Origin of the sequence: Tahibacter amnicola, from assembly GCF_025398735.1 — a bacterium.
Taxonomy (GTDB): domain Bacteria; phylum Pseudomonadota; class Gammaproteobacteria; order Xanthomonadales; family Rhodanobacteraceae; genus Tahibacter; species Tahibacter amnicola.
On record NZ_CP104694.1, the window covers coordinates 3740072 to 3797742 of the forward strand.

Consider the following 57671-nt stretch of genomic DNA (forward strand, 5'->3'; position numbering starts at 1 on the left):
TCGACGTTGTTCCAGCAGCGCGTAGTCCACGGCTTCCACCAGCCGATCGTAGCGGAAGCCGCGATAGCAGTAGCGACCATCCTTGAGCTCGATGCCGAGCGCAGCCATGTGCCGTTTGTCGGTCTCCGATTCCACGCCCGGGTCGCGACAAGGGCGATAGGGGCCTCGCGGATCTGGCTGCTGCGGCCGAGATCGCATGAGGCGTGCGTATGCGAGGGCGTCGTGCAGACAGTCATAGTGGTAACCGTTGTATTCGTAGCTACAGCCATCGTAGTGGACGTTGTACTCGCGCATCTCGCGCTGGCGGTCCATTCTGTCGCTTTCAGCATGCTGCCCGGGTCGCGGTGTGCTCATGATGCTCTCCTGTCGGCGATGACGCGGTGCGCTCGCCATGTCCGAGCTTACGGCTGTTCCCGGAGCGCCGTCTGTACGCTAGACCACCCGATCTCTCCGGTCCCTGGCGGGTACGTGATCCCATGTGGAGGGACGGCCGACATTTGCTCCAAAACGCTCACTTAGCGCATAAGTGGTTGAACTGGAAGGCTGGATCACCTACCAGCCTTCCAGTCAACTCATGCCGCTTGTTCGGTCCGCCCCGGTCGGGGGCTATGCCTAAGAGTGCTCGACAAGAGGATCTGCGAAGCCTTTTCCAGCGGTTCGACTGAGCGATTCACATCGACGTCATGAACGCCGAACCGGTTGATGTGACCAGTACGGTATGGTCCGAGAGCTGCAACCATCTCTGGCGTTATTTCCCAGCCTTCATCTCGCAACTCGACCAGGACGCGCTGCATTTCCTGCACGTTGTGGTACATCAGCATGTTGGCGACGATATGGTTGTAGCGGATCAGCTTTTGCTGCTCATGACGGATCGATTCATCAATCAGACCTTCGTTGGCGAAGAACGCCCACTTGATGAACTGATTGAATGCCTCGCTCTTGTTCGTTGCAGCGCTGATCGTCTTACGCAGTTGTGGATCTTCGATGTACTCGAGCAAGAAGATCGTCCGATACACCGCCCCTACTTCGTGCATAGCGTCATGTACCTTGTTCCGTCGGCTCTTGTTGTTGAACCGCCGCAATATCGTGGATGGGCTGATCCTTCCCAACTTGATTGATACTGCAAAACGGAGAATGTCTCGGTAATGCCTTTCGATCAAGGACCAATTGATCGCTCGAAGGAACAGCGGCTCGATGTGCTTGTAGCGCTTTCCTGACGACGGCTTGTAGAGGTTAAGTTCCTTGAATCGCCGGATCCGTGGCATAAGCTTTGCGCCCAAAAACGGTGCCAGCCCGAAAGCGACATAGTTCTGCGCGTGCGTATCTCCGTGCAGCTGGTTCGGCTGGATATCGGAACTGTTGCCCATGAGGCAGTCCAGGATGTAGTGCCCCTCGTAGGAGCCGCACGTGATGAAGCGTGAGTACAGCGCAATATAGGTGTCCGATACGATGTAATAGCCGATGCCACCGTATCCGCCGTAGCGAATGTGGTACTCGGACATCAGGTTGTTTTCGTGCATCGTCCACTTCTTACCGTCGGCGGACGCTGACACGCCGGGGCCCCAATAGCTCGGCAATTCGAGTTTGTTGTAGGCGTTGATGACATCCGTGATCACGCGCTGCAGTGTTTCCTCGTTCACGTATTTGAGATTTAGCCAGGCAGCTTGCTTACGTGACATCCCTTTGACGCATCGAGCGAGATCCGTGGGCCCAAGATTGCAGCCATAGCAAAAGAGCGTAAGGACCACGCGACGCAGCAAGTCATCGATTCGCCCCTCCGTCCCCACCAACCGCTTGAAGTGCCGTTCAATGCCGAGCCACTTGCTCACCTCGATGAGCACATCTACGATGGTCGTTGGGATCATGCGCTCGGTCACCTCACGATCGAGATCACGGATGGCATCAACCAAGGGAAGTCGCTTGAGGCGGCTCAGCACAACCACGCCGTCGACAATCTTCGCGTCTGTCTTGTCGGGGAAAGTGGCATCGACACGATCGCTGACGGCTGTCAGCTCGGCTTTTAGGCGCTTCACGAACTCGGCCGCCGTATCCGGCATATTGGACACTTCAGAGTACTCTGGCAGTTCCGCCTCCAACGTGGCGTCATCAACGACTTGCTCTCGGAAGTCGTCGAACAGCTCGCCTCCGGGAATGAACAAGTCGCCCGTCGAAATCTCATCCTTCAACTGCGTGAGAACCGCTAGTTCAAAGTATTTTCGGTGCACCAAGATGCCGCCCGGCGTGGTGGCGTCCTTGACGAGCACGTGCTTTCGCCAGTTGGTTTTCATCCATTCAAGATCGGCAGGCAACTGGAGACCCAGTGCGTCGGGCGTCAGGAGCGCACCTTTCGAGCTCCGACAGATCGCGAGGGCATCGATCATGCGTTCCATGACCTTGTCATCGCTTGAACTCTTCAGGCCCATGATGTTCAGGCAGTTCAGCAGTATTGGTCGCACGGCCCCGTACGGGCGAAGCAGAAACGGAATGTAATTCTTACCCGCGTACGCCAGGTGCTCTGTGCACTGGGCAATCAGCTCCTCGGGTTCGGCTACGAGACAATTGGCAATAGCATCAATTCGGTTGTTGGTAGAACCCTCAAGGTTGAATGCTTCAAGCACGTCCTTGAGCTGGCCAATGAGGCGCTCGGCACGTTCGGTGTGCTCCAGCTGGTGCATGGTCAACTGGGTGGTCGCATTGTTCTCGAGATTTCGGATCATCTTGCCGAAGATCTCTCCGGCGTCGTCCAGTGTCCGGGCAAACTGAGAGCGGACATAGATTGCCGCGAAGGTGTAGCGCTTGGAGGGCTTTTGCTTTCGGAGTTCGCTGGCATCCAGACTGCCGGCAACATCGCGAAAATAGCGGTGTTTAGGAATAGGCAGGGTCAGACGAGGCATCTTCGACGCCAGGTCGCGCATCCGTACTACGTGCTGCAGATACTGGCGAACTTCCTTGTTGGTGGGTTTCCGCGATTCCCGCTTGAGCGAATTCCAGCCCGTGGTGCTATGAGGTCCGGCTTCCAGCAGTTTGTCGATGATCTTGCGAATCTCCGGTGTCAATAGTCCATCGACGGTTGCGTAATAGCGCTCGTGAACCGCTTCGCGAGCGGTTGCAGCGATACGATCTAGCGCTTCAAAGGACGGCAAGTCGTAACTGTGATGGACCAGTTCTTCCAGGAGAACATCGATGATCTCGGGCAGGCGGCTTTTGATTTCGGCGGTCTTTTCGGCGAGCGTGCCCAGCCAGACCGCCGTCGCGTTGTCGTAGGGTTTGGCCCCGCGATACTCTCGGATCCGCGACAAGTGCCGTCGGCTATTGGCGGAACGGTCATAGTCATCAAGCGCGGCAAGGGTTGGGACGCGATCGACCTTCACGGACTGCGCGATCTTCTGAAGGATCACATTGGGAACAGTGGACAGCGTGACGAACCGACCCAGGCGCTGATGTAACTTCAGGTGGAACAGCGCCGCCAGACGCGCATCCGCTGTATGGGCCAGGCTACGGACGTAGGACCATTCATCGGCGGAGGCGAAAAAGCTTTTTCGAATTTCGGCTTCAGAGGGTTGAGCATTTAAACGCGGATATGAAGTCTCTTCGAGCTTGGTCATCGCGTCCCTATTGGTTGAATAGCGCTATTCCCAGTGACGTTTTCCGTCGCGTTCGTTGATAACGGCTTCCAAGTAACATTCGTTGTTGTCCGCAATGCGGTACATGTCGTCCAACAACGTCGCCATGACGTCATCCAGATCGCTGTCGTCGGCGACTTGAATCCGAAAGCGCAGCCCATCGGCGTCTTCGCGGTGCCCGCGGTGCCGAGCCATACACACTTCTTCAATAAGGCGACGCGCTTTGGCGCGTCGGCGCGCGCTCTCGGTATAGGAGGTCAGCGCGAAACGCACGTCAAACTGTGCGACCGGTTGCGCTGGCGTTGCCGACCGTGGTGGGGCGAGCTCTGGCACCGCTTGCGGAAGCCGCCCCACTCCGAGTTCGATTGCTGCCTTCGCGAAACGCACGTCGGCATCGACATAGCGCATTGCCGTGTCGACCTTGCGCCACCCGACGTACTGCATGAGGCTTTTGATGTCCCAGCCGTTCGCATTGGCCCAACTGGCAAAGCCGCGCCGCAAGGAATGCCCGCTGTAAGTGTTTGCCTGGGTAACGCCAGCGCGCGTTAGTGCGCGCCGAAGCACAGGAATGACGCTATCGATGTTCAACGGCGCAGAACCTAGGGTTCCCCACCTATCGATTTTTGGGAACAATGGCCCTTGAGGCAGATCCATGAGCGCAAGCCACGTCTCCGTCGCTGACACCGGACACCATCGTGAAAGCGCGGGTATTCTCGCGGTAGTGCCCGCATTGCTGCGGTCCGTCTTGCTGCGCGGCAGATAGACACTGAGTCCTTCTCCAGACTGTAGGGTGAGGTGCTCGATTCGTAGCCTTGTCAGTTCGTCGCCGCGAAATCCCTTCCAGAACCCCAGCAAGATGAGCGCACGATCGCGACGGCAGCGACGCAGGGTCGCCACGTCCTGGCGTTGTTCGGCCAATGCGGCGGCGGTATCCAGCCAGTCAGCAACCGCACCCAGTTCGCTCAGTTGCAGAGGCGCCGCTTGCTTCTCCGCGACCGGATGCAAGGCCTGAATACCACGTAGGGTCTGGCGTACCAGCGCCGATCGTGTGGGGTCGAGGTATCCGTGTTCAGCGTGCCACCGCGCCAAGGCGGCCAATCGTTGCCGGAGCGTATTGACCGACAGATCCTCTGCGTACGCAGCGAGGTACCGTGCAATACCGTCAGCGTGGGTCGGTAAGTGACCGCCCCAGTCTTCCTCGAAATGGCGTACAGCTGACGCATAGCTTTGCCGCGTATTCTCGCGGGTAGCGGCGTCAAGATATTTCTGCACGTCAGCCATATACGGAAGTTCCTACCAATAGGCGCACCATCTACGGCCCGCCGCGGTGCGACAGTGCATCGTGAAGGCGCGGGATCTAGCGTTCGAGCACTTCGTCCAGGCGATCAAGGCACGCGTTGAAAAACTCTTCCATCGATTGATCCGGTACATCGGGGAGATCGATGCTCCATCGCCGCATCGCCGCGGTCACGGCCACCGCGGCTAAGCCGTAAAAATAGTCTCGATTGGCCTGAGCCGCAAAGTGGAACCGGCTGAGTACATGGGACAGGCGCACATCGACGTCACCGTGGCGAGTGCTGCGCATCGCCGAAGGATGCTTGAGACTCAAGAGATGGGCCAGGAATGGCATCACCAATGCCCATCCTTTCAGTACGCGCTCGTCCTCGGTCGCATGCTGTGGGACCAATGCGTGAAAGGCGAAGTCGTCGGCTTCCTGTTCCAGCTGCTGCTGCACTGCCGGATCGTTGGTTGGATTTGAGTGCCCCATGGCCAGATGGGCAAATTCATGCCACATCAGGGAAGCCATGGCGTCAGATGCGATCCCATTGGTCAGCAACGCATGCCGATTTTCCAGATCGACAGCACTTTCCGCAGCAGGCGTAACCAGCCATTCAGGCCAAACGGAGAACCTGATCCGGAGCGAGCACGCCCACTGAATCGCAAGTTCCGCATGGTGGAAAAGCGGGTTCGTGAGGTCGATGTCGCCGGTGAAGTTGCCATCGACCTTTGCTTGATGAACCCCCACTTCGTACAGCACCGTCAGCCCGTAGGTCGCCGCCCAGAGCATGGCGAAGTGGGTTTCTTGGACCCTCATGATGCGGGTGTTCACATTTATCGACGGGTATGTCACACGGTTTCCGTCAGTGACATAGTCCACCTCCGGCCGAAAGAGCTGGCGTTCGATCGCGTGCTGCAACAGCCGTTGGGCTCCTGGATTCGCATTCACGAATGCGTGAAGGACGTTGTTCTCAAGCAACCGCACCGGCAGGTAGGTGGGATCGATCAAGGCAAAGGGCTCCCGTCAAATCGAAGCTCCAGGCGAGGCGTCAACCGCGTGTGAATGGATACCGCGATGGCAGCCACTAAGTATCGCCGCCAACCTCGGTCATGACGAATAGGTGGTCGCCGTCGCGCTTGCCGTGGTCTAGATAGCTGAATAGCCCTCATTGTCCGGTGCTGCGCGAAACGCAGGCCTAGGCCGGGCGAGTCAAACAAGGGCAGACTATGTCCGCCGATGACTACGGTTGCCAATGGGCGCTGCACCACCGCGCCGACCCCAAGGTTGTGAAAAGACACAGGGGTTGAAACTTCGTCTCCCGTGACGCAGTCTTAGGGGATCCATGAACCGAATCCTGTTGCGCTTGCTGCTGGTCATATCCCTCGTCATGAACGGGGTGATGGCGCCGTGGGCAATGGCAGGGGGACCGCGTAGCAGCCACCACCATGCCGAGATGGTCGCACAGGTCTCGGCCGACGACGGATCAGATTGTCATCACGGCGCCGGGCATGACAATGCCGCCCCGCAGTTGGACCATACCGGGCACGGTAATGGAAAGGCGTCGACGGACCGTTCGTGTTGCGACGGTTCAACGTGCACTTGCGGCTGCCTTTTTTCGCCGCTGTTGGCCCGGTTCGCGATGGAATTGCCGTTCATCGCATGGGCTTGCGAACCGACGGCTGAGCCTTCGACGCATGCGCTCGTGAGCCGTGCCTTTCCGCCGTTTCGCCCACCATCCGTTTGATCTCCTCCTAGCGCTACGTCCAACGTAGCCATCCGCGCGTCGACGCCCACCGCGTCGACGGTTTGTCGTTTGCGAGGAGTCTTTCATGTTCTTTTCCCGTCCCGCCACGATGGCGGCGGCGTTGGTGCTGGCCGGCTGTGCCAGCTTGCCGCGGGAGCGTGGCTATGCCGAAACCAGCGCGCTGGTCGCTCAGCGTATCGGCGTCGCGCCCGACAGCGCATCCTGGGCGACGCCTGATCAGCCAGAAATACCCACCGAACCCTTGAGTGCGGAACGCGCAATCGCGTTGGCCTACGTCTACAACCCGCGGGTACGCGAGACCTATGCCCGATTAGGACTGGGCCGGGCGGAGCTGGAGGATGCGCGGCGGATTGCCAATCCCACTTTTGAGTTCGCCCGGCAGCGCGCCGGAGATGGCGAGCATCCGAAGATCACACGCAGCCTGTCCATCGGGTTCACCGATCTTCTACTGCTACCTGCGCGCAAGCGCTTTGCGCAGACTGAACTGGTACGCCTGCAAGATGAGGTTGCCGCCGAATTGTTGGCTCTGTCGGTCGAGGTGGAGTCGGCCTGGTACAGCGCGGTCAGCGCACGCCAAGTGGCGGACATGCGCGAAATGGTGGCCACCGCCGCAGAGTCGTCCGCCGAACTGGCTCAGCGGTTTTTCGATGCGGGCAATATCAATCGCCTGCAGCTTGAACTGGAACGCGCCGCTGCGGTGCAAGCACGCATTGCGGCCACCCGTGCCATTGCCGAGTCCCTGAAAACGCGCAGTGAACTGGCAGCGTTGGTGGGATTGGCGGCCGAGGCAAGCTGGACGCTCGATCGCCAACTGCCGGCGCCACCAGCAACGGTCGTGGCCGCGGCCGACCTGACACCGCGTGCGCTCGAACAACGTCTAGATCTTCGCGCCGCGCAACACGCTGTCGCGCAACGCGAGGATGTGTTGGGCGTAGCGCGGCGTTGGCGCTGGTTGGGCACGGTGGAGGTCGGCTACGAACAGGAGCGTCAAGGCCACGAGGGTGTGTCACAGGGGCCTACGCTGTCACTTGCACTGCCGATCTTCAATCAGGGTCAGGGGGCGACGGCGAAAGCCCGCGCGGAATTGATCCAGGCTCGCGCCGAACTCGACGCAATGTTGTTACGGGTGCAGAACGAGGCTTTGCTCGGTGTGCAGAAACTCAACGTCGCGCGCGAAGTGGCAGAGCAGTACCGCACCGCGTTAGTTCCTTCACGCGAAGCGATCGTTGCGCGCACGCAGGAGCACGTGAACTTCATGCTGGTCGGCGTTTTTGAACTACTGCTGGCCAAGCGCGAGGAATACGACGCCTATCAGGAGTATTTGGAGGCCGTGCGCGACTACTGGGTCGCGCGCGCAGAGCTGCGCGGAATCGTCGGCGGTGCCTTACCCGAGGACGGTATGGACCTCACACCGACGATCGGAGTGGAGGCGATCGCGCCGCAGGCATCAGCACCTGCCATGGACCATTCCGGCCATGGCGACACAATCGACCCGCAGGCGGGACATGGCACATCAGCTGAAGATCCTCACGCCGGGCACGCGCCGAAGGCGCCCCAACAATCCCCTGCAAAGGCGGCCACAAAAGACACCCAGGGCGAGCACTCGCACCTCGAGCACGGAGATGAACGATGAAAATGACTCGCCGCCACTGGGTACAGCTGATGGGCGCCGGCGCGATCGCCCCGCTGGGCGTTGGTGCTGCGCGTGCACTTGCGCAGGATCATTCGAAACACGCGATGCCGGCCGAGCCGCCGGCGCGGCCCTCAAAAGAGGGGCACGACGGTCGCTACACGCCGGTGCGAACGCTGAATGGCTGGACGTTGCCGTATCGAATGGTCGACGGTGTGAAGGAGTATCACCTCGTTGCCGAGGAGGTCGTCCACGAATTCGCGCCTGGCTGCGTGGCGAAGTGCTGGGGTTATAACGGAACGACCCCCGGGCCGACGATCGAGGCCGTCGAAGGTGATCGCCTGCGCATCTACGTGACGAATCGCCTGCCGGAACATACCAACATTCACTGGCATGGCATCTTGCTGCCGAGTGGCATGGACGGCGTCGGCGGTGTCACCCAGCGCAATATCCAGCCGGGCGAAACCTACGCCTACGAGTTCACGCTCAAGCAAAGTGGGACGCACAAATATCATCCGCACGCGGACGAAATGGTCCAGATGGCAATGGGCATGATGGGCATGCTCATCATTCATCCAAAGGACGGTGAGCCCGAACGCATTGACCGCGACTACGCGGTCTTGCTGCACAACTGGGCCCTCCATCCAGGCACATATCGTCCTGACCCCTCCGTCATGCAGGATTTTGATCTGTGGACCTTTAATAGCAAGGTCTTTCCGGCGATCGAGCCGATGGTGGCAGCGACCGGGGATCGCGTGCGCGTGCGGGTGGCGAATCTATCGATGTGGAACCACCCTATTCACATGCACGGGGTGCAGTTCCTTGTCACCGGCTCCGATGGCGGACGATGGCCAAAATCGCTGTGGCGACCGGAAGTCACCGAGATCGTTGGCGTGGGCCAAACACGTGACATGGAATTCGTCGCAGTGCCCGGCGATTGGGCGTTTCACTGCCATATGTCACACCACACGATGAACGCGATGGGCCACGAAATCCCGAACACCATGGGCGTGGATCAGAAAGGCGTGGAAGAAGAGATCCGCAAGATCCTTCCGGGATATATGGCCATGGGCAAGGATGGGATGGCGGAGCACCAGGACCACACAGACTCGGGCCATATGCGAGGTCCGGAGAACACGCTGCCCATGATGATGGGCAAAGGTCCGTTCGGAAACATCGAGATGGGCGGGATGTTCACGCTGATCAAAGTACGCGATGGCCTGCCCGCGGACGACTATCGCGATCCCGGCTGGTTCAACCACCCTCCTGGCACACAGCCCAAGCGCGTGAGCAGCGACCCGAATTTTGGTAACCCGGTGCGACGCGGATTGCCGGCGGATGCGAGCCCGAAATTCGAAACCAAGCCCGTTGACCACTCGAAGATGAAGCACTCGTGAGGCGCCCATGAAGCTCATCAAGACCCTGTTGATCATTGGATTGTTCGCCATAGTGGGCGCTATCGCGGTTGTCTGGCTCGGCCTTTACAACGTGGCTGCCGACGATCCGCACTGGGATTCCACCTACCGCGTGCTGGAGGTAGCGCGCGAGCGTTCCATCGCTCGTCGCGCGGATGGCATCACCGTTCCTGATCTGAAGGATTCGGAACTGATCCAGAGTGGCGCAGGCAACTACAACGCGATGTGCGTGACATGCCACTTGAGCCCTGATGCTGCCGAAACGGAACTCAGCATTGGCCTGTACCCGCGGCCGCCGCGTTGGGATGCGCTCGGAGACGTCGACCCACGCGAGGCGTTCTGGGTGCTAAAGCACGGCATCAAGGCTTCCGGCATGCCGGCGTGGGGCAAAAGCATGGACGACCGCTATCTGTGGGGCATGGTTGCCTTCATGCAGCAATTCAAAAGCATGACCGCCGCACAGTACAGCGCGCAGGTGGCCGCAAGCCCGGGCCACAGCCATGGCGGCGGTGAAACCGACGTAGGAACTGGCGACCCGCATGCCACACATGACAACGGCCCTCGTTCCTCCTTTGAACCGCCGGAAGATCCGATGGCAACGTCCTCGGACAATGACGACACCGATTCACATCACCACTGACTTGGAGAAATGTATGCGTCTGCAGTTACCCTTTCTGGTTCTGGCTTTGGTCGCCTCCCAATTCGCTTTCGCCCACGGCAATGAGAAGCACACCCCGTCCGCCATGAAGCCGGGGCGTGATAGCAGTGCCGCGCAGCTGACCGTCGATCCAGCTGCTGCTGAGGCGATAGCGGTAGTTGAGCGCTTCTCTGCGGCGCTGGGATCGGGCGACCTGCCGGCGGCCACCGCCGAACTTGACCCCGCCGTGTTGATCCTGGAAAGCGGTGGCGCTGAGCATTCGCGCGACGAGTATCTAGGCGGCCACGCCAAGAGCGATGCCGAGTTCCTGAAGAATGCGCAGGTGACGCTTAAACGCCGCACGGCCCAAGCCGCTGGCGACCTCGCCTGGGTCGGTAGCGAGAGCGAAATTCACGCGATGAAAGGGGCAGACATGCTCATGATCTCGTCGAGCGAAACCATGGTCCTGCGCAAGACCGCCAAGGGCTGGAAGATCGTGCACATTCACTGGTCGTCGCGCAAAGCAGCTCCGACAGCCGCCCATTCGTCGTGATCGCTTCGCTACAACGTTGCCGGAACCTGCGCGTGCAACCGGCAACGTGCGGGTATCGGCACGCAGCATTGCTGCACGGACGGATTCTCCGGCAAACGTTTGGGCCATCGATCCGTCCTCAACAAAGGAGAGGATCATGCATCACACTCCGGCTTCTGCGGAAATGACCGCGTGTATCCAGGCCTGCCTGGACTGTTATCGCCACTGCCAGCACATCGCACTGACGCACTGCTTGGAGGTGGGCGGCGCACACGTCGAGCCCAAGCACTTCCGACTGATGATGGATTGTGCGGAGATTTGCCGGGCATCGGCGGCCATGATGGTGAACGATTCACCGTATCACGCGAGCACCTGCCAGCTGTGCGCACAAATCTGCCGTGACTGCGCGGAGAGTTGCCGTGCTGTCGGTGACATGGACGAATGCATCCGCGCGTGCGAGCGTTGCGCGGAATCCTGTGAAACCATGGCAGCGCAGGCGGGTCAGCGCAGCGCTTCGGTTAGGACCGAACGACCGGCAGGTCGTCGGCAGTAGGTCAGCGAGGCGCGGCCGCCCCACGGTCGCGCCTTTTTGCTTCGTCTGGTGCCCGCGTCCGCGTGGCTCAGGTCGTCAGCATGGGACACTCTGGTCGCTGATCGCCGTGGCAGTGCCTGGCAGGGTATCGAGCGTTCGTTGCATGGCTTCGAGCTCACGAATCTTGTCGCCGATGGACCAGCACAGTGCGGTTCATGGCGAGAGCCGCCGTGGAGTCGGCGCATGCAGCACGGATCTTCCGGTAACGGGTGCTGCGCCCGCACTGGACACTTCAGGGGTCGGACGCCGGCGCACCAGCCATGCGGCGACAAGAGTCGCCGCCACGAGCATCAGCGCAATCACCAGTGCGGGCGCCTGTGCACGAAACGCATAACCTGCCGCGACCGCACCCGCGGCTTGGCCAAAGCCACCGAGCGCGGCGCGCAAGCCAAGCTGTAGACCATGGGAGCGCCCGGCGCTGCGCACGATCCAGAGGCTGATCGTCGGCATCAGTACACCGCCTCCGGCCGCGACCAGTGCAACGACGACGCTCAAACTCCACGCCTGGTTCGCCATCATCAGCATCGCCAGGCCCACGGCGGAGACCACGAACGCCGGCCAGAGCAAACGCCAAAGGCCAAACGCGTCGCGCTGCGGCCGGAAAGCCAGGGACTGCACGAGGATCATCACGACGCCGCAGCCAAAGAACATCAACCCGATCGAGGCGGAGTTGAGACCGAGCACCTCGCGCCCACGCACGGCGATGCCCACTTCCATGGCGCCCATCGCAAGCCCGGCCGCGACCGCCGCGAAAGCGAGCCGCGCGAGCACCCCGGAGGAGCGCGGGACCGCGCCTTCCAGGGTGATAGCGCGTCGCGATGCTTCGCCCTCGCTGCCGCGCCGTGCCGCCGCGACCGAGGTCAGCAGCAACAGGCTCGCCACGATCAGCGGCAGCCTGAGATCGGACCCGCGCGCAAGAACGCCCCCCACCAAGGGGCCAACCAATCCGCCCAAGAGCGCCGCACGTGTAGCGCGGGCTACCGCCAGTCCATGCCGATCGGGCTCGGTGATCTGCGCGGCAAGCGTCAACACTGCCGGCACGACCGCGGCAGCAAACGCCCCCTGAAATGCGCGAATTCCATAAAGCCCCATCAATGTGTTCGGGACGAGCAGGAGCAGCACGATCACACCCTGTCCCGCGACGCCTAGCGTGAGGATCGTGCGCGCCGACCATCGGTCGAGCAGCCAACCCCACAGCGGCGACAGGAGTACCGTGGCGATCGTGTACGCCGCCATCAGCGTACCCGTCGTGCTCGCAACATCCTCGACGTTGGAGTGCTTCACCAAGTCGGGGACTACCGGAAGCACCAGGCTGTATGCAAGAGCGGACGCAAACACCGTGAGCATCGCGCCGCCCAACTGATCGGCAGCTCGCGCCCTTTGGTCGGTCCTGCCTCGCATCAGGTGTGGCCTGAGCGAGAGATGGCGCGAACCAAGCGCACCGTCAACGCGAGTGCAAACCCGTAGGCTACAAGCGCGGTGACCGGGACATCGCCCCAGACACGCGGTCCGGCGCTATGCAGCATCAGCAGGGAACCGGCGATGTACAGCCCCAAGGTGACCAGCGCCAGCGCCAGACGATTGCCGGTGCGTGCCACGGTGGCTTCGAGCTCTTCCAACCCACGGTGGTGGATCGATACGCCGGGTCGACCGCTTTCGCGCTGGGCATCATGCAGCCACCGCGCGACCAAGGCGGGTACATCGCGTGCGGCACGCAAAGCCCGCTTCGGCGACAAGGTTGGCAGCGCGGCCGCGGCGCTGTCTTCGAGCGTGTCGCGGCGCACGGTGATCTCGCCGACCAGGTCAAACGCTGGGTCGAGCTGCCGGGTCGTGTTCTCGATCAGGAACAGGGCGCGCATCAGCACCAGAAGATCGCGCGGCAGCGAGAAATGTTCACCGCCACCCAGGCGTGCGACTCGGTAAAGCACATCGGCAATCGACCAGTCCTTCAGCGGCAGGCCGGCCAGTTCACTAAAGATGCGGTCGATCGCGACGACGAATTCGCGCCGGTCACCCAATCCGTCGAGCATACGCAGCTCAATGGCGGAGTCCAGCGCCGACTCGGCATCACGCTGCGAAAGCGCTACCAGAAATGCAGCGAGCGCGCGGCGACTATGGCCGTCGAGAAATCCAACCAAACCGAAATCGTGCAGGCACAGCCGGCCATCGGACATCACGAACAAATTGCCCGGGTGCGGATCGCCGTGGAAGAAGCCGACGACGAACAGCTGATGCAAGTACACATCGAGCAGCGCGCTCGCCAACTGATGGCCTTCGGGTGTACCGAATGCATGGGCGATGGGTTGTCCGCGGCTGAATTCCTGGACCAGTACCTCTTCGTGCACGTACGGTTCAATCACCCGCGGCATCATGATTCCAGGCACATTCCGGCACGCTTCGCCCAGCCGGCGCGCATTGCGCGCTTCGATCCGCAGATCGATCTCCTGGCGCAGCTGTTGACAGAGTTCGTCCACCAACGCCAACGGACGCACGCGCGCGATAGCCGGCAGTAGTGCGGCGACGCGCACCAATCGGCGCAACCAGCGCAGATCGTGCTCGACCAGCGCGCGGATGCCGGGACGACGCACCTTGACAATCACCTCTTCGCCAGTCGGCAGCCTGGCGCCGTGAACCTGCGCCACCGATGCCGCGGCGAGCGGCGTGTCGTTGAACTGTGCGAAGAGCGAATCGATCGGTTGCCCGTAGGCTGCAACGATCATTGAGCGCGCCTGCGCTACCGGGAACGGTGGTACGTGCTCCTGCAAGGACTCCAGCGCATCGCGGTACGGCAGGGGCACCACGTCGCGACGCATGCCGAGGCCTTGTCCCAGCTTGACGAACGTCGTGCCGAGCCCCGCCAGCGTTTCGCGCAATGCTCTCGCGCCGACCTCGGGTGTAGTAACGCGGGTGCGCCAAAGCACTACCCCCAGTCGGGCCAGCCGATATCCGATTTGAATCGCGCGCGCGGCCATGGCGGTACTAGACCATCCGACGGCGAAATATCGCCGCCGCCATGGCGAAGAGCGAGCTACCGACGGCCAGCAGCGCCATGGCTTGCGGCCACAGCTCATGCCAGCCGGTGCCCTTGAGAAAGATGCCTTGCATGATCTCCATGTAGTAGCGCAGTGGACTCAGGAGAGAAAGCCGCTGCAGGAGCGGCGGCATCGATTCGATCGGCGTCACCGTTCCAGACAAGAACATGATTGGAAACAGCCCGAAGAATGCCAGCAACAGCGCCTGCTGTGTGCTGCGGGTGACCGAGGCTACCAGCACGCCGAACGCCACGGCACTCAACTGGAAGACCGCTGCCATCACGAGCAGCGTCGCGAGCGATCCGCGGAACGGCACCTGGAACAGCGCGACGATGATCAGCGCGGGAAACAGCGCCAACACATTGAGCGCCACGGTCGGCACCGTCTTGGCAAAGAACAGTTCCCCTGTGCGAATCGGCGTCACCATCAGCTGCTCGATGGTTCCGCGTTCCTTCTCACGCACGATCGATGCGGCCGGCACCATGGCGCCGACCATCATGCCGGCGAGTGCGATCATCGACAGCACCATGAAGGTCTTGGTGCTCTGGTCAGGGTTGTACCAGACGCGTGGAATCGCCATCGCGTGTGCGCTTCCCGTGGGAACTAGCAGCGGCGGCTGTTCCGCATCGAAGCGCGCCGCCAACGCGTGCGCGTAGTGCAGCGCGGACTCGGCGGTATTGGAGTACGTGCCATCCAGCAGCAATTGGAGCGCTGGGCGCATACCCGCGCGGTGGTCGCGCTCGAATCCAGGCGGGATGACCAGCACCATCCCGACCGTGTTCCGATCGAGCCATTCGCCGACTGCCGTGGGCGTATCACTTTGCCGCGTGAGATCGAATGCCTCACTCAGGTCGAACAACTCGATCAGGCGGCGGCTGGCGACCGAGCGGTCCTGGTCGACCACGCCGAACGGCAGGTGTCGCACTTCGAACGTGAGCGCGCGCGTGCACGTCACGGCCTCGACGGTGTAGAGGAAAAGCACGATGAAGAGCACGACCGGGTCGCGCAGCAGTTGCACGACCTCCTTGCGCAGCAGTCCCAGGACGCGCCGGATCATGTCGCCACCTTCTGCTTCAAGCGCCAGGCGGCGAATGCGAAAAGCACGGCTGTATAGGCTAGCAACAGTGTCAGGTTGGGCCACAGGGCGTCCCAGCCCATGCCCTTGAGCACGATGCCACGCGAGATCTCGGTGAAATAGGAAGCAGGAATGATCGCGCTGTAGAGCTGCATGCTGAATGGCATGGTGAACACCGGGAAGAGGAATCCCGAAAACAACATCGAGGGCATCAGGCTCACCAGCAGCGCGACCAACATTGCGGTGAGCTGCGTGCGGGTCACCGCGGAAACCGACAAGCCTATCGCCACAGTGGTGAGGACGTAGACGCAGGCCGCGAGCAACAGCAGCAGCGGGCTGCCGACGAAGGGCACGTCGAACCACAGCGTGCCGACCACGACCAGCAGGAGCATCTCCAGCAGCGCGAGGCCCGCATAGGGAATCAGTTTCGCAGCAACGAACTCGGCCGAAGTGACCGGTGAGGCATAGATCTGCTGGATCGAGCCCGTTTCCTTTTCACGCACGATGGCCAGTGCAGTCAGCAGTGGCGGAAACGCCATCAGGATTACCGCGAACAAGCCGGGTACTACGAAATTCGCGCTGCGAAGCTCGGGGTTGTACCAGACCCGCGATTCGATCCGCACGCCCGAGGTTCGCGGCGTCGGAAAGGCGTCGATGATGACTTCTGCATAGCCCGCCGCCAACGCTGACGTGGCCGCGTACGTGCCGTCGGCGAGCACCTGCACTGGGGCCGTTTCGCCGGCAACCAGGCGTCGCTCGAATTGCGCGGGTATCACGAGCACCACGCGCACGTCGCTGCGCTGAAGTGCCGGTTCGATCTCGCTCAAGGCGATAAAGTGTCGACGCAGCGCGAAGTACGGCGTGGCCGTGAATCGATCGACCAAGGCGCGGCTCGCGGCGGATCCGTCACCGTCGTACACGCCCAGTCGGATGCCTTTGACATCCAGGGTCACCGCGTAGCCGTACAGGAATAGCAGTACGAGCGGCATTAGAAACGCGAGCGCCAGCGTGATGTGGTCGCGAGTGAGTTCGCGCACTTCCTTGCCGATCAGAGCTGCGACACGATCAAGCTTCACGCGACCTGCTCCCGCGTAGGGACTTGCGCGATCGCTCGCACGAAGACGGTTTCGACGTCGGCGTCGGCAGCGCTGGCCGTCGCGCGCCGCAGCTCATCCAACGTGCCCGATCCGATCAGGCGACCGTGGTCCATCAGGCCAATTCGATCGCAGTAGTTGGCCTCGTCCAGATAGTGCGTCGTGACCAGGATCGCGGTGCCCGCGGCGGCCAGACGCCGGATCAGCCACCAGAATCGGTAGCGGGCCAACGGATCGATGCCCGAGGTTGGTTCATCCAGGAACAACACCGAAGGCCGGTGCAGCACGCTGCACGCGAGCGCAAGGCGTTGGCGTTGGGCGCCCGACAGGCCCGCGACCAGGCTGTCATGCTGCGGGTCCAGCTCCATGATGGTGCAGGCCCAGGCACACGCTTGCAGCGCGGCTGTCGTCGCCAGACCGTAGGCGCTGGAAAAGAAGGCGAGATTCTCGCCGACGCTCAGATCCGGGTAGAGCGAGAAGCGCTGCGACATGTAGCCGATGCGCTGACGCAACAACGCCGAACCCGGGCCGGCGACGACGCCGGCGACCTCGGCACTGCCGCCGCTGATTGGTATCAAGCCGCACAGCGCTCGAATCAGGGTGGTCTTGCCGGCGCCGTTGGGACCCAGCAAAGCGAGCAGCTCCCCCGGAGCGACCGTGAGGCTTACCGCATCAACGGCACGCAAGGCGCCGAACTGAACGCACAGTCGTTCGCTGCGGATACCGGCACGGACCGGAACCGGCGGCATGGCTTCCTCATTCGGCTGGTCGTCGGACTCTCTTCGAAGGTCCAACGCAAAGACATCTTCGAGTCGTGCCACGGCCGGATGCGCGCTCACCCCACCGACTGCCTCGATAGGGCTGTCGACGGCGCCGGTCATGAAGCGAACCCGGTTGGCCAGGACTTGCACCGCCCGCAGCTCCGGGCGATGGCGCAGCGTCGCCGCAGTGGCAACCGGATCGCCACCCGTGATCTCGAACACCCGACCGTCTGCGCGGGCACGCACGCGTTGGGGCGTATCGGTGGCGAGCGCTGTACCGTCGCGCAGCAACAGCAAACGGTCGCAGCGCTCGGCCTCATCCATGTACGAGGTCGCGACCACCAGGCTGGCGCCGCGGGCGCGAAATGCCTGCAACATGTCCCACAGCTGTCGGCGCGACAGCGGATCGACGCCCAATCCGGGTTCATCGAGGATCAACAAGTCGGGCTCGTGGATCAGGATCGTGCACAGCGACAATTTCTTGCGCATACCGCCGGAGAGTTTTCCTGCTGGGCGATCGAAGAATCTCTCCAGCCCGGCCATCGACAACAGAGCCGCACGGCGATCGCGGTATGTGCTCGCATCAAGTCCGCGCAGCCGTGCGGCGAGCCGGAGGTTCTCCTCTGCCGTGAGTGTGTCGTAGAGCGTGAAGCCCTGGGTCATATAGCCGATGCGCTGCGCGATCGCCTTCGACTGGCGGCGCGATTCCAGCCCAAACACGCGACATTCGCCGGCGCTGGGATCGAGGATCGCAGCGAGCATCTGCATCAACGTGGTCTTACCCGAACCATCGGCTCCGACCACGCCGAGCATCTGGCCGCTCGCCAGGTCAAGGTCGATATCGCGCACGGCCCAATGCTGCCCAAAGCGTCGCCCCAGTCCGCGGGCTGCGATCACGCGCGACGCTTGGGCTACAGCGCTCATTCGCGTGGCACCGGCAGTTGGATGGGCCAGGGCGCCTTGTCATCGATCCGGATCCACGCGTCGGCCGGCATGCCGGGCTTGAGCACACCGTCGGGGTTGTTCAAGGCCAGCTCGACGCCGTAGACCATCTGCGTTCTTTCCTGCGGCAGATGGATATCGCGCGGCGTGAACTGTGCGTAATCGTCGACGCGCGCTACGCGCGCATCGAAGTAGCGCTCGGGATAGCTGTCGACCCGAACCTTGACCGGCTGCTCCAAGCGGATTGCGCCGAGGCGGTCCGACGGCACATAAACCTTGAGCTTGAGCTGGGTCAGATCGACGAGGATCGCCAACGACTGTCCGGGCTGGACCACCTCGCCAGTCTGGGCCGCACGCACCAGCACCGTGGCGTCCTGCGGCGCGGATACTTCGGTGCGAGCCAGCTGTGTCAGTGCGGTGCTCGAGCGTGCCTCAGCCGAAGCGATCTGCGCATCGATGGCCTGGCGCTGCGATCGCAGCTGGCCCAGCTGGCCTTCGGCCTGGCGCGCGGCATCGCTGGCCTGATCAAGGTTGAGCTGACTCGCGACCTTGGTCTCGACCAGCTTGCGCACGCGATCGACCTGCTGCCGCGCGGTCTCGGCATGATGGCTCCAGGTCGCGATCTGCGCATCGATCGCGGCGCGCGAGTTGCGCAGCGCGTCGAGTTCGCCTTGGCTGGCGCGCACGATGTCGCGGCCAAGCTCGGGATCGATCACGACCAGCCGTTGTCCGCGCTGGACGCGGCTGCCTTCGGTGAGCGAGTGCTCCAGAACGCGCCCACCGACCTCGGCGGCAAGTCTGACCTGGGTTCCTTCGATGTGTCCGCTGCCGTACTGGAAACCCTGCGGCAGCCTCGGGGGACGCAACACGACGAACACGACGAAGGAGAGCGCGGCCACGGCGAAGACCGCGATCAGCGGCCAGATCCAGGAGCGTTTCATGGCGAGTCCATGCGTTCGGAGGGCGGCCACTCTTCGACGGGACAGCCCCCAAGTGCGTGATCGATTTGGGGCTTACTCATGCAACGCTCCGTTCCGCAGCTTGGCGCAACATGGCCGTCACTGCAGGCAGCAAGACCGCGGTGATGTCGAACGCGTTGCTGGCGTGTGCAATGGTGTTGCTTGTGGCCAGTCGGCTGGCACCGGCTGCGAGCACTAGCGTGTCGGCGTTGTCCGCGAAGATGCCGTGAACGGCCACGCACACCGCCGGCGGCAGTCCCAATCGCTTGAGGTGCCCAAGCGTTTCGATGAGAGTGTGGCCGGACGCAATAATGTCGTCGATGAGCACCGGCGTTCGCCCCTGGAGCAGATCACGGTCCGGCAACGACACCTCCACATCGCGGTCGCCTCGACGGTTCTTTTGCAGCACCGTCATCGGTGCACCGATGCGCGAAGCCACTGTCGCCACCCACTGGACACTCTCGCTGTCAGGGCCGATCAAAATCGGCCGTGACACGTTCGTGGCGATCCAGTCGGCCGCGGCGGGCATCGCCGAGACGTGCTGCGCCGGAATCCCAAACAGCGGCTGCAGCGTCGGATTGCGGTGCAAGTGCGGATCGACGGTGACCAGCCAATCCACGACCCAGGACAGGAAAGCGGCGAAATGCGGTGCGCTGATCGCCTCCCCAGCGTGGAAGCGCTTGTCTTGGCGCATGTAGGCCAGGTACGGCGCGACGAGCCCGATCCGGCGTGCGCCAAACTCGCGCGCGGTGCGCGCGGCAAACAGTAGCGGCAGTGCCAGGCGATCCGGCTCGATCATCGAGCAGACGAAGATCACGTCGCGGTCCTGGCAGGTGGCATCCAGCGTGACCAGCGATTCGCCATCGGGAAAGTGGCGCCAAGCCAAGGTGCGGTGCTCGCCCGACAAGCGCTCGCTCAGTGCGGTAGCGATCGACTCGGAACCGGGGAAGCCGACGATCAACGCGGTCATGACGCTGCCCCTAGTTTGACGATGTCGGAGTGCTGGGCCAGGTATTCGTTGGCGTACGCTAGTTCGCCGCTCGTCTGAGCATGCAGCGTCAGCAACGGTTCGCCGGCGCCGACGCGCTGGTCCAAGCGCACGTGGATTTCGAGACCGGCGGCGGGCGCACGCGGCGCGCCGGCAAGCTTGGCCAGCCTGGACAATCGGCGATTGTCGATGGCTGCAACGACACCATCGCTGGGCGCGGCAAAGACAGTGCGGTGCGGGGCCGCGCTGGGCTGGCGAAATCCGCCTTGTGCTTCACAGATCGCGATGAACTTGCGCTCCGCGGCACCACTTTCGAGCAGCGCCCGTGCGCGCTGCGACCCACTGCGACCATCGGCGCCAGGTACGAAATCCAGCACTCGGCCAGCCAACTCCAGCGCCCGTTCGCGCAGGTCTTGCGGCGCGTCTGCGGCGTTGCGCAGCACCTTGAGCACGTCCAGGGCCTCAAGCGCTGGGCCGACGCCGCGGCCGACCGGCTGACGCCCGTCCGACAGGTGGATATCGACGACCAGTCCCAGCGCCTGTGCCACCGCGCTCAGCAGGCGACCGAGCGATGCGGCGGTCTCTGCACTGCGCACCTTGGCGGTCGGTCCCACAGGCAGATCGAGCACGACGTGGGTCGCCCCGGCCGCGACCTTCTTGGACAACACGCTCGCGGTCAGTTGCGCGTCGCTGTCGAAATCCAGCGGTCGCTCGACGCGGATCAGGACATCGTCGGCGGGACTCAGGCCCACGGCGCCACCCCACACGATGCATCCGCCTTCACGTTCCACTACACGGCGCATCGCAGCCAGGCCCAGCTCCACCGGCGCCAAGGTCTCCATTGTGTCGGCGGTTCCGGCCGGCGAGGTGATGGCACGTGAGGACGTCTTCGGAATCAAATAGCCCGCGGCGGCGACAATGGCGACCACGATCGGGGTCGTGCGGTTACCCGGTAGTCCGCCGACGCAGTGTTTGTCGAGCACCGGTGTTCGCGGCCATTGCAGGCGCTCGCCGACGTTGATCATGGCGCGGGTCAGCGCGATGTTTTCTTCCAGTCCCAACCGATCACCGGCACAAGCGGTGACGAACGCGGCCAGCTCGATATCGGCCAGCCGGCCGGCGATCGCATCGCGCAGCAGGCGCTCGTACTGGCCAACATCAAGCGTCTGGCCGTAGACCTTGGCGCGCAGATCGCTGGCCGACTCCGCCGGCGCGGGATGACTGAAGCGCAGCCAGGTACCCTCGGGTGCGTTGAGTCGCCGCCAGCCGGCTTCGGACAAGCCTGCGCTGTCCATGCTGATCCAATCGTCGGTGACCACATTCAGCGTCGCGACGATGCGACGTCCGTTGCCCTCGACCACGATGCGCGACTGCGCCTCGAAACCTTCCGAGCGGCACACGACGCAATTTCGGTGCATGTAAACGACCGACTCCTGGTAGGTATCCACGCCCATGCGCCTGAGTCTCAGGCGCATGCCCTCGTCGCTCCTGGCGTCGGCGCTCATCACGGTTTGGGCGCCGTCTTGTGCGCACCACCGCAACACCCGCCGCTCGCCGAGTGCGCAACGCGGCCTGACCCCGCCACGGACGCGTCCGAGGACGGCTTGCCGGCGTTCTCGCTGCAACAGCTGTCGGTCGGCTTCGCCTTTGCGAGGGCCTCGGTGTCGGGTGTTGAGTGGCAGCAGCTCGATGCCGCGTTCGGATCGGGCACCGGCGTGACGGTGACATCGACTGTCGAAGGGTTATGACCGGACAGTTTCATCTTCTACTCCTTAGCTTCTGGGGGCCTTGTCGTTAATGCGAACGGCCAAGCGTGGTTGAGCCTAGGCCGCACCGGAATCGGGCGCGTGCAAAATGCGTATCGGCGTCGGTCTGCCCCCAAGCGCGCGGCCCTTGACCCATGCGTACAGTGCCGGGATGACGGCCAGCGTGAGCACTGTGGAGGACACCATGCCGCCGATCATGGGCGCCGCGATGCGCCGCATGACTTCCGATCCAGTTCCGCTGCCCCACATGATCGGCAACAAGCCCGCCATGATCGCGACGACGGTCATCATCTTGGGCCGCACGCGCTCCACGGCGCCTTCGATGATGGCCCGGCGCAGATCGTCGGCTCCCACAATGCGACCCTCGCGTTGGCAGATCTCGACCTGCGTGCTCCATGCGTGATCGAGATAGATCAGCATGATCACACCGGTCTCCGCGGCCACGCCGGCCAGCGCGATGAATCCCACGGCAGCCGCAACACTCAGGTTGTAACCGAGCATCCACATCAGCCACACGCCGCCGACCAGCGCGAAAGGTACCGACAGCATCACGATCAGGGTCTCGGCTACCCGGCGAAAATTGAGGTACAGCAGCAGAAAGATGATGCCCAGGGTGAGCGGTACGACCAGCTTCATCTTCGCTGCAGCGCGCGCCATGTACTCGAATTGCCCGCTCCAGGTGATGTAGTAACCCGGCGGAAACTGGACCGCATCGCGCACGGCACGCTGCGCGTCCTGCACGTAGCTGCCGATGTCGCGACCGCGGATGTCGACGTAGATGTAGGCCGACAGCAAGGCGTTCTCGGTGCGAATGGAGGGGGCGCCCTTGCTGACCGAGACACGAGCGACCTCGCCCAGCGGAATCTGCGCGCCGTCCTTGGTCGCCACCAGCACCTCGCTGGCGATGCGTTCGGGGGTGTCGCGCAACTCGCGTGGGTAGCGCACGATGACACCGAAGCGCTCGCGGCCCTCAACGGTCGTCGTCACCATTTCGCCGCCAAGCGCCGCAGCGACGACGTCCTGCACGTCCCCGACCATGAGGCCATAGCGCGCCAGCCGGCCGAGGTCGGGTTCGATGTCGAGGTAGTACGCGCCGGTCAAGCGTTCCGCGAAGGCGCTGGTGGTGCCCGGTACCGTGCGCACCACCTCCTCGATGCGCTTGGCCAGGGTCTCCATTTCGGCCAGATTGCTGCCGAACACCTTGATCCCGATCGGCGTGCGGATGCCAGTGGAGAGCATGTCGATGCGCGCCTTGATCGGCATGGTCCACGCGTTGGCGACACCGGGAAACTGCAGCGCCGTATCCATTTCGGCAATCAGCTTGTCCACTGTCATGCCCGCTCGCCATTGCGCCTCGGGCTTGAGGTTGATCGCGGTCTCGAACATTTCCAATGGCGCCGGGTCGGTGGCGGTCAGCGCGCGACCGGCCTTTCCAAACACCGACTCCACTTCCGGAAAACTCTTGATGATCCGGTCCTGTTGTTGCAGGAGCTCGGTGGCCTTGGTGATCGACATGCCTGGCAGCGACGAGGGCATGTAGAGCAAGGTACCCTCGTTCAAGGTGGGCATGAACTCGCTGCCCAGGCGCGTCATCGGCCAAGCGCTGAGGGCGAGCGCGACGCCAGCCAGCGCCACGGTAAGGGCCTTGTGCCGGAGCACGCCATGGATCACCGGGCGGTAGGCGAAGATCAGGAACCGGTTCAGCGGATTCCTGGCTTCTGGCGTGATGTGGCCACGGATGAACAGCAGCATCAACACAGGCACCAGCGTGACCGACAGGAGCGCGGCGCCCGCCATTGAGAAGGTCTTGGTGTAGGCCAGCGGGTGGAACAACCGGCCTTCCTGCGCTTCCAGCGTAAACACGGGCAGGAACGAGACGGTGATGATCAGCAGGCTGAAGAACAGCGCTGGACCCACTTCGCGGCAGGCGTCGATCATCAGTTGCAGGCGCGGCACACTGCCGTCGCTGCGCTCAATGTGCTTGTGCGCGTTCTCGATCATCACGATCGCGGCGTCGATCATGGCGCCGATCGCGATCGCGATGCCGCCCAAGCTCATGATGTTGGAGTTAAGCCCTAGCCAACGCATCGTGGTAAATGCGATCAGCACACCGACCGGTAGCATCAGGATCGCCACCAGCGCACTGCGCACGTGGAACAGGAATAGCATGCACACCAACGCCACGATCACGCTTTCCTCGATCAGTGTGGTGCGCAGGCTGGCGATCGCGCGGTGGATCAGGTCGGAGCGGTCGTAGACAGTCCGGATCGCCACGCCCTCAGGAAGCCCCGATTGGATCTCGGCGATTTTGGCCTTCAGGTTGTGGATCACATCCAGTGTGTTGGCACCGTAGCGGGCCATCGCGATGCCGGCGACGACTTCGCCCTCGCCATTGAGCTCGGTTGCGCCGCGGCGTTCGTCTGGCACTAGCTCCACCCGCGCCACGTCGCGCACCAGCACCGGCGTGCCGTGCTCGCTCTTGAGCATCAGCTGCTCGATGTCGCTCGCACCGTGCAGATAACCGCGCCCGCGCACCATGTACTCGGTTTCGGTCATCTCGATGGTGCGACCGCCAACGTCGGTATTGCTGCGGCGGATGACGTCGCTCACCGCGGACAACGGGATCGCGTACTGCCGCAGCTTGGTCGGATCGACGGTGACGGCGTACTGGCGCACGAAGCCACCGATGCTGGCGACTTCGGCCACGCCCTGGGCCTTGGTCAACTGGTAGCGCACGTACCAGTCCTGGATCGCGCGGAGCTCATCGAGCGAGCGATTCTTGCCTTCAAGCGCGTACTCGTACACCCAGCCTACGCCGGTGGCGTCGGGACCGAGTTGCGGCGTAGTGCCCGCGGGAAGGCGTCCGGCTGCGAAGTTGAGGTACTCCAGAACCCGCGAACGCGCCCAATAGAGATCGGTGCCATCCTCAAAGATCACGTAGACGAACGAGGCTCCGAAGAAGGAAAACCCGCGCACGACCTTCGAGCGCGGCACTGCGAGCATCGCCGACGTCAGCGGGTAGGTGACCTGGTCCTCGACTACTTGGGGTGCCTGGCCGGGATACTCGGTGAACACGATAACCTGCACATCGGACAGATCTGGCAAGGCGTCGAGCGGCGTACGCAGCACCGCGTACGCCCCGGTGCCGACCACGACCAGGGTGCCCAGCAGCACCAGGAACACGTTGTGGGCCGACCATTGGATCAGGCGCGCGAGCATCTCAGTCCCTGTGTCCCGAATGCGGTGTCGGCGCAGCGGCACCCGCCGCGTCAACAGGCTCCTGCACAGGGCCAGACTGACTGTGCTTGGCGTGAGGTGTCAGGCCGCCCAGGGCAGCGCGCAAATTGCTCTCCGCGTCGATCAGGAAATTGGCCGACACGACGACCGATTCGCCATCAGCCAGACCGCGCGTGATCTCCACATGGGTTTCGTCGGATCGACCTGCCTCGATCTCGCGCGGTTCGAAACGTCCCCCTCCCAGCGCAATCAGTACGATGCGGCGCCGCCCGCTGTCGAGCATGGCCGATGCCGGCACCGCGAGCACCGGCGCGCTGTCCTTTGCCGTGAACACGACATCCCCGTACAAGTTGGGTCGCAGCGCGCCGTCGCGGTTGTCGAGCACGACCCGCGCGCGGACCGTTCGCGCGGCGGCGTCGATGGTCGGATAAATGAACTCCACCAGACCGCTGAAGCTGCGACCGGGAAGCGCGGGCGAGGAGAAGACCACGGTCTGACCTGGCTCGACCCAACTGGCCTCAATCGTGGGCACGTCGGCGATCAACCAGACCTGCGACAGGTCGGCCAAGTCCAAGATCTTCTCTCCCGCCATAAAACGCATGCCTTCGATCGCGGGTTTGTCGAGCACGACGCCGTCGATGGGTGCACTCAGGGTCATTAGCCGCCGCACTTCGCCGGCGCGGAGCCGATCCAGTTGCGCCCCGCTGATGCCCCAGTTCTTCAAGCGGGTGAGTGCCGCATCGGCCAGCGCCTGCATGCCTCGCTGCGCTTGCGGATCACTATCGATGAGCGTCTGCAGCGCGCGCTGTGCGATCACATATTCGTTCTGCGTGGACATCAGTTCCGGGCTGTAAACGTCGGCCAGCGGAGCGCCGCGCCGGACCAGGGCACCGGTTCGATTGGCGTACAGGCGCTCGATCCAGCCATCGAAGCGCGGCGCGACAACGTGGTGGCGGGTATCGTCCACGGCGATGGTGCCGCTAGCACGAACCTGATGGCTGATCATGCGCAGCTCGGCTTTCTGCGTGCGCACACCCAGACGCTGGATCTTTTCCGGAGCGATGACGATGGAGCCCGGCGCCGCCGACGTCTCGTCGGCGTAGACCGGAACGTAGTCCATGCCCATGGAGTCTTTCTTGGGTACCTGCGAGGTATCGGGCAAGCCCATCGGGTTGCGGTAGTAGAGAATCCTGCGCGCTGCCGGTGCGCTCTGGTGCCCTGTTGCTACAGTGGGCACCATGTCGGTGGGGCGCTGTGCGCCGATCCACCAGCCGAGCGCACCGCTCAGCGCAATGATTGCGATCACGCCGATGATTTCGGCTCTCTTCATGGTGTCGCTCCGATCAAGCTGCGCAGCGTCGCGGCGTTGAGCAGCATGTCGCGGGCCACGTCCAGCCGCGTGAGATCGGCGGCGCGCCGCTGACGCAGCGCGTCGAGCAAGGTAGTGAAATCCACCGCACCCACTTGGTAGCTGGCCAGCGCGGACTCGAAGTTCGCGTCGGTTTGTGGTAACAGGGTGTGCTCGATCAGCGCACGCTGCTCGCGCGCCCCCTCCCAACTGGCCCGAACTTCCCCTGCCTGTCCGGCGAGCTCGACCGCGGCGGCTTCGCGCCGCGCCTCAGCGGCGTCGCGCATCAAGGTCGCTTCGCGCTCAAGATTGCGGCGCGTGGTCTGCTGGAACGGAATCTCGACCTCGACCATCAGCTCCCAGCCTTCCAGCCGCTTTCCGACCTGGATCGGCGCCAAGCCCACGGTGATATCGGGAAAGCGGTTGCGATATGCCAGCTCGCGACGCTGCTCGGCCGCACGCACCGTCGCGACCTCGGCCGCGAGCGCTGGGTGCGTATCAAAGGTCGCCGCTATCGCCGCGTCGAGATTGGCAGGCAGCTCGAGGCTGGGCTCGCGTATCGGGTCGGCGAGCGGTTCGCTCGGCCTGCGCGCCAGGCTGGCATTCAGTTGTGCCTTGGCCTCGCGCTGCATCGCAATACGTTCGATGCGCTCGCGCTGCATCGAGCTGCGTTCGACCTGTGCCTTGATCGCGTCCTGCTGTGGCGCGAGTCCCGCCGCGTAGCGCTGCGCCGCGAGCTGTTCCAGGTCGTCGAGCAGCTTAACGATATGGTCGAGTGTTGCTGCGCTCTGACCGGCGTACCAGTACCTCACGTAGGCACGCTCGGCGTCGGCGATCAGTTCGCGCAGGCGTGCGTCGCGCTTGTACGCACCAGCGTCTGCGTCAGCGCTCGCCGCGTCGCGCGCCAGCCCCCGCTTGCCCCAGAGAGGGACGCGCTGGCGCAGTTGGTAAAACGTCGAGCCAACCTGCGCCGGCAGCAATCGTGGTTTGTCGGCGTCGATGTCGCGCAGTTCAGCCTGGACCATCGGATCGGGCAACGCGCCGGCAGGTTGAACTCGCGCCGCAGCCGCCTGTGCGTCCAGCGTCATGGCGCGCAGGTCGGGGTTATGCTCGATCAGCCACGCATGCAACGATGCCACCGTCGCACCGGGTAGCTGCGAGGCATCGGTGTCGTCGGCCGCGGCGCCTGTGCTCGTCGCGAGCAATAACGCGAAGGCGATGGCCAACAGCGACCGACAGATCTCGTGAGTGAGTGGCTTTCGGGAGCGACTCATCTCAGAACACCGCCAGTTCGCCACGGATCAGCCGGGCCGACAATTCGCCGACCTGCCTCAGTTCCGCTTCCACAAGGTCGCGCACGCGCCGCTCGCAGCCGACGTCGGCCGGCTCGCGAATGCGCAGATCAATCGCGACCAGGGCCGGCTGCGACACCGGTCGGCCAATGGTCGACAACAATTGCACAGAGGCCTCGACGATGGTGGGTTCGGCGTGGACGATCGCCCGCGCCACTTGCAGAGCCAGCACGTTGTAGATCTTGCCCACGTGCGCAACCGCGTTCTTCCCAGCAGCGGCCTCCAACGACATGGTTCGCTGCGGCGTGATCAATCCGCAGACCCGATTGCCGCGTCCGACCTGACCGTCATCGCCGTGTTCGGCGCTGAGCCCGGTGACGGTGAGGTACACGCCCGATTCGTCAACGGCGCCGGAATCGTCGAGCGCATTGAGGACGATGGCCGCATCCGTATCCAATGCCTGGCGCAGGTATTCGACGATCGCGGACTTGATCGTGAAGTAGTGTGCAACGCTGGAGATTTCTCGATCGACCAGCGCCAGTGCCACGGTCAAATCAATCTCGGCACCACTGCGTGCACCCATCACCTTGTAGTCATCGCCAGCGACTGGAAACCGCTGGCGAAATGCCGTGGAACGCAGAATCTGCGCCGCCTGAAGCACGAGTTCTTCCAGTCGGGAAAAAGGAGCAAAACCGGCGCCGAACGATGTGTCGTTGGCACGCGGCTCGGCATTCGACCCGCCGACCACTTGCGTCAGATTCGGGCTGCCGGGGCGGACCACGGATTCGATGGTGAAATGATCTCGGCCGTCGTGCAGGACCAGGTCCAGGTATTCACGTGCGGCCGCGCAGACGAACTCGGCGAGGTCGATTCCTGGCAGGATCGCTGCGCGGCCGCAAACGATCAACCGCATCGGCACTCGCAGGGTTCCGCCGCCGAAGCGCGGCGCACTTTCGCCGCCGACCAACAGGGCCTTGTCCACGTTGTAGTGCGCAACGGTGCCATAGGCGTGCAGGTAGGCACGACACAACGCGCGCGATACGGCCTCGGCCACACCGTCGCACAGGCTATCGGGGTGTCCGACGCCCTTGTGCTCGCACATCTCGACCGGGCGTTCCCAGCCTTCCGTCGTAGCGGTGCGCACGATCGCATAGCGGGTGTCAGGCCACATGGATCGGAGCCCCAGTTCCTTCAGGCAACCCCCGGGTAGCGGACTCGGTGAGCGTGGCGGAAGTCAGATCCACCACGTCGCGATACTCGGGCACGATCGCCGACCAACCGAGCTCGCGCTCGATGCGTCCACACAGCGCGTCTGCCGCATCCGGTTCACCATGAGTGACGAACACGCCACGTGGAGGCCGCGGTGCCGTCCCCAGCCACGACAGAATCTCATTGGCGTCGGCGTGCGCCGAGGCGCTGCCCAATGCGATGACCTCGGCCCGCACTGGCACGTCCTGACCATGGATGCGGATCGTGCTCGCGCCTGCCGCCAGTGCTGCGCCGCGTGTCCCACCGGCCTGATAGCCCGCTAGCAGGATGGCGTTGCGCGGATCGGGCGCGAACGCCTTCAGGTGATGGACCACGCGACCGCCGGTGGCCATGCCACTGGCCGAGATGATGATCATGGGTCCGTGCCTCTCGTTGAGGGCCTTGGACTCCTCGACGCTGTTGACGAACGTCGCCGCGCGGCACATCTGCTCGCATTGTGTCTCAGTCAATCGGTGCTCGGCGCGGAAACGATGGTAGAGGCTGGTCGCGTCCACAGCCATGGGACTATTGAGAAACACCGGGATGTGCGGAACATCACCACGCGCTTTGAGCCTCGCGATCTGGTACAGCAACAGCTGTGCGCGACCAACAGCAAACGCCGGAATCACCAGGACGCCTCCGCGCTTAGCCACGCGCCTGACAACCGCAGCCAGCTCCACATCCAGGTCGACTGTTGGATGGGTGCGATTGCCATAGGTGGATTCGGTCACGATCCAGTCGCTGGCCTCGACCGGATGTGGCGCCTTCATGATCGGATCTTCGGGCCGGCCGATGTCGCCGCTAAAGGTGATGTTCACGCCCTCGTGCTCGAGCCGCACGCTGGCTGCACCCAGAATGTGGCCTTGCGTCCGCAGCACGGCGCTGACGCGGCGCAAGGGTGCGAACGGCGTTCCGATTTCTACCGGATGGAGCTGCTGCAGGCAGCGCTGCGCGTCGGCCTCGGTGTAGAGCGGCAGCGCAGGCTGGTGCTTGGAATAGCCACGGCGATTGGCGTACTCGGCGTCCTCTTCCAGCAGATGTCCCGAGTCGGGCAGCAAGATCGCGCACAGCTCGCGCGTGGCCGGTGTGCACCACACACGGCCACGGAAGCCGTCACGGACCAGCCGCGGCAGGTAACCGCTGTGGTCCAGATGCGCGTGGGTCAGGATGACTGCATCGATGCTTCTCGGATCAACCGGGAACGGTGCCCAATTGCGCAAGCGCAGCGGCTTGTAGCCCTGGAACAGCCCGCAATCGACGAGAATGCGGCGACCGTCGGCTTCGATCAGATATTTCGAGCCGGTGACGGTGGCCGTCGCGCCGAGGAAACTCAGGCGAAACCCCGGTGAGATCGAATCATTCATGGCGTGCTCCGGCTTTCTGGTCCGCAGGTGAAGCGCAATCGGGTAGGTCGCGCGTGCGTGGATTGCGTGACCTCGACGATGAATTCGTGCCGCTGTCCAGGATCGAGGTTGAAGAAGTGGCTGATCGTGTTGCCGATGCGCATTGCATCGGGCTGCTTGCGCTCGGCATTGCCAGCCCCCGCGCGACACGCTGAACCCCCGTGCAGGCAAGCAGCCGGATCGCGGCCAAGGCGGACAATCCGGAGAGCCTCTTCATGCGGCCTCCACGGATGGCTTGAGCTGGGCGGAGTGCGCAGGTCTCGGGTCGAGTCGCAAGCGCTTGAGCAGCAGCGCGTTGATCGCCACCAAAGCCGAGCTGCCCGACATCGACAGCGCTGCGATCTCCGGCGAGATCGTGAGCGGAAAGAAGACACCCGCCGCGATGGGAAATGCGATCGTGTTGTAGCCCACGGCCCAGAACAGGTTCTGGTGCATCTTGCGCAGCGTGCCGCGGGCGATGTCGATCGCACGCACGACGTCATAGGGATCGCTGCGCATCAGCACCACGTCGGCGCTGTCGATCGCCACGTCGGTTCCTGCACCGATGGCGAAACCCACGTCGGCCTGGGTCAGCGCCGGGGCGTCGTTGATGCCGTCGCCAACCATGGCCACGCGAAGCCCCTGAGCCTGCAGCTTCTTCACTTCGTCGGCCTTGCTGCCTGGCAACACGTCGGCGAGCACGATGTCGATGCCCAGAGCCGCGGCGATGCGTTCGGCGGTGGGACGGTTATCGCCGGTCAACATGGCGACCTTGACGCCACGTGCGCGCAAAGTTTGCACCGTGACTGCTGCCGTGGGTCGCACGGCGTCGGCAATCGCGATCAATCCGAGCGACGCTCCATCGGCGGCGACATGGACCACGGTTCGGCCGGCTCCCTGCAAGCGCGCCGATGCTTCGGACAGGTCGCCGAGTGCAATGCCCTGTGCCTGCATCAGTCGATGATTGCCCAGGAAAACCGCATGGCCGTCGACACGGCCGCGCGCGCCTTGCCCGTCGATGTTGCTGAAGTCGCTGCCGGCTCGCTCCGCCAGCCCCTCAGCGCGCTTGAGGATCGCCTGCGCCAGCGGGTGCTCGGAAGATCGCTCCAGCGCCGCCGCGATCGATAGGACCTCCTCCGCGCTGCTGCCAGGCGCCGCCACCACCTCCACGACCTCGGGCTGGCCCAAAGTCAGGGTGCCCGTCTTGTCAAACACCACGACGTCCAGCCGCGCCGCCGCTTCGATGGCTCCTGCGTGCTTGAACAGGATGCCGTGTCGGGCACCCAGGCCGGTCCCGACCATGATCGCCATGGGAGTGGCCAGTCCCAGCGCGTCGGGACAGGCAATGACGAAGACGGTAATGGTCAGCGTCATCGCGAACAGCAGCGTTTGACCGACCCACCAGAACCACACGGCGAACGTCACGAGTCCGATCACGATGGCGGCCAGCACCAGCCATTGCGAGGCGCGGTCGGCCAGAAGCTGGGCCGGCGCCTTCGAGTTCTGCGCCTCCTGCACCAGCTTGACGATCTGCGCCAGCGCCGTATCGGCGCCGACTTTGGTCGCGCGATAGGCGAAAGCGCCGCTCTTGTTGATGGTGGCGCCGGTTACGTTGTCTCCGGGATTCTTACGAATGGGCATCGACTCGCCGGTGAGCATCGACTCGTCGACAACGGAGCTTCCTTCCACCACCACGCCGTCGACCGGCAGCTTGCTGCCGGGCTTGACGACCACTACGTCGCCGACCACAACGTTGGCCGTCGGCATTTCGATTTCCTTGCCGTCGCGCCGAACCAAGGCCTTGGGCGGAGAGAGATTCATCAGGGTGCGAATTGCATCCGAGGCGCCGGCACGCGCGCGCATCTCGAGCCAATGTCCCAGCAGGATGAAAACCAGCAATATCGCTGCCGCTTCGAAGAACTGCGGTCCGTCCCAGAGAAACGTGCTGCCCAAACTGAAGGTGTAGCCGGTCCCCACACTCAGCAGCACCAGCACCGCCATGTTGAGCACGCCGTTGCGCAGCGCGCGGATCGACGCCACCCAGAACGGCCAGCCGGGCCAAAGCACGGCGCCGCTAGCCAGGACGAACAACCAGGCGTTCAACGTGAGTCCAAACGGCGCAGGAGGCGGCGTCATCAGCCCCATCGGCGACCACACCAGCACGGGGATCGCGAAGAGCATCGCGACGGCGAAGCGCCGGCGCATGTCGAGCGCCATCGCATGCAGGTCCATGCCGGCGCCGTGACCCATATCGTGCGCCATGGCGCTGTGATCGTGGGGCGCAGGCGCGTGCGCGGCGTGGTGATGTTCGTGTCCGGCACCCACTTGCGCGGCGCGGTTTGTGCCCACCCCAGGCACAGCACCATCACGATCGCTCTGGGCGCACTCGGGAAGGGCCGGATGACAGTCGTACCCGCAGTGGCGAATCGCGGCGGCAACATCGCCCGCGCTGAGCAGCGCCGGATCGAAGGTCACCACCGCCGTACTCGCAGCGAAATTGACCGATGCGGTGCGGACACCTGTCAGCTTGCGCAGCCGGCGCTCGACGCCCAGCCCGCAGCCAACCGAAAGCAGCCCGGGCAATCGCCATCGGACGGTTCGCAACGTCGCAACTGCAATCATGTCGGCGCACTCCGACTGCGATTGGAACGCCAGTGCGGGATGAAAGCCGGCGTCTGTTCCATGTAGGCGCGATACGCATCGCCGAAGTGCGCCAGGCTATCCTTCTCCTCGTGCTTGGCCAGGCGCCAATAGGCTATGACCATGATCGGAAACAGCAGCAACGTCAGCACCGTCGGCCACTGCAACAGAAAGCCGAACATGATCGCGACGAAGCCCACGTACTGCGGGTGCCGAATCCTGGCGTACGGCCCGGTGGTCGCCACTGAGCCTTTGCGCTGCGCGCGATAGAGCACGGCCCAGGCACGCGAAAGTAGCCAGAAACCCAGGCCGATGAGCACGAAGCTCACCACGTGGAACGGGCCGAAGTGCGGATTTGCTCGCCAGCCAAACATCATTTCCAACACGTGGCCTGCGTCGTGCGAAAGCCAGTCGACGCCTGGGAAGCGCGTGCTGAGCCATCCGGACAGGAAGTACAGCGACAACGGAAAGCCGTACATCTCGCCGAACAGCGCAACGATGAAAGCCGAGTACATGCCGAAGCTGCGCCAATCGCGAGTGGTCTTGGGCGTGTAGTAGCTGTAGGCGAAGTAGATGAAGATGGCAGCATTGAGGAACGCCAGCCCCCACAAGCCGTATCCATTTGAGGTATGCATAGGGAGCTCCCGTCAGTGGTGGTGGTGGCCGGCACGCGAGTTGCGGCGCTCCTCGCTTGCGGCCTGATCGTTAGACGCCGGTGGTTGATCCGGCGGTTCCTGATCGTGTTCGTGGCTGTGCCCGTGATGCCCGAAGATGTGCATCAGCGGGCAAGCCAGAATCAGCAGGTAGGGCAGCACACCGAGCAAATGAGCACCGTGCTCGGTGACGAGAAAGAAGCCCGCAATGGCGGCAAATCCCCAGAAGGCCCAACGCAGGAGTCGGGGCGAGCCGTGGGTTTCGTGTGGACGGTTCATGACGTGCTCCTGTTTCGGCGAGCTTTGGGAGGTTCAAGTTCTGATTCGATCAGCGCGCAGATCAAATCGCCGCTCGGAACCTGATCGGGAAGGCGGCGCCAGCGCGCTACTGCACGGGTCATGCTGCGATGCAACTCGACCAAGCCATCGAGTTGCTCGGCGACCTGAGGAATGCGTCGCTCGATGATTGATCGCACCTGCGGGCAGGGTGACTTCCCGCTGTGGGCATGACGAAAGATCTCTGCGATCTCTTCCAGAGTGAAGCCCAATCCCTGAGCGCGACGAATGAAGATCGATCGGCGAACGGCGCGTCGGTCGAACAAGCGGTATCCGTTCTGGCTGCGGTGGCTCGGCTCGAGCAAACCGATCCTGCAGTAGTAGCGGATCACGTGCGGGGGTTCTCCTACCTCGCGCGCGAACTGGCTGATCGAAAGTCCGGAACCATCAGCGGGCTGCGTTGTGCGCCGACGTCGAATTGCGGGAGCGATCTTGCCCATGCTTGTGACCCTAATCCTGTGCGTCGCACACAGGTCAATGGGGCACCGCGTGTCGCGATGCGGACAGGCCGACGAATGCTTGAACGATCGGCCTGCTTGTGAGGCTAGAGGTGGGCGCCAGCCCACACATTGATCTGCATCAATTGCGGCTCCTTAGAGTTCGAACAGGATAGGTCGGAAACCAGAGCGGTTTCGCCAATTCGGTCAGCTAAGCCTTTGGGCTTCAATTTCCCCGGCCGCGGTCCGTGCACGAGGGAGCCAGCAGTGTCGCCAGGTGGACCCACAAAACCCCGCAAATTTCGTAGAGTTTGTTTTAGCGTTGGTCTATTTGTGCCGCGATCGAGCGAGCTCAAGTAAGTCCGGCATCGTGGAATTTGTGGCAGAAGTCCACTCATGCAACTCGGTGGCTAATAGAGGGTGTTCATTTTGGAACAATTCAAGCGCCGACAACCGCATTCCTCATTCTGGTTGATCAAGGTCAATGTGCCAGAAAACGCAGTCTCTACGCTGTCCTCGAACTGATCGATCAACGATGTCGTCGAGCTGGCGGTGAAGTTGCCTCACGCGATGGTCTGCCAAGACCGCATACCAGACAGGTGCACGCACAGATGAAGTCCGATCTAAAAGTTCGCAGGCACGGACCACGCTGCGTGAACCTGTGCGCGCGTGCGGTATTCGCGTCCACGGCCGTTGCTGCCGCAGCGGAGACCGCCGTCCCCATTCGTGGCAATTTTGACGGCAACGTCCTTCCCGCCCGTGATTCGGCACTGGTGCTGCAACTTGAGCAGCTACGCGACAAGACCCGAGCTCTGCAAGTGCGACTGGGTGTCGAACCGCTGGCGCCGACTCGACCAGCTGAGGGCTGGGGGCAGTCTCCGCCACCGCACGAGCTGCCAGCGTGGAACTGCGCTGATTGCCCGCGTGACCTTGGCGTGGAGCGATCTAACATCGACGTCGCCGGCACATCGTCCGAGCACACGCTACCCGGCTTCCCGGGCGAGCCGCACCTTTACCACCTGGGAGCAGAGGACTTCTTTCTCAGCCGATCCCAGCGCATCGGCCTTTCTGTCGAGCAGCAGGTCACGCTCGCCGGAATCCGTGAACGTGCACTCCTGGCCCGCGCCGATGCCGGACGCGAAATAGAGGCGGCGGACCAGCGGCTATTCATGCTGACCGCGGCTGCGCGTCCCGATGCGGAGAGCATCGAGGCCCAAGTCCGGCGTATCGAAGCCCTGCGCACCGCCGGCCGTCTACACTTCATCCGAGCGGTTGGTGAGGCAGCGCAGGTTCTGTCCGCAGAGCAGCGGCATGTCGTGCTCGGGTCAGCTCCATGATTGCCGCGAAAAGTGCTGTGGGGGCGCTGGCGCCTGAGCGGCATGACCAGCGTCTGCAGGAAGTCGACGGATGGATTCTCACACACTCGTCGGATTAGCTGAAATCTCTAGAGCAATCGAGCCGCAAACTCTTGAATGAGGTGTCAAAATGAACAAGTTGATTGTTGGATCGAGTTGGTCACTGCATGTGGTCCTCGCAGGAATCATCACGACCCTCGCTGTCGTGCCAGGTGCCCTGGCGAGCGACACGATGCCGATGGGTTCGGCACCTACAGGGCAGCCCGCGCAAATGAGCCAGAGCCCCTCATCGACGGGTATGGGTATGGGCTGCATGGAATGCATGAGTGAGATGGGAAGCATGGGCGCTATGGGAGGTGCAAACGCTTCTGGTGCGATGCCCCCCCTGGCGCCGTGCCGCCCAACGCCCTCCCAGGCTTTCCCGGCACGTCGCACCTATACCACGTCGGCGCTGACGGATTCTTCCTCAACCACCCGCAGCATGTGCAGCTCAATGCGGACCAGCAACTGCGATTGGGCCGCATCCGGGAGAAGGCGTTGCTTGAGCGCTCCGCCGCGCAGCGCAAGATCGAGGAGGCTGAGCAGCAGATGTTCGTTCTAACGGGGATGGACCAGCCCGACATCAGCAAGATCGAGGCCCAGGCTCGGGCCATTGAGGAGTTGCAGGTGCAGCGTCGCCTGGCCTATATCCGTGCGATCGGCGAAGCAGCCGGGGTGCTTACTGACGAGCAACGTCGCGCCGTGCTCGGCATGACACCGTAGCAGCAGGCGAACCGGAGCGCACATGATCCGACTAGCGAACTCAGCGCGATGAAGCGCTCCGACTGCCTACTGGCTTGCCTGCTGGCCGCCGCGCTGTGCGCAAGGATTGCTGCGGCGCAGGACCCTGCCGCTGAGCATGCCAGTCACCATCCCTCAGGGACGCAGCCTGCACCCGTTGCCGCCCCCTCTGATGTGCGCATGCCGCCGTCCATGGCACAGCCGGGCGCACCCGCGACTAACATGGCGCAGGGGATGGAGAAAATGATGGAGCGGATGGGAGCTCCACCGCCCAAGGAAATTTATCCATCGTTGATGGAACTGCCCGATCTCCCGCTCGAAAAGCGCGAGCAGGTGCTCAAACAAGCTCGAGAGCGTATGCAGGTGGGCGCTGGACTGATGTCACAGGCCGTCGACGAGCTAGCCGAGACCGCCCGGCGTGACGACTATCCTGCCATGCAGAGGGCGACCGCATCGTTACGGCAGGGGATCGCGCAGTTCGAAAGCGGGCTGGCTGCGCAGCGAGCACTGGCCGAGGGCAAGGCCCCGCGCAACATCGCCATGCAATGGTTCAAGCGCGAGATGAACCTGATGCCTGTAGGTAGCGCACCGGCGCCACATGGCTTCTTTGGCCTGTCGGCGTTTCACTATGTGACTATGGTCTTCACCGGAGCCCTTGCGGCGGTATTGCTCTGGATCTTCCTCGCGCGACAACGGCGTGCGAGCGCGCTAGCGGCGCAGCTTGTTGGTGCGCCGGCTGCGGTGGGAAATCGGATGGGCGACGCTTTCCCGGCAAGTCCCCTCCCGGTCGCCACGTCCGCAGACTTGGTGCCGAGCACGATGACCCCGGCAGCAACCGGCCAGCCGGGCCCCGGCCTACGCGCGGCAATGCCGGTCTCGACTACCGGCAGCTGGTCGGGACAGTTGCGCGTTGCGCGCATCTTTCGCGAGACCGCCAACGTCAAGACCTTTCGTCTTGCGCCATCGGCGGGCGAGGAACTGCCGTTTGCGTTCGAGCCCGGACAGTTCCTGACCATCGCCGTCAATACCAACGGCAAGGTCGTCAAGCGCTCCTATTCCATCGCGTCCTCACCGTGCTGCCATGGCTGGTGCGAGATCACGGTGAAGCACACTCCCGGCGGCGTGGTCTCCGGTCATCTCCATGAGCAAGTCAACGTCGGCGACGTGCTAGAGGCAACCGGTCCGTATGGTCGCTTCACTTTCCGTGGCCACGAGGCCCCTGACGTCGTCCTGATTGCTGGCGGCGTCGGCATCACGCCACTGATGAGCTCGCTGCGCTTTTTGACCGACCAGAGCTGGGCGGGCGAGATCTGGCTCATCTACGCCTGTCCGCGGCTTGAGGATGTCATTTTTCGCGAAGAGCTGGGTTACCTGGCCAAGCGCCATCCAAACTTGCACGTGACGCTTGTACTGGAGGAGGCCTCCGAGTCCTGGAGCGGGGAGCTTGGCTTCGTCACAGCAGACTTGCTAACGCGCACCGTGCCCGACCTCGGTACCCGTCGCATCCATCTTTGCGGGCCGCCGCCGATGCTTGACGCGATGGGCAAAATCTTCACACGACTCGGCGTCACGCCTGAACAGGTGCACACCGAGCTATTCCTGACACCGGAGGTCAGGTGCGCTCCGGCCGGCGAGGCCGTACCGGCCAGCGTGATCGCGACGTGCAGCTTCTCTCGCTCAGGAAAGAAGGCCCTCTTACCGCCTGACATGACCGTACTCGAAGCGGCCGAGGCGGTGGGCGTTGCGATCGACTATTCCTGCCGGCAGGGCTTCTGTGGTGTCTGCAAGGTTAGGGTCGTGGCCGGCCAAGTGACGATGGAGGTTGATGACGGACTGACGCCTGCGGACCGGGCCGCGGGAATGGTGCTGGCGTGCCAAGCGAGGGCGAGCGCAGATGTGACGGTCGAGGCCTAAGCATGCGCCAGCATGATCGCGCTGTCGTCGCAAGCATCGTCGCCCTGCTCACGGTGTTGTGGCTCGGGTTTTTCGTGCATCGTTCAGCCGACTTCGCTGGCAGCGGGTGGGGCGGCGTATTTGCCGTGTCGGGCACGCTTCTAATGCTCGTCCCGCTGGTCTATTCCATCGTCAAGCGCATTTCTCCGTTGCGCCGTGCCGTGGGGCCCGGTATGCGCACTTTCCTTATCTGGCACATCTATTCAGGTCTTGCCGGCACGGCACTCGTCCTCATCCATAGCGGGCACAAATTCCAAAGCCCGCTGGGAGTGGCGTTGACCGCAATGACGTTGCTCGTGGTGCTCAGCGGCTTCGTCGGACGCTACCTGCTCGGTTTCATCGCCGAGGACGTCCGCACCAAGCAGGCTCATCTCGGGGCGCTGCGGAACACGTTCGTCCAACTGTCCGGCCTGGTGGCCAAGGCCAATGGAGATGGCCCGACAGTCAAGCCGTCCCTGGCGGTCGTCGAGTCCATGGCCGACCTCGAATACGGCATTCGCACCGAAGAGCGGATACGGGCCTTCTTCTCGCAGTGGCTGAAATTTCACTTGATGATCTCGGCCATCCTCTACGGACTTCTCGGCCTGCACGTCTGGGCCGCGCTTGAGTTCGGCCTGCGCTGGTTCCCGTCGGCGACGCCATGAAGAAATTCGCCGCGCTCGTCATCTTCGTCCTTGTCGGCACGGCCACCTTGGCCTGGCCGCGCAAATCATCGTTGCTGGACGTGGCGGTTTGGCAGCGGCAGGCCAGCCCCGGACCATTGTCCCCAGGACACACGTTCCTGGCGGACCGATGCGCCGCCTGCCACACACCCATCAAAGGCGTGGAGTCCAGCAGTTGTATCGTCTGCCATGCCAATGAAACGGCGCTGCTACAGCGCCAAGCGACCGCCTTTCATTCGAGCGTCAACGAGTGCGCGCAGTGCCATCGCGAGCACGATCCGGTGCCTGGGCTCTCGCCGGGAATGGACCATCAAAAGCTCGCGCAAATCGGCTTGCGGCAACTCCTGAGCGAGGCGCCGGACAGCGATGCCGGGCTGCTGTATCACCAGGTGGCGTCGTGGGTGACACGGGACACGTCCGCCGCGCCAGCACGCGACAACCCACATCTGTCATCCGCGGAGCGCGTGCTGGATTGCTCGACCTGCCATGCGAGCAAGGACCGCCATGGCGGCCTGTTCGGGCGCGACTGCGCGCAATGTCACGCGACGACGCAGTGGACGCTCGCGGAGTACCGACATCCCGCCCCGGATTCGCTCGACTGCGCACAGTGCCACAAGGCGCCGCCGAGTCATTACATGGAGCACTTCAAAATGGTCTCTGCGAAGGTCGCAGCCCAGCCCTCGGCGCGGGTTCGCGAGTGCTATCTGTGTCACCAGACGACGGCGTGGAACGACATCCGAAACGTCGGCGTGTACAAGCACCACTAAGCAATTGACCTGCGTCAATTTAGGAACGGCTCCTGGTTTGGTACCGTTGGGGTGCAGCCTGGGCCGCTGGAGCAAGCATGAAGAAGACCGGACCCATTCGCCCGACTCTCAGGCAACTCCTTGGCATCGGTTTGGCCGGCACTCTCATGAGTCCGACCTGCACGTGCTGCAGACAAACCGACCGTTTACGCATCGCGCGGCCCCACCATGAGCGCGCGGACAGCTAAGATCGTGCAGAAGGCACCGCCGTGACGACTTTTCTACCCGACACCTGCGCGCACAAATCTGCCGTGACTGCGTCGAGAGTTGCCTTACTGTCGGTGACATGGACGAATGCGTGCGAACGTTGCGCGGAATCCTGTGAAACCATGGCAGCACAGGCGGGCCAGCGCGGCGCTTCGGTTAGGACCGAACGACCGACAGGTCGTCGGCAGTAGGTCGATGAGGCGCGGCCGCCCCACGGTCGCGCCTTCCGCGTGGCTCAGTTCGTCCAGGATGGGACACCCAGGACGAACCGTCACGAGGGCAGTGAGACAATGTGCTTTCGCCTTGTTCGATGGAGCCGGCCATCTGACGCAGTAGGGGCGCCGTCCGGTACTGGCATTTCTTGAGAGGTATTCCCTATGAACCGATTTGCCAACACGCTCGCATCCAAGCCGCTGCATTGCCGCCGTTCGATGCTCGGCCTGCTACTGTTCGGCTTAGTTGCCGCTGCGACGGTGACCGCCGCTGACTCGTCGTCGCCGCGTCACACGTTTTTCATGCGCGGCCAGATTGTCGAACTCAAGGACGTAAAGCTGGTTATTTGCACCGGTCGCGCCGATGGTGCAACCGTCGGACAGGAGCTGGACGTCGTACATCATCAGCGCGTCAGCACAGGTCCCAGAGGTATGGGCGAATACAGGCGCGAAGTTGTCGGCAAGGTCCGCATCGACGCCATTGTCGACGACCACTACGCAGAGGCGACGGTCATTTCCGGAAAGGCCGACCAATACGACAGCGTGGAGCTGGCTGAACGTAAGCAGTAACTCGACCGATCGGATGCCCCTGGGCAAAGCGGGAATTTGGCTCGGCGAATGTTCATGCTGCGGCACCTGCAGGAGGTGTCGCAGCATAACGCTGGTAGCCTTTCCGGCGCGGCGGAGCGACGACACACGTAGGCTATCGCCGCGGCATCACCCTGCACACAGCCGGACGCGGTCAGGTTGGGTTCGGTAAAGGGGCATTCCTGAGGAGGTTACCCAATGGCCAGCCAGCGGGATATTGAGTTGAAGAGGTTGGCGACGGGATACCGATCCCTCGCCGCGGGCGACAACGAGGTGGCGTATGCAGCGTTCGAGCACAGCCACGTGATTGGGCAATTTTCACACCCCATTCCACGTACGCAGCCATGCCGCTTTCCTACGCTGGGCGATCCGCCAGCGTGACGGTCGCGAGTTCCCGGGACAGGTGTTTCGTACCGTGGCCGCAAGGTCAAACGTGAGCGAGCCGTTGGTCTGCACTTCCGCGGTTGCGGTCGCTAGATTGACGGTGGCGACGGTAACGCCCGGCGTCGCCAGCAGCGCCTTCTCCACGCGTCGGACGCACGATGCACAAGTTATGCCCTCTACGCCGAAACGAAATGGGATCTCCAGCGGCGACATTGTGGGGGATTGGTTGGTCATGGGCGGCCTCCTGGTGGACTGGAGGCGATCCTGATGGTTCCCATGATAGGAAGGTCAATGCCCTTGGACGAAGTGTCTCAGCGCATCTGGTTCGCCCGTCTGCACTTGCGGAAGTCCGCACGCTGCCACGTATAGTGACACCCCCTTGTCGTCGGGCACGCCACTCGCTTGCCCATGTGTCCACTGCTGTCACGGATTCGGTTGACTATGGCTATGGCGGGGCTTGTCGATGCGTTGGAGATGGCGCGGCCGACCGTCCATATCGTCCTTCACGTCGTCGTGCCATGGGCGGTGGCGTGGTGGGGATACCGCTCCCGATGGCGACAATGTTGGCTCTGGCTGTTGGTGGGTTGGCTCATCGATGTCGATCACCTGCTCGCTGAGTCGACCTATGTTCCTGACCGCTGCAGCATCGGTTTCCATCCGTTGCACACCGTGCCAGCGGCTGTGGCTTATTTGGGGCTAACCGCGTGGCAACGGACACGTTGGCTCGGACTTGGGTTGTGCATCCACGTTCTACTGGATGCGCTCGATTGCATCTGGATGGCCGCAAGCCACTCGTGACATCACGGCACCATTCCAAATGGTCCGAGCGCTTGTTCCCAAGCGCGCGATTGATCCTGATCAAGGTAGCGGACACGTACCGCACCTACGGTACTCCCATTAGCCACCTTGGCTAACTGCAATGTTCGCCTGCCGCACGATGCCGCCATGCGCCGAAATGATTGGGGTGACCTCGGTTTTCGTGCAATTTGTGGCGACCTAGCTGCCCCCGGCCAGGACGGCGGACAAATCGCGTCCTAGGGCCTGCACTGTGGGTTTGATCCGCGGTGAGTCAACTCGACATGCCGGCGTCTTCGCGCAAGGAAGCGACCAGCGGGCAAAACACTTTCCCGGTCCGCGTCGAACAGGCTTCGAGCAGTTCGGATAGTGCGGACTCCATGCGCTGCAGATCATTCAGACGTGCACGCACGTCTGCGAGTCGCGCTGATGCCAATGCGGATGCCTCGCGGCAATGGGTACCATCTTCCAGCCTGAGCAACTGCGCGACTTCGTCCAGGCTAAAGCCCAATCGCTGCGCCGATTTCACGAATCTCACCCGGGCGACGTCCGTCGGCCCATAGTGGCGTATGCCGCCATGAGGCCGATTCGGCTCTGCGAGCAAGCCCCTGCGCTGGTAGAAACGGATGGTTTCTACGTTGACGCCGGCCGACTTGGCCAACGCACCGATGGTTAATGGTTCGGAACGGGTGTTCACGGTGCTTGATTCCGTACTTAAGTACGGTCGTAACGTTAGCGCACAGATGCCGGAAAGGACAAAGCACATGACGCAGCGTGGAGATGGCCGCGGCGCCTTGGCGATCGGCGGCGTGGCAGCGCTACTGGCTTCCACGTGCTGCCTGGGGCCACTCGTGCTCGTGACGTTGGGCGTCAGCGGCGCGTGGATCGGCAATCTCACGACCCTGGAACCGTACCGTCCTTGGTTCATTGCCGCTGCGTTGATCGCCTTGTCGCTCGCGTGGCGGCGCATCTTCCGGCCAACGCAGGCCTGTGCCCCTGGCGAGATCTGTGCTGCGCCGCGAGTTCGCCGGGGCTACAAAGCGTTCTTCTGGATCGTCGCGACGCTAGTGGTCGTCGCGATCGGATTTCCCTACGCCATGCCGCTCTTCTATTAATCGAGGATCATTCCGATGAAAAAGCTATTCACCTCCTCCTTGCTGCTGTTCTCGATCGGCACCGCCCCGGCGATCGCGGGCACCCGAACGGTCACGTTGTCGGTGCCGTCGATGACGTGCGCCACGTGCCCGATTACGGTCAAGAAAGCATTGCAAAAGGTCGACGGCGTCACCGAGGCGAAGGTCACCTGGGAGCCCAAGGAAGCCGTTGTGACCTACGACGATGCCAAGACCGATGTGAGCGCACTGACGTCGGCCACGCAGAACGCTGGCTACCCGTCGAGCGTGAAGCCATGAGCATGCCGTCGAATCCTTTCCATGTGGCGGCATCGCACGTTGAGCAGATGCGCCAGGCGGTGCTGTATACCGACGGGGTGCTGAGTTCTCGCACCAAGGTGCTGGGTGCATTGTTGTGGTCGGTCAGTGCGCGCTGCGAGCCTTGCCTGACGCACTACGCGCGCAAGGCGGTCGAGCTGGGAGCCACCAGGGAGGAGCTGTCGGAAATGTTGGCGGTGGCCTCGGTGATGGGCGGTTGCGTCGGGGAAACCTGGGCGCTCAAGGCGCTTGCGGCGGCCAAACCCACCGACAGTGCCGACGGACCGCGCGAGGAGTCTTGCTGCGCCCATCCCTGACACACCGCCGACCGCGGCGAGGCGGACCGGCTCTACGCGCCGGTGGGTGCCGGCGGCAGGATCTCGCCGGGTGAGATCGCCCCACGCCGAGCGAGCAATTCGTCGAAGGCCTGGGCGCGTGCGGTGGCGTGCGCGGCGGTGGTCTCGGCGGCCTGGCGCGCAACCTGTTCCCTTACCAGCGCGTCGCGCGCGGCCGCTACGTCCGCGCGCAGGCCCTCAATGGCGAGTTGCTCCTGCGCCCAGCGGGTCTGCAGGTTGTCGCGTTCGCGGGCGACAGGTCGTAGCGCCTGGACTTCCTCGTCGAGCCGGCGCAGTTGCGCGCGCAGGTCGCGTGCCTCACGGTCGTGCTGGCCAGCCTGTTCGGTCAGCCGGACGTTGTCGCGATTGAGCTGCAGCAGCTCCTGGTTCTTGCCGATGAGGCTGTCGCGGGCTTCGCGCAGATCCACCTGCAGCTGCTGCACCTGGTGCTCGTGGCGTCGCTGTTCCTGGTCACGTTGGTCTTTGATGGCGGTCCGGTAGTGCTCCAGCGCCTCGCGGGCGTGCGCGTGCTTCTGCTCCAGGGACTGCACGTGCGTGTCGCGCTCGGCCAGGCGTGCGGTGACGCCGGCGACACGCTCTTCGAGCTGCCGCACCGTGGCGGTCGCGTCGGCCAGGCCGGTCTGGGTGGCCTTGTGCTCGACCTGGACGGACTGCAGCGTCTCCTCGGTACGGCGCAGTTGGGCGGTCAGCGTGGTGGTTTCCTGGCGGGCCTGTTCCAGCGCGGCCGCGCGATCGCGCAGCTGGGCGTCGCAATGCGCCTGGACCTCGGCGATGCGAGCATCAGCCTCGGCATTGAGCTGCCCGGCCAGGCGGCTTACGAGATCCGCTAACGCGTCGCTGATCGGATATTTCCCGCCGACGCCCTGCGCGTCCTCAGCCTCGAGCTCTTTGAGGTATCGATGGATCGTGGTTTTGGAACCGGTGTTGCCGAGCGCCACGCGCAGCGCGTCCACGGAGGGGTGCTTGCCCTGGGCCAGCAGCGCATTGCGCGCCTTCTCGACTTCGGTCTTATAGACGCCGCCGCGTGCCATCGGATCATCCTCGGTGTATTTCGTACTGAATTACATACCACGTAATTACGTAACACTCAAGGCGACAAGTTCAGCAGGATTGGACGGATTTCTAACACAGGATAATGTTGTCTTATCCCGCGTCAGGCTCAAAAGCGCCGCAAAAAATCATCGGCCGTAGTACGAACGGGCTGCCGGCAAGCGAGGCTTTGGCGGCAACAAGACGCGTGGGCTGGCGCGAATCGCGGCTTGGATCTGCTCAAGCTCGGCGTCCTGGGCCTGCAGCGATTGCCGCATCTCCTAGAACACGGGCGCTACTATTCGCAGCGGGGCTCCGATCTCTCTGTGCGATAACGCCGCTCCCAAAGGAACGCTGTGCTCTCTCAACGTGTCGTGCGATCGTGGCACACCCGGCTGGCTTGGCTGGTGGGTGTACAAGTTCTGCTGTGGATGCTCTCGGGTCTATACATGAGTGCGGCGCCCATCGACTGGGTCCATGGCGACCACTGGGTTAAGGCGGAGCCTAGGGAGTTGCCGCTCTCGCCGGTGGCCGCGCCGGCGGAACTTCAGCGTCAATTTCCCGACAGCGAACGCTTTACGCTGAAGACTCTGCTCGGCAAACCGGTCTACGAAGTGCACCGACCCGGATCCATCGTATTGGTCGATGCCGCCTCGGGTGTCCCGCGCGCCCCGTTGGATGCCAATGAGGTGCGAACGCTGGCACGTACGCGATTTGCGCAAGCCCGGGCGATTCGGTCGATCGATTGGCTGAAGGAAGCGCCCGGTGAGGTCAGCAGCCGTCCTGCGCCACTGTGGCGCGTGACCTTTGAGGGCGCTTCAGCGCCTACGTTGTACTACTCCCCGTACACCGGCGAACTTCTGGCGAAGCGTTTTGCCGGCTGGCGCATATTCGACACGTTGTGGATGTTGCACATTATGGATTATGCAACCAGAAGCAACGTCAACAATGCGCTTCTGCGCGTCGCCGCCGGCGTGGCCCTTGCCTTCGTGGTGACCGGCGCGGTGCTGCTGGCGGTGTCGCGACGTCGACCGGTGCCGGTTCGGTCGGTGCGTTCGCCTCGCCGGCCATGGCCTGCCCGCCTTCACCGAGCCGCCGCGTGGGTCATCGGGGTGCAGGTGCTCGTCTGGGTGGCCAGTGGGCTAACGATGAGCTTGCTGGATCATATGGCCGTGGAGGGCCACACCTACGTGCGTCCGCCGACCGCCGGCCAAGCAATCGACTATTCCACCTTGCAGGCGCCGTCTGCGATCGCCGCACACCATGCCGGCCAAGCGCACAGCGTGGCTTTCCGCAACGCGCTGGATGGTCCTGTCTACTTGGTGACCACTCCGAGTGGCGTCTACCGCTACAACGCGCGCACCGGCGAGCCGCAGCCGGTGACCCCGGCGGTCGCATACGCCGTCGTCGCGGCTGACTATGGCGGCCCTGGCCGCCTGGAAGCCCCGGAGTGGTTGGCCGCGGCAAATGAGGAAACACGCGATCATCAAGGCGCATTTTGGCGGCTTCGGATCGCTGACGATCTAGAGACGACAATCTACGTCGCCGCGCAGACCGGTGACATCGTCGAGCGACGCAACCGGGTGTGGCGCCTGTTCGATATCGCCTGGATGCTGCACATCATGGACTACCGCCAGCGCGAGGATTTCAACCATCCGCTCCTGATCCTGACGGCGTTCGGCGGCGTATGCCTGTCGGTGTCCGGCGTGCTCCTGGTGTGGCGGCGCTGGCGCGCCGCCACACGTCGACCGGCCATGGGCTAGTACGCCCTGCCCTCCGGCTGCCACACCTACATTCGCGAACGGCCTGCGCCCCCGGTGGTGCGGTCAGCGGATTCTGCCCAACCGCAGCGCGTTGGTGACGACGGAGACCGAACTCAGGCTCATCGCCAACGCCGCAATCATCGGACTCAAGAGCCAGCCAAACACCGGATAGAGCACGCCCGCCGCGACCGGCACGCCGAGCGCGTTGTACAGAAACGCAAACCCCAAATTCTGTTTCATATTGCGCACCGTCTCGTCGGAAATGGCTCTCGCCGCCAGGATGCGTCCGAGATCGCCCTTAACGAGCGTGATAGCGGCACTGGACATGGCCACGTCGGTGCCGGTGCCCATCGCGATGCCGACGTCCGCCGCGGCGAGTGCTGGGGCATCATTCACGCCATCGCCGGCCATCGCCACGCGGCGGCCTTGCGCTTTCAGGCGTTCGACCAGCGCGACCTTGTCGGCCGGCTTGACCTCGCCGTGGACCTCGTCGATCGCCAAGGTCTCGGCCACGGCCTGCGCCGTGGCCATCGCGTCGCCCGACGCCATAACGAGGCGGAGCCCTGCGGCGCGTAACGCCGTCAACGCCGCGGGAGTAGACGCCTTGATGGGGTCCGCGACGGCGACGGCACCGGCGAGCTCGCGGTCGACCGCGAGGAACATGACGGTCGCGCCGGACGCACGCAGTGCGTCGGCCCGCTCGGCCAACGGGGCAACGTCAGCACCCACGCTCCTCATCAGTGCGGCGTTGCCCAAAGCTAGCGGACGATCGTCCACGCGTCCCACCACACCCTGACCCGTGATCGAAGAAAAGTCGGCAGCCATCGACAGAGCGAGCGAACGCTGCTTAGCTTCTGCCAATATCGCAGCGGCAAGCGGGTGCTCACTCCCCTGCTCCAAACTCGCAGCGAACTGCACGACTTGCTGCTCGGTGTAGCCAGGCGCGATCAGCACATCGCGAAATGCCGGGCGCCCTTCAGTCAGCGTCCCGGTCTTATCGACGACGAGCGTGTCGATGGTGCGCAGGCGCTCAATTGCTTCCGCGTCGCGAAACAGCACGCCTGCATGCGCGGCGCGTCCGGTGGCAACCATGATCGACATTGGTGTGGCGAGCCCGAGCGCACACGGACACGCGATGATGAGCACCGAGACGGCATTCAAGACGGCGTAGGTCCATGAGGGTTCCGGGCCGAAGAAACCCCAGCCGAGGAGAGTTGCGATCGCCGCGGCCAGCACGGCCAATACGAACCAATAGGCGACGGTGTCGGCCATGCGCTGCATCGGCGCGCGTGATCGCTGCGCTTGAGCGACGAGCTGCACGATCTGCGCGAGTACGGTCGCCGACCCGACCTGATCGGCACGAATGACCAAACTGCCGGTACCGTTGAGGGTCGCGCCGATGACCCGCGCGTCGGGCAATTTTTCGATCGGCAGCGACTCGCCCGTCAACATCGACTCATCCACGCTTGAGCGGCCGTCGAGCACTGTGCCGTCGACCGGAATTTTTCTCCGGGCCGCACGCGCAGGCGGTCGCCTGGGTCAGCCACACGATGACCGCGGCAGCCTCGAAATAAACACCGACCCGCCCGTGCTCCTGAAAGGAATTAGGAAAGAGCCCGGGCGCAAGCGTGGCCACGACACTGTAGCCGTACGCGGCGGCTACACCGATGCCGATCAGGGTCCACATGTTCGGGCTGCGATGGCGCAGCGAGGCGATACACCGCTCAAAGAAGGGCCAGCCGGCCCACAATACGACCGGTGTGGCCAGCACCAGCTCCAGGCCCGTGCGCAGCTCGGTCGACAACCCCGTCAGACGGTGGCCAAGCATCGCCAGCCCCAATACGACGAGCGTCAGCGGCAATGACCATGTAAAGCGCCGTCGGAAGTCGGTGAGTTCCGGCAGCTCGCCGTCGTCCTCGCTCGGCATGACCGGTTCGAGTGCCATGCCGCAGATCGGGCAAGCCCCGGGGCCTTCCTGAACAATTTGCGGGTGCATCGGACAGGTGTAGGTCATGCCCGGCGCTGCGGGGATCGCAGCGACGGGGGCTTCGGTCGACAGATAGCGCGCCGGATCGGCTACGAATTTGGTACGGCAACCCGCCGAACAAAAGTGATAATCATGGCCGGCGTGGTGCGCATGGTGCGGCGAGTTCGCGTCGACCGTCATACCGCAGGCCGGATCGCGCTCAGCTTCACGCGGGGCGCCCGGCGTTGGGCCGTGGGCCGGATCATGAGCGCCGTGGCCGACGGCGGGCGTCGCCGCGGCGTGGCCCCCTGCAGAGTTCGGGGACGATGACGAGGGGGGCGCGTGGCAGCATGGGGATTTATGGGAAGGTGCGGTCATGGCAGATCCTCCTGCGACAAGGCGTTGAGTATCGGGCAGGCTTCCGCTCGGCCGTGGCCGGGGCACGCCGTAATGAGGGTTTGCAGTCCGGTGCGGATGCGGGTCAGTTCAGTGATGCGCTGATCGACGTCCGCGAGTTTGTCGATGGCGGCACGTTTGACCTGGGCGATATCGGCGTTATCGCTCAAGGCAAGCAGCGTCCGAATGTCCTCGAGCGAAAAACCCAAGGATTTTGCGCGCCGGATGAAATGCAGGCGTTTGAGTTCGGTCTGGGTGTAGTGCCGATAGCCCGAGGCCGAGCGCTGTGCGGGCGCGAGTAGTTGGCCGCGCTCGTAATACCGGACGGTGTCGATGGCGACCCCGGCACGTTTGGCCAATTCGCCAATGGTAAAGCTCGTCATGATTGCGCCTCCGGTGAAGCATCGATCGCGTGAAGAGACAGTGTGCAGTCTGGACCCTGGTCCAGAGTCAAGCCCCGGCCGGAGAGGCTCGGTGCTTCCATTTATGGGCGGGCGCAACGTGCGCCGTACACCGGACGGATAAAAAGCCAGACGCGGTGCGCATAAACGCTGTCGGTGGTGCCGTACGGAGCGCTAAGGGCTACTTGAAACTTCTGGCACCGGCGCGCAGTCTATGCGCCGTCCTCGTCGTCTGCGGAGGGCGCGTGCTTCGCACCGCCACCACTATTCTTCTCGCGATCGTGTTGTGCCTGAACGGGTTTCTCATGCCCGTGGCGATGGCACAGCACCACGTCGCGTCGGAGAAAGCCAGTGCGGTGGTCGCCGACGCCCCGTGCCACGGCGACGCAGCGGTATCGGACATGGCCACGGACGACATGTCCGACCATGCACAGCACGGTGGAAAAGCCCCTCCTTCCAAGCACAGCACTCCTTCGTGCTGCACCCATGGCCAATGTGCCTGCGGTTGCCTGTTGTCTGCCAGCACCGCGCCCGCCATGGGCGTGAATGTGCGTCCGCAGCGCGCGACGAAAGGCCGCGACTTCTCCCGCCCGCATCTGACCGCCTCGCGGTACACGGTGCCCTTGCGACCTCCGATCGCCTAAGCGTTGGCTAGCAGCCCGATCGGGCTGCCGATGCGGTGCGGGTGTCGCACCGTCACTCTTTTCGCATGTGCGCGAGACCGCCCGGTGTCGCGACGCGTGCCTGCCAACGAGTCGAGATGATGGAACGAACGATGTTGCGGCTGCCGCTGGCGGCCGCGTTGACGATCCTTGCAGGTTGCGTCGGGGTGTCGCGACGGGAGGGCGCCGATCGCGTCCAAACGCTGTTGAACGAACGCGTACCCAGCGCGGTGCAATGGCGCACCAACCCCGAAGGCACGGTGGCAATCGATGCGCGTGTGGCCGAACTGACCGCCACGAAAATCACGCCGGCCACGGCGTTTCAAGTTGCCCAGCTGCGCAATCCACGTATGGCAGCGGAGTACGCGCGATTGGGCTTGGCACAAGCGGACGTGGTCGAGGCCAGCCGTATTGGCAATCCAACCTTCAGCGGTTCCGCGCTCAAGGACGGCGGCCCGTCAAAGATCGCCACCGGACTCACGGCGCCGCTTGCCGATTTGTTGCTGCTTCCCGCCCGGCGTCGCCTGGCGGCGGGCGAGTACGAGCGCGCCCAACAGACGATTGCGGCCGATCTCGTGAATCTTGCCGCGGATGTGGAAGTACAGTGGTACGAGGCCGCCGGCGCCGAACAGGTGGCGCTCATGCGCGAAGCTGTCGCCACGGCCGCCGCGACTTCCGCGGAACTCGCCCTGCGCTTCTTCGACGCGGGCAACATCAGCGCGCTGGAGCTCAAGCTCGAGCAGGCCGCGGCGAGTCAAGCGCGCATTGCCGCGCTCTCGGCGCGGGCGAACGCGACACGCGAGCGCCTGGCGCTCAATACGCAAATGGGCCTGTCCGGCGCGCAAGCCGCGCAGTGGCAGATGGACGTGCCGCTCGCGGCCCCCGTGCCGACCGAGGACGGACTGGAAACGCTGCAGTCCCTGGCCCGTGAGCAGCGGCTCGATCTGGCCGCCGCGCGGCGTGAGGTCGAGTTGCTCGGCAGCGCACTGGGCGTGGCGCGGCGCTGGCGTCTTTTAGGAGCGGTCGATATCGGCGTAGAGCGTGAGAAGGAAACGGACGGGTCGAAGCTGACCGGTCCGACGTTGTCGTTGGCGCTACCGCTCTTCAACCAGGGCCAAGCAGCGATCGCGCGTGCGCAGGCGCAGTGGGAGGTGGCCAAGAGCGCGCTGGCACTGCGGGAATTGGAAATCGACAACGACGTCCGGCTGGGGATTGAACGAGTCAATGCGCAGCGCGGGATCGTCGAGCAGTACCGGACCGCGCTCGTTCCGCAGCGCGAAGCGGTCGTGGCGCGCCAGGTTGAACGGCTCAACTACATGCTGATTGGCGCGTTCGAACTGTTGCTGGCCAAGCAGCAGGAATACGACGCCTATCAGGGCTACCTTGAAGCCGTACGTGACTACTGGGTGGCGCGGGTGGAACTGGGTCGCGCGATCGGGACACGACTTCCGAGCGCCGCGACAGTCAACGCGCGCACGATCGGGGTTGAAGCCATTTTGACCCCTCCCGCGCCGACCGGCGCGGGTCACAGCGGTCATGGCGACCATGGCGCAGCAATGCCGGGGATGAAGCCGGCTGCCACGCCGTCGCCGCAGAGCCCCGCCCGCGACGAGGGCATGCAGGGCATGGACCATAGCGGTCATGACATGTCGTCGATGAAGCCGGCCGCCACGCCCTCGCCGCAGAGCCCCGCCCGCGACGACGGCATGCAGGGCATGGACCATGGCGGTCATGACATGTCGTCGATGAAGCCGGCCACCACGCCGTCGCCGCAGAGTCCCGCCCGCGACGACGGCATGCAGGGCATGGATCACGCCGGTCACGACATGTCCATGAAGGCGGCAGCGCCTCCACCTCAGGATACCCAGCCCACGAAGGGCTCGCGCGGACCGAACGCCGCGAAGAAGCCAACGTCGCCGCCGGCGACGGAACGTCCGAAAGACGAGGCCGGCATGCCCGGTATGGACCACGGCAAGGACGATTCCACTCCCACCTCCCCACCGGTGCGCCAGGGCGATAGGCGCACGTCATCGTCACTCGATACTCCTTTCCCCGCCCGAACGATCGGGCGCACGGCGCCGTCCGGTGCCGTGAGCGTTTCACCCACCGTAGCTTTCTTCGGAGATCACGCATGAATACCTCTTCCCTGCGTCTTGCGCTTGCCCTGATGAGCCTGACGATTGCGCTGAACGTGTCGGCGCACGACCCCAAAGAGCACGAAAAAGAGGCGGCTGCCGCGCAGGCCAAGCCCGACTGCGCCAAGTTGAAAACCATGGACATGTCCAAAATGGACCCGAACGATCCGGTCATGAAGGCCATGATGGCCAAGTGCGCCAAGGCCGATGCTGCCGGCGCTGCGCACGATCACGCACCGGCCAAGGACGCAGCGAAAGACCCGAAAAAAGACGACAAGAACGCGCCGACGTCGAGCGACGATCACGGGGGGCACTGATGACCTCACGACGCGACCTGTTGCAATGGATGGGGGTCGGCGGCGCGGGCCTGTTGGCCGGCGCGGTGACGCCTGCCCGGGCACAGCACGCCGCCGGCCATACGCCGGCGGCCGCACCGGATCCCAGCGATGCCACCCCGCCACCGCGTGCGGCGGTGGGCTACCGGCCCGTGCGTACCCTCAACGGGTGGACACTGCCGTTCCGCATGAATGACGGCGTCAAGGAATTCCACCTGGTGGCCGAGGAGATCGAGCACGAGTTCGCGCCGGGCTCGCGCGCAATCTGTTGGGGCTACAACGGCACGACGCCGGGGCCAACGATCGAAGCGGTCGAAGGCGATCGAGTGCGGTTGTTCGTGACGAATCGGCTGAAGGAGCCGACCTCGGTGCATTGGCACGGCATTGATCTGCCCAACGGGTTCGATGGCGTGGCCGGTCTCAATCAGCCGCACATCCTGCCCGGCGAGACCTTCGTCTACGAGTACACGCTCAAGCAGCACGGTACGCACATGTACCACCCGCACGCCGATGAGATGACCCAGATGGCCTTCGGCATGATGGGCTTGTTCATCATCCATCCGCGAGCCGGTGAAGAAGAGCCGATCGACCGCGACTATGCATTCCTGCTGCACAACTGGGCGCTGCACCCAGGCACGTATCGCCCCGATCCCAGCATCATGCAGGATTTCGATTTGTGGACCTTCAACTCGAAGGTGTTCCCCGCGATCGAACCGTTGGTGATGCGCACGGGCGAGCGGCTGCGCATCCGAATTGGCAATTTATCCATGTGGAACCATCCCATCCACCTGCACAGCAATCCGTTCTGGGTGACCGGCTCAGACGCCGGCCGATGGCCGCGATCGCAGTGGCGACGCGAGGTCACCGAGATCATCGGCGTCGGACAGATGCGCGATTTCGAGTTCGTGGCGACTGAGCCCGGCGACTGGGCGCTGCACTGCCACATGGCGCATCACACGATGGGACCGATGGGCCACGGCATCCCGAATCCGACCGGTGTCAATCAGCGCGGCGTGGAAGCCCAGATTCGGCAGTTGCTGCCCGGCTACATGGCCATGGGTGAAAACGGCATGTCGGAGCATTCCGAGCACGTCGCGATGGGCCTGACAGGCCCCGAGAACACGCTGCCGATGATGGCCGGCCAAGGCCAGTTCGGGCCGATCGAAATGGGCGGCATGTTCACCGTGGTCAAGGTCCGCGACGAGCTGGCGGCCGGGGATTTTCGCGATCCGGGTCCGTACCGCTATCCGAAGGACCGGATCGCACGCCGCGTGAGCAGCGATGCCGATTTCGGTCAGCCCCATCGGCGCACCCCGTACGGCCCCGCGCGGGCTACACGACCGGCCCCAGCATCCGATGAGATGCCGGCGATGGATCACTCACAACACGGAAAACCTACGGGAGGGTAGCGCATGAAAACGCTCAAAGTGATCCTCGTTCTGGCACTCGTTGGCGGATTGGGCGCACTGGGATTTTTATACTCGGGGCTGTATCCCATCGGCGCCGACACGCCGCACAACGCGCTGACGTACTGGGGTCTGGAAACGCTGCGGGAACGCTCGATCGCCCGCGCCAGCGCCGATCTGAAGGTGCCTGCGCTGGACGATCCGGACATGCTCCTGGCGGGCGGAGCGGACTATAACGACATGTGCGCGACGTGCCATTTGAAGCCGGGCAAGACCACGTCCGACATGGCCCAAGGGCTTTATCCGAAGCCGCCGAATCTGTCCAAGCCTGCCTCTCAGCAGGCTCCGTTGACGAAAGATCTCGCCGAAGGCGCAGCGGCGCGGCAGTTCTGGATCATCAAGCATGGCATCAAGGCGTCGGCTATGCCCGCCTGGGGCCCCACGCACGATGACGCACGCATCTGGGCCATGGTGGCGTTCCTGCAGAAGCTGCCGACGCTGACGGCAGATCAGTACCAGATTCTGACCGCCCGCGAGGGTGGTCAGCCGATGGATCACGAGGGCATGGACATGGGTGCTGCGGCGCCGGCAGCGGGCGCCACCGCACCGGCATCATCGGACGGTGCGAAAGGCGCGAACGAGCCCACGGCCGTGGTGGATCAGTTCCAGAAAGCCTTGTCGACCGGCGACACCGCGACGGCCGCCACGCTTCTCGATCCCGAGGTCAAGATCTTCGAGAGCGGCGGCATCGAGCGCTCCAAAGCCGAATACGCCTCGCACCACCTCGCCAGCGACGCGGCCTTCTTGAAGACGGCGACGCTGGCGCTTCAGTCACGCACCGGCGATGCGGTCGGCGATCTGGCGTGGGTCGGCAGCGAATCGCGCATCACGGCGTCGGTGAAGAACAAGCCCGTCGATCTCATCAGCACCGAAACCATGGTGCTCAAGAAGACGCCGCAGGGCTGGCGCATTGTGCACATCCATTGGTCGTCCCGACCCAACAAGACTTCGTGAGGTTGCAATGAATCCTCTGCTGCGATGGGTAGGCTCGCTGGGCCTGCTCCTGATTCCCCTCGCCGATCCTGTGTCGGCGCAATCCACGGCGACAGTCACGGTCGCCGCCAGCGATCACGTGCTGGTGCACAAGAGCCCATCCTGCGGGTGCTGCACGCAGTGGGTGGAGCACCTGCGGGCGAACGGCTTCACGGTCGAGGTGCGCGATGAAGCCGATGTCGCGCTGAGCAAACGTCGCCTGGGCGTGCCGGCGCCGATGGCGTCGTGCCACACCGCCGAAGTCGGCGGGTATTTCGTGGAAGGCCATGTGCCCGCGGCCGACATCCGGCGTCTACTGACACAGCGGCCCGCGATCCAAGGGCTCGCTGTACCGGGCATGCCGGCCGGCTCGCCCGGCATGGAGCTCCCGGATGGCCGGGTCGCGCCCTACACCGTGCACCAGATTGACGGTGACGGCAACGTCAGCGACTTCGCGCGACACGGTCAATGACACGGCCGCCAGTTCCCACCGTGTTGTCCATGGCTTCGACGTTGGCCAGGGTTCGCTCCCCACGATCCGGTGGCATTCGTCGATGAGGCGCCGCACCGACCCACGCTCGAGCGCGATGACGCGACTATCTCCCGTGAAGCGTCGTCCCCTCTCCCTCCCCGCGCTCGCGGGGGTCGGTGCGGCCATGCTGTCGGTCCTGGCTGCCTTCCTCGTGCTGGCGCGCGGTCTGCCGGCGCAGAGCGAGATCACGGTGTTCCGGCGGCCGGGCTGCTTATGTTGTCTGGCGTGGGTAGCGCGCTTGCGCGAGGCGGGGTTTCGCGTCGCGGTACAGGAAGAACCGCACTTGGGCGCCTTGCGGCTTCGCCTGGGTATTCCGGAGTCCAAGGCCAGTTGCCATACGGCGCTGACGCGCGAGGGCTACGTGATTGAGGGCCATGTGCCGCCGCAGGACATACGGCGCTGGCTGCAAGAACGCCCTGCCCTGCGCGGCTTGGCCGTACCGGGCATGCCAGCTGGATCGGCCGGCATGGAAGGTGCCGTTTCCGAAGCGTACGACGTGTGGACTCTGCCGCTGCGCGGTGAGGCCACGGTGTATGCCCACCACCCGGCCGGTCCTTCGCTGCCGTGATGCGCCTTCCTTCCGCACCGCGAGTCGTCGTAGGGACTCGGAGCCCGCCCGAGGCACCATGCTCCGTTTCCTGAACCCCTCGCCGGAGTCCGCCACGGCCCGTGCTGTAGAAGCCTGCCTGCGGTGTTACAGCACCTGCATGAGCGCGGGTCTCTTGCCCTATCGCGGCGTCAGCGAGGCTTGGCTCGACGACGAGCTGCGTCAGCTCCTGATCGTCACGGCGGAACTGTGCAAAGTGACCGCGAAGTACCTTCGGATCGGCAGTCGCGAAGCGATCGTGTTGTGCGACGCGTGCGCGCACGTGTGCGAGGTCTGCGCAAGCGCCTGCGACGCACGCGGCGACTTGAGCGACTGCGCCCGCGACTGCCGACTCTGCATGGTGCGCTCGCGCGAAGCCGCCCAGGCCTAGCACTGATGAGTGGATCGAGTTCACACAGTGGACAGACCGGCGGCCCGACCGACACACCGCGCCGTGTGCCATGCAGGACCACGCCGATCACCGCGGATTGTTGCCCAGCCGACGATGGATCGCGGTCGCCGCAACAGCGGCGTGAGCCATTCCCACGGTCATCTGGTTCAAGGCCTTGACAAGATCCCCAGCGGCGTAAAGCCCGGGGACGGACGTACCCTGGTGGGCGTCCACGAAGAGCTCGCCCTGCTCGTCGCATTGAGCGCCCAACGCAGTGGCCAGGTGTGAACGGGCCGCACAGCCCACGAGCGGGTAGACCGTATCGAAATCGGCCACCGAGCCATCGGCGAACTGCACCAGAACGGCGCAGGGCGTGTCGCGGACGAAGGTGATGGGCTGGTCGATAATCAGCACGTCCAGAGTACGCAGCCGACCGCGGTCCTGGTCGGACAATTCACCGCCGTCTGGCGTCAGAATCAAGGTCAGGTCGCGTGTGTAGGTGCGCAGAAATCCCGCATGACCCAGTGCCGTCGTCGCCGGTGCGATAAGGCCCACGCGCCGATCGCGGACTTCGTAGGCATCGCAAATCGGACACCAGCGCACCAGACCGTCGAGCGTCATCGCATGCCACTGGGCCGGCGGCGCGCCGGGCGGCAGTTGATCGACCACGCCGGTCGCAAGGAGCACCGTCCTCGCGTGTCGATGTTCTTCACCGAGGGTTGCGACAAAACTGCCCGCATCACTACGCAGCGCGTCCACCGTGGCATGCTCGATCGGTACACTGACGTTGGCGACCTGACGGCGCAATCGCAGCAGAAGGGCTTCCCCACCGATGCCCTCAGGAAA

Annotated in this window: 53 protein-coding genes and 3 pseudogenes (2 of these 56 running past the window's edge); 27 read left to right on the top strand and 29 right to left on the bottom strand. The window is 63.8% G+C overall.

What is annotated here, in order from left to right; all coding sequences use genetic code 11:
- The 4 genes from N4264_RS14885 to N4264_RS14900 all read right to left on the bottom strand — a co-directional run.
- Window positions 1-354, bottom strand: partial view of a hypothetical protein gene (locus N4264_RS14885; protein ID WP_261693026.1) — the 5' portion only. The gene continues 33 nt to the left of window position 1, outside the view; the window shows 354 of its 387 coding nt (coding positions 1-354); its start codon is at window positions 352-354; its stop codon lies beyond the left edge, outside the window.
- Between the two features lie 218 nt (window positions 355-572).
- Window positions 573-3605, bottom strand: a complete 3033-nt coding sequence (locus N4264_RS14890) for a Tn3 family transposase (protein ID WP_261693027.1) — start codon at window positions 3603-3605, stop codon at window positions 573-575.
- A 24-nt stretch (window positions 3606-3629) separates the two neighbouring features.
- The gene (locus tag N4264_RS14895) at window positions 3630-4904 is read right to left on the bottom strand and encodes a site-specific integrase (RefSeq protein ID WP_261693028.1); all 1275 of its coding nucleotides are present in this window, start codon (window positions 4902-4904) and stop codon (window positions 3630-3632) included.
- A gap of 76 nt (window positions 4905-4980) precedes the next feature.
- Complete coding sequence (locus N4264_RS14900) at window positions 4981-5910, bottom strand: phage exclusion protein Lit family protein (RefSeq protein ID WP_261693029.1); 930 nt, start codon at window positions 5908-5910, stop codon at window positions 4981-4983.
- A 334-nt stretch (window positions 5911-6244) separates the two neighbouring features.
- Between N4264_RS14900 and N4264_RS14905 the strand changes: the two genes are divergently transcribed.
- From N4264_RS14905 to N4264_RS25970, 6 genes are all read left to right on the top strand, one after another.
- Window positions 6245-6646, top strand: coding sequence for a CopL family metal-binding regulatory protein (locus N4264_RS14905; protein WP_261693030.1), 402 nt, complete (start codon window positions 6245-6247; stop codon window positions 6644-6646).
- 85 nt (window positions 6647-6731) lie between these two features.
- A complete protein-coding gene (locus N4264_RS14910; RefSeq protein WP_261693031.1) occupies window positions 6732-8300 on the top strand; it encodes a TolC family protein in 1569 nt (522 codons plus the stop codon).
- On the top strand, window positions 8297-9694 hold the full coding sequence (locus N4264_RS14915) for a multicopper oxidase family protein (protein ID WP_261693032.1): 1398 nt from the start codon (window positions 8297-8299) through the stop codon (window positions 9692-9694). Before N4264_RS14910 ends, N4264_RS14915 begins: the two co-directional genes overlap by 4 nt.
- 7 nt (window positions 9695-9701) lie before the next feature.
- Window positions 9702-10352, top strand: coding sequence for a c-type cytochrome (locus N4264_RS14920; RefSeq protein WP_261693033.1), 651 nt, complete (start codon window positions 9702-9704; stop codon window positions 10350-10352).
- A gap of 13 nt (window positions 10353-10365) precedes the next feature.
- Window positions 10366-10902, top strand: a complete 537-nt coding sequence (locus tag N4264_RS14925; RefSeq protein WP_261693034.1) for a nuclear transport factor 2 family protein — start codon at window positions 10366-10368, stop codon at window positions 10900-10902.
- Window positions 10903-11065: 163 nt separating this feature from the next.
- Window positions 11066-11434: a four-helix bundle copper-binding protein gene (locus tag N4264_RS25970; protein ID WP_484600526.1), complete on the top strand. Its 369-nt coding sequence runs from the start codon at window positions 11066-11068 to the stop codon at window positions 11432-11434.
- A gap of 192 nt (window positions 11435-11626) precedes the next feature.
- Here N4264_RS25970 and N4264_RS14930 read toward each other — a convergent pair whose 3' ends face one another.
- From N4264_RS14930 to N4264_RS14995, 14 genes are all read right to left on the bottom strand, one after another.
- Window positions 11627-12820 carry an MFS transporter gene (locus tag N4264_RS14930; protein WP_261693035.1) on the bottom strand — a complete coding sequence of 398 codons (1194 nt, stop codon included), beginning with the start codon at window positions 12818-12820 and terminating at the stop codon, window positions 11627-11629.
- Between the two features lie 53 nt (window positions 12821-12873).
- On the bottom strand, window positions 12874-14445 hold the full coding sequence (locus N4264_RS14935; RefSeq protein ID WP_261693036.1) for an ABC1 kinase family protein: 1572 nt from the start codon (window positions 14443-14445) through the stop codon (window positions 12874-12876).
- Between the two features lie 7 nt (window positions 14446-14452).
- The gene (locus tag N4264_RS14940; protein ID WP_261693037.1) at window positions 14453-15562 is read right to left on the bottom strand and encodes an ABC transporter permease; all 1110 of its coding nucleotides are present in this window, start codon (window positions 15560-15562) and stop codon (window positions 14453-14455) included.
- The gene (locus tag N4264_RS14945) at window positions 15559-16656 is read right to left on the bottom strand and encodes an ABC transporter permease (protein ID WP_261693038.1); all 1098 of its coding nucleotides are present in this window, start codon (window positions 16654-16656) and stop codon (window positions 15559-15561) included. The genes N4264_RS14940 and N4264_RS14945 overlap by 4 nt, the downstream gene beginning before the upstream one ends.
- Entirely contained in the window at window positions 16653-18359 is a 1707-nt protein-coding gene (locus tag N4264_RS14950) for an ATP-binding cassette domain-containing protein (RefSeq protein ID WP_261693039.1), read from the bottom strand. Before N4264_RS14950 ends, N4264_RS14945 begins: the two co-directional genes overlap by 4 nt.
- Window positions 18356-19318, bottom strand: coding sequence for an HlyD family secretion protein (locus tag N4264_RS14955; RefSeq protein WP_261693040.1), 963 nt, complete (start codon window positions 19316-19318; stop codon window positions 18356-18358). Before N4264_RS14955 ends, N4264_RS14950 begins: the two co-directional genes overlap by 4 nt.
- A 76-nt stretch (window positions 19319-19394) precedes the next feature.
- Entirely contained in the window at window positions 19395-20306 is a 912-nt protein-coding gene (locus tag N4264_RS14960) for a ribose-phosphate diphosphokinase (protein ID WP_261693041.1), read from the bottom strand.
- Window positions 20303-21799 carry a thymidine phosphorylase family protein gene (locus N4264_RS14965; RefSeq protein WP_261693042.1) on the bottom strand — a complete coding sequence of 499 codons (1497 nt, stop codon included), beginning with the start codon at window positions 21797-21799 and terminating at the stop codon, window positions 20303-20305. The genes N4264_RS14960 and N4264_RS14965 overlap by 4 nt, the downstream gene beginning before the upstream one ends.
- A 29-nt stretch (window positions 21800-21828) precedes the next feature.
- Entirely contained in the window at window positions 21829-22086 is a 258-nt protein-coding gene (locus N4264_RS14970; protein ID WP_261693043.1) for a hypothetical protein, read from the bottom strand.
- 61 nt (window positions 22087-22147) lie between these two features.
- Complete coding sequence (locus N4264_RS14975) at window positions 22148-25309, bottom strand: efflux RND transporter permease subunit (RefSeq protein WP_261693044.1); 3162 nt, start codon at window positions 25307-25309, stop codon at window positions 22148-22150.
- Window position 25310: 1 nt separating this feature from the next.
- Window positions 25311-26657, bottom strand: coding sequence for an efflux RND transporter periplasmic adaptor subunit (locus tag N4264_RS14980; RefSeq protein ID WP_261693045.1), 1347 nt, complete (start codon window positions 26655-26657; stop codon window positions 25311-25313).
- Entirely contained in the window at window positions 26654-27901 is a 1248-nt protein-coding gene (locus N4264_RS14985) for a TolC family protein (RefSeq protein WP_261693046.1), read from the bottom strand. Before N4264_RS14985 ends, N4264_RS14980 begins: the two co-directional genes overlap by 4 nt.
- Window positions 27902-27950: 49 nt before the next feature.
- Entirely contained in the window at window positions 27951-29138 is a 1188-nt protein-coding gene (locus tag N4264_RS14990) for a methionine adenosyltransferase (RefSeq protein WP_261693047.1), read from the bottom strand.
- Window positions 29128-30579 carry an MBL fold metallo-hydrolase RNA specificity domain-containing protein gene (locus tag N4264_RS14995; RefSeq protein WP_261693048.1) on the bottom strand — a complete coding sequence of 484 codons (1452 nt, stop codon included), beginning with the start codon at window positions 30577-30579 and terminating at the stop codon, window positions 29128-29130. The genes N4264_RS14990 and N4264_RS14995 overlap by 11 nt, the downstream gene beginning before the upstream one ends.
- 53 nt (window positions 30580-30632) lie before the next feature.
- Here N4264_RS14995 and N4264_RS15000 point away from each other — a divergent pair, with 53 nt between their 5' ends.
- Window positions 30633-30773: a hypothetical protein gene (locus N4264_RS15000; protein WP_261693049.1), complete on the top strand. Its 141-nt coding sequence runs from the start codon at window positions 30633-30635 to the stop codon at window positions 30771-30773.
- 58 nt (window positions 30774-30831) lie between these two features.
- On the opposite strand, the gene N4264_RS15005 is transcribed toward N4264_RS15000, so the two are convergent.
- From N4264_RS15005 to N4264_RS15020, 4 genes are read right to left on the bottom strand one after another with little or no spacing between them, the layout of a single operon-like run.
- Complete coding sequence (locus N4264_RS15005) at window positions 30832-33219, bottom strand: heavy metal translocating P-type ATPase (RefSeq protein ID WP_261693050.1); 2388 nt, start codon at window positions 33217-33219, stop codon at window positions 30832-30834.
- Entirely contained in the window at window positions 33216-33872 is a 657-nt protein-coding gene (locus tag N4264_RS15010; RefSeq protein WP_261693051.1) for a methyltransferase family protein, read from the bottom strand. Before N4264_RS15010 ends, N4264_RS15005 begins: the two co-directional genes overlap by 4 nt.
- Before the next feature lie 12 nt (window positions 33873-33884).
- Window positions 33885-34169 (bottom strand): DUF2933 domain-containing protein, encoded by a 285-nt coding sequence (locus tag N4264_RS15015; protein WP_261693052.1) that lies wholly within the window; start codon window positions 34167-34169, stop codon window positions 33885-33887.
- The gene (locus N4264_RS15020; RefSeq protein ID WP_261693053.1) at window positions 34166-34666 is read right to left on the bottom strand and encodes a MerR family transcriptional regulator; all 501 of its coding nucleotides are present in this window, start codon (window positions 34664-34666) and stop codon (window positions 34166-34168) included. Before N4264_RS15020 ends, N4264_RS15015 begins: the two co-directional genes overlap by 4 nt.
- A 608-nt stretch (window positions 34667-35274) precedes the next feature.
- Here N4264_RS15020 and N4264_RS15025 point away from each other — a divergent pair.
- The 7 genes and pseudogenes from N4264_RS15025 to N4264_RS25840 form a co-directional block, all read left to right on the top strand.
- Window positions 35275-36000, top strand: a complete 726-nt coding sequence (locus N4264_RS15025; protein WP_261693054.1) for a periplasmic heavy metal sensor — start codon at window positions 35275-35277, stop codon at window positions 35998-36000.
- A gap of 411 nt (window positions 36001-36411) precedes the next feature.
- Window positions 36412-36780 carry a Spy/CpxP family protein refolding chaperone gene (locus N4264_RS15030; RefSeq protein WP_261693055.1) on the top strand — a complete coding sequence of 123 codons (369 nt, stop codon included), beginning with the start codon at window positions 36412-36414 and terminating at the stop codon, window positions 36778-36780.
- Window positions 36781-36828: 48 nt separating this feature from the next.
- A complete protein-coding gene (locus N4264_RS15035; RefSeq protein ID WP_261693056.1) occupies window positions 36829-38712 on the top strand; it encodes a 2Fe-2S iron-sulfur cluster-binding protein in 1884 nt (627 codons plus the stop codon).
- Between the two features lie 2 nt (window positions 38713-38714).
- Window positions 38715-39395 carry a hypothetical protein gene (locus N4264_RS15040; protein ID WP_261693057.1) on the top strand — a complete coding sequence of 227 codons (681 nt, stop codon included), beginning with the start codon at window positions 38715-38717 and terminating at the stop codon, window positions 39393-39395.
- Window positions 39392-40180 carry a multiheme c-type cytochrome gene (locus tag N4264_RS15045; RefSeq protein WP_261693058.1) on the top strand — a complete coding sequence of 263 codons (789 nt, stop codon included), beginning with the start codon at window positions 39392-39394 and terminating at the stop codon, window positions 40178-40180. The genes N4264_RS15040 and N4264_RS15045 overlap by 4 nt, the downstream gene beginning before the upstream one ends.
- Before the next feature lie 623 nt (window positions 40181-40803).
- Complete coding sequence (locus tag N4264_RS15050) at window positions 40804-41208, top strand: hypothetical protein (RefSeq protein WP_261693059.1); 405 nt, start codon at window positions 40804-40806, stop codon at window positions 41206-41208.
- A 325-nt stretch (window positions 41209-41533) separates the two neighbouring features.
- Window positions 41534-41596: pseudogene (locus N4264_RS25840) on the top strand (hypothetical protein); the annotation flags it as partial.
- Between the two features lie 47 nt (window positions 41597-41643).
- Here N4264_RS25840 and N4264_RS25845 read toward each other — a convergent pair.
- A pseudogene (locus N4264_RS25845) lies at window positions 41644-41790 on the bottom strand (heavy-metal-associated domain-containing protein); the annotation flags it as partial.
- A 294-nt stretch (window positions 41791-42084) separates the two neighbouring features.
- Between N4264_RS25845 and N4264_RS15060 the strand changes: the two are divergent.
- Window positions 42085-42408: a DUF6122 family protein gene (locus tag N4264_RS15060; RefSeq protein ID WP_261697636.1), complete on the top strand. Its 324-nt coding sequence runs from the start codon at window positions 42085-42087 to the stop codon at window positions 42406-42408.
- 271 nt (window positions 42409-42679) lie between these two features.
- On the opposite strand, the gene merR is transcribed toward N4264_RS15060, so the two are convergent.
- Complete coding sequence (gene merR / locus N4264_RS15065; protein WP_261693061.1) at window positions 42680-43102, bottom strand: mercury resistance transcriptional regulator MerR; 423 nt, start codon at window positions 43100-43102, stop codon at window positions 42680-42682.
- A 67-nt stretch (window positions 43103-43169) separates the two neighbouring features.
- Between merR and merT the strand changes: the two genes are divergently transcribed.
- Genes merT through N4264_RS15080 form a run of 3 tightly spaced genes read left to right on the top strand, consistent with a single transcriptional unit; the run spans window position 43170 to window position 44152 of the window.
- Window positions 43170-43520 (top strand): mercuric ion transporter MerT, encoded by a 351-nt coding sequence (merT, locus tag N4264_RS15070; protein WP_261693062.1) that lies wholly within the window; start codon window positions 43170-43172, stop codon window positions 43518-43520.
- A gap of 15 nt (window positions 43521-43535) precedes the next feature.
- Window positions 43536-43817, top strand: a complete 282-nt coding sequence (merP, locus tag N4264_RS15075; RefSeq protein ID WP_261693063.1) for a mercury resistance system periplasmic binding protein MerP — start codon at window positions 43536-43538, stop codon at window positions 43815-43817.
- Complete coding sequence (locus N4264_RS15080) at window positions 43814-44152, top strand: carboxymuconolactone decarboxylase family protein (protein WP_261693064.1); 339 nt, start codon at window positions 43814-43816, stop codon at window positions 44150-44152. The genes merP and N4264_RS15080 overlap by 4 nt, the downstream gene beginning before the upstream one ends.
- A 32-nt stretch (window positions 44153-44184) precedes the next feature.
- Here N4264_RS15080 and N4264_RS15085 read toward each other — a convergent pair whose 3' ends face one another.
- Window positions 44185-45222, bottom strand: a complete 1038-nt coding sequence (locus N4264_RS15085; protein WP_261693065.1) for a DNA-binding protein — start codon at window positions 45220-45222, stop codon at window positions 44185-44187.
- A 354-nt stretch (window positions 45223-45576) separates the two neighbouring features.
- On the opposite strand from N4264_RS15085, the gene N4264_RS15090 reads away from it, so the two are divergent.
- A complete protein-coding gene (locus N4264_RS15090; protein ID WP_261693066.1) occupies window positions 45577-46983 on the top strand; it encodes a PepSY-associated TM helix domain-containing protein in 1407 nt (468 codons plus the stop codon).
- A gap of 63 nt (window positions 46984-47046) precedes the next feature.
- On the opposite strand, the pseudogene N4264_RS15095 reads toward N4264_RS15090, so the two are convergent.
- Together N4264_RS15095 and N4264_RS15100 are read right to left on the bottom strand one after the other, a co-directional pair.
- Window positions 47047-49150, bottom strand: a pseudogene (locus N4264_RS15095) (heavy metal translocating P-type ATPase).
- Between the two features lie 173 nt (window positions 49151-49323).
- Window positions 49324-49728: a heavy metal-responsive transcriptional regulator gene (locus tag N4264_RS15100; protein ID WP_261693067.1), complete on the bottom strand. Its 405-nt coding sequence runs from the start codon at window positions 49726-49728 to the stop codon at window positions 49324-49326.
- A 263-nt stretch (window positions 49729-49991) separates the two neighbouring features.
- Here N4264_RS15100 and N4264_RS15105 point away from each other — a divergent pair, with 263 nt between their 5' ends.
- Window positions 49992-50390 carry a CopL family metal-binding regulatory protein gene (locus N4264_RS15105; RefSeq protein ID WP_261693068.1) on the top strand — a complete coding sequence of 133 codons (399 nt, stop codon included), beginning with the start codon at window positions 49992-49994 and terminating at the stop codon, window positions 50388-50390.
- 52 nt (window positions 50391-50442) lie between these two features.
- Here N4264_RS15105 and N4264_RS15110 read toward each other — a convergent pair whose 3' ends face one another.
- Window positions 50443-50724 (bottom strand): hypothetical protein, encoded by a 282-nt coding sequence (locus N4264_RS15110; RefSeq protein ID WP_261697709.1) that lies wholly within the window; start codon window positions 50722-50724, stop codon window positions 50443-50445.
- A gap of 76 nt (window positions 50725-50800) precedes the next feature.
- Here N4264_RS15110 and N4264_RS15115 point away from each other — a divergent pair, with 76 nt between their 5' ends.
- From N4264_RS15115 to N4264_RS15145, 7 genes are all read left to right on the top strand, one after another.
- Window positions 50801-52543, top strand: a complete 1743-nt coding sequence (locus N4264_RS15115; protein WP_484600521.1) for a TolC family protein — start codon at window positions 50801-50803, stop codon at window positions 52541-52543.
- A gap of 32 nt (window positions 52544-52575) precedes the next feature.
- Window positions 52576-52860: a hypothetical protein gene (locus tag N4264_RS15120; protein ID WP_261693069.1), complete on the top strand. Its 285-nt coding sequence runs from the start codon at window positions 52576-52578 to the stop codon at window positions 52858-52860.
- Window positions 52861-52889: 29 nt separating this feature from the next.
- Window positions 52890-54287, top strand: coding sequence for a multicopper oxidase family protein (locus tag N4264_RS15125; protein ID WP_261693070.1), 1398 nt, complete (start codon window positions 52890-52892; stop codon window positions 54285-54287).
- 3 nt (window positions 54288-54290) lie between these two features.
- Entirely contained in the window at window positions 54291-55298 is a 1008-nt protein-coding gene (locus N4264_RS15130) for a c-type cytochrome (RefSeq protein ID WP_261693071.1), read from the top strand.
- Window positions 55299-55305: 7 nt separating this feature from the next.
- Window positions 55306-55788 (top strand): DUF411 domain-containing protein, encoded by a 483-nt coding sequence (locus N4264_RS15135; RefSeq protein ID WP_261693072.1) that lies wholly within the window; start codon window positions 55306-55308, stop codon window positions 55786-55788.
- A gap of 133 nt (window positions 55789-55921) precedes the next feature.
- Window positions 55922-56416: a DUF411 domain-containing protein gene (locus N4264_RS15140; protein WP_261693073.1), complete on the top strand. Its 495-nt coding sequence runs from the start codon at window positions 55922-55924 to the stop codon at window positions 56414-56416.
- 58 nt (window positions 56417-56474) lie between these two features.
- Window positions 56475-56825 (top strand): four-helix bundle copper-binding protein, encoded by a 351-nt coding sequence (locus tag N4264_RS15145; protein ID WP_261693074.1) that lies wholly within the window; start codon window positions 56475-56477, stop codon window positions 56823-56825.
- An 87-nt stretch (window positions 56826-56912) separates the two neighbouring features.
- On the opposite strand, the gene N4264_RS15150 is transcribed toward N4264_RS15145, so the two are convergent.
- Window positions 56913-57671, bottom strand: partial view of an NAD(P)/FAD-dependent oxidoreductase gene (locus N4264_RS15150; RefSeq protein WP_261693075.1) — the 3' portion only. It continues 144 nt past the right edge of the window; 759 of the gene's 903 nt are visible here — the last part of the coding sequence; the start codon falls outside the window, past its right edge; its stop codon occupies window positions 56913-56915.

What these genes read in the sequence shown, in the direction of transcription:
- N4264_RS15045 (WP_261693058.1), top strand. Translation starts at nt 39,392, where the DNA reads ATGAAGAAATTCGCCGCGCTCGTCATCTTCGTCCTTGTCGGCACGGCC.
- N4264_RS15080 (WP_261693064.1), top strand. Translation starts at nt 43,814, where the DNA reads ATGAGCATGCCGTCGAATCCTTTCCATGTGGCGGCATCGCACGTTGAG.
- N4264_RS15015 (WP_261693052.1), bottom strand. Translation starts at nt 34,169, where the DNA reads ATGAACCGTCCACACGAAACCCACGGCTCGCCCCGACTCCTGCGTTGG.
- N4264_RS14965 (WP_261693042.1), bottom strand. Translation starts at nt 21,799, where the DNA reads ATGCGCCTGAGACTCAGGCGCATGGGCGTGGATACCTACCAGGAGTCG.
- N4264_RS15100 (WP_261693067.1), bottom strand. Translation starts at nt 49,728, where the DNA reads ATGACGAGCTTTACCATTGGCGAATTGGCCAAACGTGCCGGGGTCGCC.
- N4264_RS14930 (WP_261693035.1), bottom strand. Translation starts at nt 12,820, where the DNA reads ATGCTCACGGTGTTTGCGTCCGCTCTTGCATACAGCCTGGTGCTTCCG.
- N4264_RS15040 (WP_261693057.1), top strand. Translation starts at nt 38,715, where the DNA reads ATGCGCCAGCATGATCGCGCTGTCGTCGCAAGCATCGTCGCCCTGCTC.
- N4264_RS15125 (WP_261693070.1), top strand. Translation starts at nt 52,890, where the DNA reads ATGGGGGTCGGCGGCGCGGGCCTGTTGGCCGGCGCGGTGACGCCTGCC.
- N4264_RS14935 (WP_261693036.1), bottom strand. Translation starts at nt 14,445, where the DNA reads ATGGCCGCGCGCGCGATTCAAATCGGATATCGGCTGGCCCGACTGGGG.
- N4264_RS15010 (WP_261693051.1), bottom strand. Translation starts at nt 33,872, where the DNA reads ATGCATACCTCAAATGGATACGGCTTGTGGGGGCTGGCGTTCCTCAAT.
- N4264_RS14980 (WP_261693045.1), bottom strand. Translation starts at nt 26,657, where the DNA reads ATGAAGAGAGCCGAAATCATCGGCGTGATCGCAATCATTGCGCTGAGC.
- N4264_RS14960 (WP_261693041.1), bottom strand. Translation starts at nt 20,306, where the DNA reads ATGACCGCGTTGATCGTCGGCTTCCCCGGTTCCGAGTCGATCGCTACC.
- N4264_RS14940 (WP_261693037.1), bottom strand. Translation starts at nt 15,562, where the DNA reads ATGATCCGGCGCGTCCTGGGACTGCTGCGCAAGGAGGTCGTGCAACTG.
- N4264_RS14920 (WP_261693033.1), top strand. Translation starts at nt 9,702, where the DNA reads ATGAAGCTCATCAAGACCCTGTTGATCATTGGATTGTTCGCCATAGTG.
- N4264_RS15025 (WP_261693054.1), top strand. Translation starts at nt 35,275, where the DNA reads ATGAAGTCCGATCTAAAAGTTCGCAGGCACGGACCACGCTGCGTGAAC.
- N4264_RS14995 (WP_261693048.1), bottom strand. Translation starts at nt 30,579, where the DNA reads ATGAATGATTCGATCTCACCGGGGTTTCGCCTGAGTTTCCTCGGCGCG.
- merP (WP_261693063.1), top strand. Translation starts at nt 43,536, where the DNA reads ATGAAAAAGCTATTCACCTCCTCCTTGCTGCTGTTCTCGATCGGCACC.
- N4264_RS15060 (WP_261697636.1), top strand. Translation starts at nt 42,085, where the DNA reads ATGGCGCGGCCGACCGTCCATATCGTCCTTCACGTCGTCGTGCCATGG.
- N4264_RS14975 (WP_261693044.1), bottom strand. Translation starts at nt 25,309, where the DNA reads ATGCTCGCGCGCCTGATCCAATGGTCGGCCCACAACGTGTTCCTGGTG.
- merT (WP_261693062.1), top strand. Translation starts at nt 43,170, where the DNA reads ATGACGCAGCGTGGAGATGGCCGCGGCGCCTTGGCGATCGGCGGCGTG.
- N4264_RS14970 (WP_261693043.1), bottom strand. Translation starts at nt 22,086, where the DNA reads ATGAAACTGTCCGGTCATAACCCTTCGACAGTCGATGTCACCGTCACG.
- N4264_RS14890 (WP_261693027.1), bottom strand. Translation starts at nt 3,605, where the DNA reads ATGACCAAGCTCGAAGAGACTTCATATCCGCGTTTAAATGCTCAACCC.
- N4264_RS15085 (WP_261693065.1), bottom strand. Translation starts at nt 45,222, where the DNA reads ATGGCACGCGGCGGCGTCTATAAGACCGAAGTCGAGAAGGCGCGCAAT.
- N4264_RS14895 (WP_261693028.1), bottom strand. Translation starts at nt 4,904, where the DNA reads ATGGCTGACGTGCAGAAATATCTTGACGCCGCTACCCGCGAGAATACG.
- N4264_RS15005 (WP_261693050.1), bottom strand. Translation starts at nt 33,219, where the DNA reads ATGATTGCAGTTGCGACGTTGCGAACCGTCCGATGGCGATTGCCCGGG.
- N4264_RS14950 (WP_261693039.1), bottom strand. Translation starts at nt 18,359, where the DNA reads ATGAGCGCTGTAGCCCAAGCGTCGCGCGTGATCGCAGCCCGCGGACTG.
- N4264_RS25970 (WP_484600526.1), top strand. Translation starts at nt 11,066, where the DNA reads ATGACCGCGTGTATCCAGGCCTGCCTGGACTGTTATCGCCACTGCCAG.
- N4264_RS14915 (WP_261693032.1), top strand. Translation starts at nt 8,297, where the DNA reads ATGAAAATGACTCGCCGCCACTGGGTACAGCTGATGGGCGCCGGCGCG.
- N4264_RS15145 (WP_261693074.1), top strand. Translation starts at nt 56,475, where the DNA reads ATGCTCCGTTTCCTGAACCCCTCGCCGGAGTCCGCCACGGCCCGTGCT.
- N4264_RS15120 (WP_261693069.1), top strand. Translation starts at nt 52,576, where the DNA reads ATGAGCCTGACGATTGCGCTGAACGTGTCGGCGCACGACCCCAAAGAG.
- N4264_RS14910 (WP_261693031.1), top strand. Translation starts at nt 6,732, where the DNA reads ATGTTCTTTTCCCGTCCCGCCACGATGGCGGCGGCGTTGGTGCTGGCC.
- N4264_RS15050 (WP_261693059.1), top strand. Translation starts at nt 40,804, where the DNA reads ATGAACCGATTTGCCAACACGCTCGCATCCAAGCCGCTGCATTGCCGC.
- N4264_RS14990 (WP_261693047.1), bottom strand. Translation starts at nt 29,138, where the DNA reads ATGTGGCCTGACACCCGCTATGCGATCGTGCGCACCGCTACGACGGAA.
- N4264_RS15020 (WP_261693053.1), bottom strand. Translation starts at nt 34,666, where the DNA reads ATGGGCAAGATCGCTCCCGCAATTCGACGTCGGCGCACAACGCAGCCC.
- N4264_RS14905 (WP_261693030.1), top strand. Translation starts at nt 6,245, where the DNA reads ATGAACCGAATCCTGTTGCGCTTGCTGCTGGTCATATCCCTCGTCATG.
- N4264_RS15035 (WP_261693056.1), top strand. Translation starts at nt 36,829, where the DNA reads ATGAAGCGCTCCGACTGCCTACTGGCTTGCCTGCTGGCCGCCGCGCTG.
- N4264_RS15135 (WP_261693072.1), top strand. Translation starts at nt 55,306, where the DNA reads ATGAATCCTCTGCTGCGATGGGTAGGCTCGCTGGGCCTGCTCCTGATT.
- N4264_RS14955 (WP_261693040.1), bottom strand. Translation starts at nt 19,318, where the DNA reads ATGAAACGCTCCTGGATCTGGCCGCTGATCGCGGTCTTCGCCGTGGCC.
- N4264_RS14925 (WP_261693034.1), top strand. Translation starts at nt 10,366, where the DNA reads ATGCGTCTGCAGTTACCCTTTCTGGTTCTGGCTTTGGTCGCCTCCCAA.
- N4264_RS15130 (WP_261693071.1), top strand. Translation starts at nt 54,291, where the DNA reads ATGAAAACGCTCAAAGTGATCCTCGTTCTGGCACTCGTTGGCGGATTG.